The sequence below is a fragment of the Aestuariivirga litoralis genome, assembly GCF_003234965.1.
Lineage (GTDB): Bacteria > Pseudomonadota > Alphaproteobacteria > Rhizobiales > Aestuariivirgaceae > Aestuariivirga > Aestuariivirga litoralis.
Window position 1 is genome coordinate 221,242 of record NZ_QKVK01000006.1, and the last position, 55,863, is coordinate 277,104.

General features: G+C 65.9%; 57 protein-coding genes, 1 tRNA gene and 1 pseudogene (1 of these 59 only partly in view). 13 read left to right on the forward strand and 46 right to left on the reverse strand.

Annotation, left to right across the window (positions count from 1 at the left end; all coding sequences use genetic code 11):
• On the forward strand, nt 1-107 hold the 3' end of the coding sequence (locus tag DK847_RS14235) for an O-acetylhomoserine aminocarboxypropyltransferase (RefSeq protein WP_111199176.1). It extends 1,171 nt beyond the left edge of the window; the window shows 107 of its 1,278 coding nt (coding positions 1,172-1,278); the start codon falls outside the window, past its left edge; the stop codon is at nt 105-107.
• Nucleotides 108-321: 214 nt separating this feature from the next.
• Nucleotides 322-1,353: an extensin-like domain-containing protein gene (locus tag DK847_RS14240; protein ID WP_161957287.1), complete on the forward strand. Its 1,032-nt coding sequence runs from the start codon at nt 322-324 to the stop codon at nt 1,351-1,353.
• Nucleotides 1,354-1,399: 46 nt separating this feature from the next.
• On the opposite strand, the gene DK847_RS14245 is transcribed toward DK847_RS14240, so the two are convergent.
• Nucleotides 1,400-2,446, reverse strand: a complete 1,047-nt coding sequence (locus tag DK847_RS14245; RefSeq protein ID WP_111199178.1) for a COX15/CtaA family protein — start codon at nt 2,444-2,446, stop codon at nt 1,400-1,402.
• A 99-nt stretch (nt 2,447-2,545) separates the two neighbouring features.
• On the opposite strand from DK847_RS14245, the gene DK847_RS14250 reads away from it, so the two are divergent.
• Entirely contained in the window at nt 2,546-2,755 is a 210-nt protein-coding gene (locus DK847_RS14250) for a DUF2842 domain-containing protein (RefSeq protein ID WP_161957288.1), read from the forward strand.
• Here DK847_RS14250 and DK847_RS14255 read toward each other — a convergent pair.
• Nucleotides 2,752-3,138 carry a response regulator gene (locus DK847_RS14255; protein WP_245414621.1) on the reverse strand — a complete coding sequence of 129 codons (387 nt, stop codon included), beginning with the start codon at nt 3,136-3,138 and terminating at the stop codon, nt 2,752-2,754. The two genes, DK847_RS14250 and DK847_RS14255, sit on opposite strands and share 4 nt — an antisense overlap.
• 266 nt (nt 3,139-3,404) lie before the next feature.
• Nucleotides 3,405-3,752 (reverse strand): hypothetical protein, encoded by a 348-nt coding sequence (locus tag DK847_RS14260; protein WP_146256138.1) that lies wholly within the window; start codon nt 3,750-3,752, stop codon nt 3,405-3,407.
• A 388-nt stretch (nt 3,753-4,140) separates the two neighbouring features.
• Between DK847_RS14260 and DK847_RS14265 the strand changes: the two genes are divergently transcribed.
• On the forward strand, nt 4,141-4,329 hold the full coding sequence (locus DK847_RS14265; RefSeq protein ID WP_111199182.1) for a hypothetical protein: 189 nt from the start codon (nt 4,141-4,143) through the stop codon (nt 4,327-4,329).
• Nucleotides 4,330-4,385: 56 nt separating this feature from the next.
• Here DK847_RS14265 and DK847_RS14270 read toward each other — a convergent pair.
• The 7 genes from DK847_RS14270 to DK847_RS14300 all read right to left on the reverse strand — a co-directional run bounded on the left by DK847_RS14270 (nt 4,386) and on the right by DK847_RS14300 (nt 8,641).
• A tRNA-Pro gene (locus DK847_RS14270) sits at nt 4,386-4,462 on the reverse strand.
• A 54-nt stretch (nt 4,463-4,516) separates the two neighbouring features.
• Nucleotides 4,517-5,047: a MerR family transcriptional regulator gene (locus tag DK847_RS14275; RefSeq protein WP_193548201.1), complete on the reverse strand. Its 531-nt coding sequence runs from the start codon at nt 5,045-5,047 to the stop codon at nt 4,517-4,519.
• Between the two features lie 38 nt (nt 5,048-5,085).
• Nucleotides 5,086-5,400, reverse strand: coding sequence for an integration host factor subunit alpha (locus tag DK847_RS14280; RefSeq protein ID WP_111199183.1), 315 nt, complete (start codon nt 5,398-5,400; stop codon nt 5,086-5,088).
• Nucleotides 5,401-5,493: 93 nt separating this feature from the next.
• Nucleotides 5,494-6,465: a beta-ketoacyl-ACP synthase III gene (locus DK847_RS14285; protein WP_204508344.1), complete on the reverse strand. Its 972-nt coding sequence runs from the start codon at nt 6,463-6,465 to the stop codon at nt 5,494-5,496.
• 17 nt (nt 6,466-6,482) lie between these two features.
• On the reverse strand, nt 6,483-7,529 hold the full coding sequence (plsX, locus tag DK847_RS14290) for a phosphate acyltransferase PlsX (protein ID WP_280956408.1): 1,047 nt from the start codon (nt 7,527-7,529) through the stop codon (nt 6,483-6,485).
• 144 nt (nt 7,530-7,673) lie between these two features.
• Complete coding sequence (locus DK847_RS14295) at nt 7,674-8,189, reverse strand: YceD family protein (protein ID WP_111199185.1); 516 nt, start codon at nt 8,187-8,189, stop codon at nt 7,674-7,676.
• Nucleotides 8,186-8,641: a ubiquinol-cytochrome C chaperone family protein gene (locus DK847_RS14300; protein WP_245414622.1), complete on the reverse strand. Its 456-nt coding sequence runs from the start codon at nt 8,639-8,641 to the stop codon at nt 8,186-8,188. Before DK847_RS14300 ends, DK847_RS14295 begins: the two co-directional genes overlap by 4 nt.
• Before the next feature lie 147 nt (nt 8,642-8,788).
• On the opposite strand from DK847_RS14300, the gene DK847_RS14305 reads away from it, so the two are divergent.
• Together DK847_RS14305 and DK847_RS14310 are read left to right on the forward strand one after the other, a co-directional pair.
• Entirely contained in the window at nt 8,789-9,259 is a 471-nt protein-coding gene (locus DK847_RS14305; protein WP_111199187.1) for an outer membrane protein assembly factor BamE domain-containing protein, read from the forward strand.
• 9 nt (nt 9,260-9,268) lie between these two features.
• Nucleotides 9,269-10,399 carry an amidohydrolase/deacetylase family metallohydrolase gene (locus DK847_RS14310; protein WP_111199188.1) on the forward strand — a complete coding sequence of 377 codons (1,131 nt, stop codon included), beginning with the start codon at nt 9,269-9,271 and terminating at the stop codon, nt 10,397-10,399.
• Nucleotides 10,400-10,522: 123 nt separating this feature from the next.
• Here the strand turns inward: DK847_RS14310 and DK847_RS14315 are convergent, their stop codons facing one another.
• From DK847_RS14315 to DK847_RS14325, 3 genes are all read right to left on the reverse strand, one after another.
• On the reverse strand, nt 10,523-11,299 hold the full coding sequence (locus tag DK847_RS14315; RefSeq protein ID WP_161957289.1) for an inositol monophosphatase family protein: 777 nt from the start codon (nt 11,297-11,299) through the stop codon (nt 10,523-10,525).
• Nucleotide 11,300: 1 nt separating this feature from the next.
• A complete protein-coding gene (locus DK847_RS14320) occupies nt 11,301-12,197 on the reverse strand; it encodes an ROK family protein (RefSeq protein WP_111199190.1) in 897 nt (298 codons plus the stop codon).
• Between the two features lie 240 nt (nt 12,198-12,437).
• The gene (locus DK847_RS14325; protein WP_111199191.1) at nt 12,438-14,537 is read right to left on the reverse strand and encodes a sodium-translocating pyrophosphatase; all 2,100 of its coding nucleotides are present in this window, start codon (nt 14,535-14,537) and stop codon (nt 12,438-12,440) included.
• A gap of 208 nt (nt 14,538-14,745) precedes the next feature.
• On the opposite strand from DK847_RS14325, the gene DK847_RS14330 reads away from it, so the two are divergent.
• Nucleotides 14,746-15,810, forward strand: a complete 1,065-nt coding sequence (locus tag DK847_RS14330) for a hypothetical protein (RefSeq protein ID WP_146256139.1) — start codon at nt 14,746-14,748, stop codon at nt 15,808-15,810.
• 127 nt (nt 15,811-15,937) lie between these two features.
• Here DK847_RS14330 and DK847_RS14335 read toward each other — a convergent pair whose 3' ends face one another.
• The 8 genes from DK847_RS14335 to DK847_RS14370 all read right to left on the reverse strand — a co-directional run bounded on the left by DK847_RS14335 (nt 15,938) and on the right by DK847_RS14370 (nt 22,369).
• Nucleotides 15,938-17,149 (reverse strand): MFS transporter, encoded by a 1,212-nt coding sequence (locus DK847_RS14335; RefSeq protein WP_204508340.1) that lies wholly within the window; start codon nt 17,147-17,149, stop codon nt 15,938-15,940.
• Nucleotides 17,146-17,625, reverse strand: coding sequence for a transcription antitermination factor NusB (gene nusB / locus DK847_RS14340; RefSeq protein WP_111199193.1), 480 nt, complete (start codon nt 17,623-17,625; stop codon nt 17,146-17,148). The genes DK847_RS14335 and nusB overlap by 4 nt, the downstream gene beginning before the upstream one ends.
• Nucleotides 17,622-18,116, reverse strand: coding sequence for a 6,7-dimethyl-8-ribityllumazine synthase (ribH, locus tag DK847_RS14345; RefSeq protein ID WP_111199194.1), 495 nt, complete (start codon nt 18,114-18,116; stop codon nt 17,622-17,624). Before ribH ends, nusB begins: the two co-directional genes overlap by 4 nt.
• The gene (locus DK847_RS14350; protein ID WP_111199195.1) at nt 18,113-18,706 is read right to left on the reverse strand and encodes a riboflavin synthase; all 594 of its coding nucleotides are present in this window, start codon (nt 18,704-18,706) and stop codon (nt 18,113-18,115) included. Before DK847_RS14350 ends, ribH begins: the two co-directional genes overlap by 4 nt.
• 173 nt (nt 18,707-18,879) lie before the next feature.
• A complete protein-coding gene (gene ribD, locus DK847_RS14355; RefSeq protein WP_245414623.1) occupies nt 18,880-19,878 on the reverse strand; it encodes a bifunctional diaminohydroxyphosphoribosylaminopyrimidine deaminase/5-amino-6-(5-phosphoribosylamino)uracil reductase RibD in 999 nt (332 codons plus the stop codon).
• On the reverse strand, nt 19,868-20,347 hold the full coding sequence (gene nrdR / locus DK847_RS14360) for a transcriptional regulator NrdR (protein WP_111199283.1): 480 nt from the start codon (nt 20,345-20,347) through the stop codon (nt 19,868-19,870). The genes ribD and nrdR overlap by 11 nt, the downstream gene beginning before the upstream one ends.
• Nucleotides 20,348-20,440: 93 nt before the next feature.
• A complete protein-coding gene (gene hemB / locus DK847_RS14365) occupies nt 20,441-21,451 on the reverse strand; it encodes a porphobilinogen synthase (RefSeq protein ID WP_111199197.1) in 1,011 nt (336 codons plus the stop codon).
• A gap of 51 nt (nt 21,452-21,502) precedes the next feature.
• On the reverse strand, nt 21,503-22,369 hold the full coding sequence (locus tag DK847_RS14370) for an extensin-like domain-containing protein (protein WP_111199198.1): 867 nt from the start codon (nt 22,367-22,369) through the stop codon (nt 21,503-21,505).
• 298 nt (nt 22,370-22,667) lie between these two features.
• Between DK847_RS14370 and ldtR the strand changes: the two genes are divergently transcribed.
• The 3 genes from ldtR (at nt 22,668) to glyA (ending at nt 27,050) form a co-directional block, all read left to right on the forward strand.
• On the forward strand, nt 22,668-23,180 hold the full coding sequence (gene ldtR, locus DK847_RS14375; RefSeq protein ID WP_111199199.1) for a transcriptional regulator LdtR: 513 nt from the start codon (nt 22,668-22,670) through the stop codon (nt 23,178-23,180).
• A gap of 240 nt (nt 23,181-23,420) precedes the next feature.
• The gene (locus DK847_RS21035) at nt 23,421-25,493 is read left to right on the forward strand and encodes a L,D-transpeptidase family protein (RefSeq protein WP_111199200.1); all 2,073 of its coding nucleotides are present in this window, start codon (nt 23,421-23,423) and stop codon (nt 25,491-25,493) included.
• A 189-nt stretch (nt 25,494-25,682) separates the two neighbouring features.
• Entirely contained in the window at nt 25,683-27,050 is a 1,368-nt protein-coding gene (glyA, locus tag DK847_RS14385; protein WP_111199201.1) for a serine hydroxymethyltransferase, read from the forward strand.
• Nucleotides 27,051-27,112: 62 nt separating this feature from the next.
• Here glyA and DK847_RS14390 read toward each other — a convergent pair whose 3' ends face one another.
• Nucleotides 27,113-27,991, reverse strand: a complete 879-nt coding sequence (locus DK847_RS14390) for an NAD(P)-dependent oxidoreductase (protein WP_111199202.1) — start codon at nt 27,989-27,991, stop codon at nt 27,113-27,115.
• Between the two features lie 148 nt (nt 27,992-28,139).
• Here DK847_RS14390 and DK847_RS14395 point away from each other — a divergent pair, with 148 nt between their 5' ends.
• The 3 genes from DK847_RS14395 (at nt 28,140) to DK847_RS20660 (ending at nt 30,831) form a co-directional block, all read left to right on the forward strand.
• Nucleotides 28,140-28,883 (forward strand): arginyltransferase, encoded by a 744-nt coding sequence (locus tag DK847_RS14395; RefSeq protein WP_111199203.1) that lies wholly within the window; start codon nt 28,140-28,142, stop codon nt 28,881-28,883.
• Nucleotides 28,884-29,067: 184 nt separating this feature from the next.
• Entirely contained in the window at nt 29,068-29,889 is an 822-nt protein-coding gene (locus tag DK847_RS14400; protein ID WP_161957290.1) for a DMT family transporter, read from the forward strand.
• 252 nt (nt 29,890-30,141) lie between these two features.
• Complete coding sequence (locus DK847_RS20660; RefSeq protein WP_161957291.1) at nt 30,142-30,831, forward strand: hypothetical protein; 690 nt, start codon at nt 30,142-30,144, stop codon at nt 30,829-30,831.
• On the opposite strand, the gene DK847_RS14410 is transcribed toward DK847_RS20660, so the two are convergent.
• The 24 genes and pseudogenes from DK847_RS14410 to DK847_RS14525 all read right to left on the reverse strand — a co-directional run bounded on the left by DK847_RS14410 (nt 30,794) and on the right by DK847_RS14525 (nt 55,747).
• Nucleotides 30,794-31,558, reverse strand: coding sequence for a hypothetical protein (locus tag DK847_RS14410; protein ID WP_146256140.1), 765 nt, complete (start codon nt 31,556-31,558; stop codon nt 30,794-30,796). The genes DK847_RS20660 and DK847_RS14410 overlap by 38 nt on opposite strands.
• Before the next feature lie 91 nt (nt 31,559-31,649).
• Nucleotides 31,650-32,750, reverse strand: coding sequence for an ABC transporter permease (locus DK847_RS14415; protein WP_111199284.1), 1,101 nt, complete (start codon nt 32,748-32,750; stop codon nt 31,650-31,652).
• A gap of 26 nt (nt 32,751-32,776) precedes the next feature.
• Nucleotides 32,777-33,706, reverse strand: a complete 930-nt coding sequence (locus tag DK847_RS14420; RefSeq protein ID WP_111199207.1) for an ABC transporter ATP-binding protein — start codon at nt 33,704-33,706, stop codon at nt 32,777-32,779.
• Nucleotides 33,703-34,677 (reverse strand): HlyD family secretion protein, encoded by a 975-nt coding sequence (locus DK847_RS14425; protein ID WP_111199208.1) that lies wholly within the window; start codon nt 34,675-34,677, stop codon nt 33,703-33,705. Before DK847_RS14425 ends, DK847_RS14420 begins: the two co-directional genes overlap by 4 nt.
• On the reverse strand, nt 34,674-35,303 hold the full coding sequence (locus DK847_RS14430; protein ID WP_111199209.1) for a TetR/AcrR family transcriptional regulator: 630 nt from the start codon (nt 35,301-35,303) through the stop codon (nt 34,674-34,676). The genes DK847_RS14425 and DK847_RS14430 overlap by 4 nt, the downstream gene beginning before the upstream one ends.
• 269 nt (nt 35,304-35,572) lie before the next feature.
• Complete coding sequence (parC, locus tag DK847_RS14435) at nt 35,573-37,822, reverse strand: DNA topoisomerase IV subunit A (RefSeq protein ID WP_111199210.1); 2,250 nt, start codon at nt 37,820-37,822, stop codon at nt 35,573-35,575.
• A 10-nt stretch (nt 37,823-37,832) separates the two neighbouring features.
• Nucleotides 37,833-38,705 carry a class I SAM-dependent methyltransferase gene (locus tag DK847_RS14440; RefSeq protein ID WP_111199211.1) on the reverse strand — a complete coding sequence of 291 codons (873 nt, stop codon included), beginning with the start codon at nt 38,703-38,705 and terminating at the stop codon, nt 37,833-37,835.
• Nucleotides 38,706-38,778: 73 nt separating this feature from the next.
• Nucleotides 38,779-40,446, reverse strand: coding sequence for a ribonuclease J (locus DK847_RS14445; protein WP_111199212.1), 1,668 nt, complete (start codon nt 40,444-40,446; stop codon nt 38,779-38,781).
• Entirely contained in the window at nt 40,443-41,192 is a 750-nt protein-coding gene (locus DK847_RS14450; protein WP_161957292.1) for a biotin--[acetyl-CoA-carboxylase] ligase, read from the reverse strand. The genes DK847_RS14445 and DK847_RS14450 overlap by 4 nt, the downstream gene beginning before the upstream one ends.
• Nucleotides 41,189-42,634: an NADH-quinone oxidoreductase subunit NuoN gene (gene nuoN, locus DK847_RS14455; RefSeq protein WP_111199214.1), complete on the reverse strand. Its 1,446-nt coding sequence runs from the start codon at nt 42,632-42,634 to the stop codon at nt 41,189-41,191. The genes DK847_RS14450 and nuoN overlap by 4 nt, the downstream gene beginning before the upstream one ends.
• A 13-nt stretch (nt 42,635-42,647) precedes the next feature.
• Entirely contained in the window at nt 42,648-44,162 is a 1,515-nt protein-coding gene (locus DK847_RS14460; RefSeq protein ID WP_111199215.1) for an NADH-quinone oxidoreductase subunit M, read from the reverse strand.
• Entirely contained in the window at nt 44,159-46,213 is a 2,055-nt protein-coding gene (gene nuoL / locus DK847_RS14465) for an NADH-quinone oxidoreductase subunit L (protein WP_111199216.1), read from the reverse strand. Before nuoL ends, DK847_RS14460 begins: the two co-directional genes overlap by 4 nt.
• 10 nt (nt 46,214-46,223) lie before the next feature.
• Entirely contained in the window at nt 46,224-46,532 is a 309-nt protein-coding gene (gene nuoK / locus DK847_RS14470; protein WP_111199217.1) for an NADH-quinone oxidoreductase subunit NuoK, read from the reverse strand.
• 3 nt (nt 46,533-46,535) lie between these two features.
• The gene (locus DK847_RS14475) at nt 46,536-47,144 is read right to left on the reverse strand and encodes an NADH-quinone oxidoreductase subunit J (RefSeq protein WP_111199218.1); all 609 of its coding nucleotides are present in this window, start codon (nt 47,142-47,144) and stop codon (nt 46,536-46,538) included.
• An 8-nt stretch (nt 47,145-47,152) separates the two neighbouring features.
• A complete protein-coding gene (nuoI, locus tag DK847_RS14480) occupies nt 47,153-47,641 on the reverse strand; it encodes an NADH-quinone oxidoreductase subunit NuoI (protein WP_111199219.1) in 489 nt (162 codons plus the stop codon).
• 4 nt (nt 47,642-47,645) lie between these two features.
• Nucleotides 47,646-47,879, reverse strand: coding sequence for a hypothetical protein (locus tag DK847_RS14485; RefSeq protein WP_146256141.1), 234 nt, complete (start codon nt 47,877-47,879; stop codon nt 47,646-47,648).
• The gene (nuoH, locus tag DK847_RS14490; protein ID WP_111199221.1) at nt 47,876-48,937 is read right to left on the reverse strand and encodes an NADH-quinone oxidoreductase subunit NuoH; all 1,062 of its coding nucleotides are present in this window, start codon (nt 48,935-48,937) and stop codon (nt 47,876-47,878) included. The genes DK847_RS14485 and nuoH overlap by 4 nt, the downstream gene beginning before the upstream one ends.
• 3 nt (nt 48,938-48,940) lie before the next feature.
• On the reverse strand, nt 48,941-51,022 hold the full coding sequence (gene nuoG, locus DK847_RS14495) for an NADH-quinone oxidoreductase subunit NuoG (protein WP_111199222.1): 2,082 nt from the start codon (nt 51,020-51,022) through the stop codon (nt 48,941-48,943).
• Nucleotides 51,023-51,083: 61 nt separating this feature from the next.
• Entirely contained in the window at nt 51,084-52,391 is a 1,308-nt protein-coding gene (gene nuoF / locus DK847_RS14500) for an NADH-quinone oxidoreductase subunit NuoF (RefSeq protein WP_111199223.1), read from the reverse strand.
• A gap of 9 nt (nt 52,392-52,400) precedes the next feature.
• Nucleotides 52,401-53,075: an NADH-quinone oxidoreductase subunit NuoE gene (gene nuoE / locus DK847_RS14505; protein ID WP_111199224.1), complete on the reverse strand. Its 675-nt coding sequence runs from the start codon at nt 53,073-53,075 to the stop codon at nt 52,401-52,403.
• Entirely contained in the window at nt 53,072-54,265 is a 1,194-nt protein-coding gene (locus tag DK847_RS14510; RefSeq protein ID WP_111199225.1) for an NADH-quinone oxidoreductase subunit D, read from the reverse strand. Before DK847_RS14510 ends, nuoE begins: the two co-directional genes overlap by 4 nt.
• Nucleotides 54,262-54,864, reverse strand: coding sequence for an NADH-quinone oxidoreductase subunit C (locus DK847_RS14515; protein ID WP_111199285.1), 603 nt, complete (start codon nt 54,862-54,864; stop codon nt 54,262-54,264). The genes DK847_RS14510 and DK847_RS14515 overlap by 4 nt, the downstream gene beginning before the upstream one ends.
• A 2-nt stretch (nt 54,865-54,866) precedes the next feature.
• Nucleotides 54,867-55,352, reverse strand: a pseudogene (locus tag DK847_RS14520) (NuoB/complex I 20 kDa subunit family protein); the annotation flags it as partial.
• Nucleotides 55,353-55,381: 29 nt separating this feature from the next.
• Nucleotides 55,382-55,747 (reverse strand): NADH-quinone oxidoreductase subunit A, encoded by a 366-nt coding sequence (locus DK847_RS14525; RefSeq protein WP_111199226.1) that lies wholly within the window; start codon nt 55,745-55,747, stop codon nt 55,382-55,384.
• Nucleotides 55,748-55,863 lie beyond the last annotated feature (116 nt).

Here is a 55,863-nt window from a genome sequence, read left to right on the forward strand (position 1 = left end):
CCGACCAGCTCAAGCTCGCCGGCGCCAGCCCCGACGTGGTGCGCCTGTCGATCGGGCTGGAGGATGTGGAAGACATCATCGCCGATCTCGATCAGGCGATCTCGTAAGACCGCCGCACCTTCACATCCTTTACACTCACCTCGCCCGGGCTCGACCCGGGCGTCCTTTTCCTTGCCGCCTGCAAAGGGCTGCGCGGATCAAGTCCGCCCAAGGCGAAGGACCTGCGAACTCCCCAACAAAACACTCCGCCCATGGAACAACCCCGCACCTGCGGGGCTTTACGGCAGGATGAATGCCTCGCCCGGAAGCACCCGCCGCCCGTTGCAAGTTCTGTTCCCGGCCCTGCTTGGCCCCGCCCTCCTGCTGCAGGTGGCAGCGGCGGGCGAGGCAGGCGCTGCAAGCGGCCTCACCATCCTGAAGCGCGATCTCTGTCACTCCTTCAAGATCGAGTGCCGCAGGCAGCCCCCGGCGCGGCCGGCAAAGCGCCCGGCCCCCAAGCCGAAGCCCGCAGCGAAGGCCGCGAAGCCGCAGCCCCAGGCGCAGGTTCCGGCTCCAGCCGTTCCAATCCCACGACAGAAGCCCGCACACGTCCCAAAGGCTGAGCCGGCGGCAGAGGTGCCCGTCGCATCGTCCGAAGCCCCGCCGGATTTCGCCAGCCCTGCCCCGCCCATCCCGCGCGCAAGGCCGTCGCCCCTCACCGGCCCGGCCCCCGAGACCCCCGCGCAGACCACGGAGACAGAGACGCCCCCTGCCGGCACAGCCAGCATCCCGCCGCAGACAGCGACCGTGTCCGGCCCCTCGACCTGCGCGCAAGGCCTGCGCGCCGCCAGGGTGCGCTTCGAGGTGCTGCCTTCAACCTTCGGCGCGGCAGGTTGCCCGCTGGCCGATCCGGTTCGCCTGCAGGCCGTGGAGACGCCTTCGGGCACCGTGAGCTTCCCCGAAGGCCCGGTCTTCAGCTGCCGCTTCGCACAGACCTTCGCACGCTGGGTGTCCGACACCGGGGCCGCCGTGGTGCTGGCCCAGACCGGCAAGCAGCTGGAGAGGATGGCCACGGGCCCCGGTTATCAATGCCGCCGCCGCAACGGCGATTCCTCCGGCAAGATGAGCGAGCACGCGGCGGGGGATGCCGTGGACATCACGTCCATGACCCTTGCGGGCGGCACGACCATCCGCATGGCGGACGCCATCAACCCCGCATCCCCCTCCTATCCCGTGCTGCGGGCGCTCCGCACCACTGCCTGCGGCTATTTCACCACGGTGCTCGGTCCTGGCGCCAACGAAGCCCACAGGGAACACTATCACTTCGACCTCGGCCGGCATGGCAAGTCCGCCAACTACCGGATCTGCGAGTGAGGTCTTTTTATTCCTCTCGCCTTCGGGGAGAGAGGACCGATCTGCGCTAGGCTTTCACGTGGCGCAGCACGGCCATGCGCTGGCCTTTCAGCTCGCGATGCAGGTTCCAGATCGCGGCGGCGAACACGATGAGGGCCCCGCCCTGGTGCGCCAGGCCCAGCCACAGCGGCACGGCCCAGAGCAGCGTCCATATTCCCAGCGCCACCTGCCCCAGCACGGCCACCAGCAGCATCTGGCTCGCCCTGCTCCGCACCACCCAGGCCTGCGCCGCAACGAGGAGGAAGATCACATAGGCGAGGTTGCGATGGTTGAACTGCACGGTCAGCGCATTCTCGAACATGTTGCGCCACCAGGGCTCGCCCACGAACAGGCCCTTGGGGATCACGGCGCCGTCGATCAGCGGCCAGGTGTTGTAGCCGAAGCCCGCGTCGAGGCCCGCGACGAAGCCCCCCGCCGCGATCTGCAGCAGCACGAGGGCGGCGATCAGCAGGGCCAGCCATTGCTGTCCCGTTTCTGGCACATGCCGCTTCAGGCCCAGCCCGAAGGCCACCCACAGGATGGCGCCGTAGATGAAGGTGGCGAGCGAGAGATGGGCCGCCAGCCGGTACTGGCTCACATCCACCCGGTCGACGAGGCCCGAGGCCACCATGTACCAGCCGAGCGCGCCCTGCAGCCCCCCGAGCACGAACAGGATGCCGCAGCGGATGGCGGTGGAGCGGCTGAGAGCCCCCGTCACCGCGAAATAGGCAAAGGGCAGGAAGAAGGCGAGCCCGATCACCCGTCCGAGGAAGCGGTGCGACCACTCCCACCAGTAGATGAACTCGAACTCCGAAAGCGACATCCCCTTGTTGACGAGGTGGTACTCCGGGATCTGCTGGTATTTCTGGAAGGCTTCCAGCCACTGCGCCTCGGTCATCGGCGGAATGGCGCCCAGCAGCGGCTTCCATTCGGTGATGGAAAGCCCGCTGTCGGTGAGCCGCGTGGCGCCGCCCACGATCACCATGCAAAAGATGAGCGCCGCCATGCCGAGGAGCCAGGCCCGCACATAGGGCAGCGCCGAGCTTTGCCGGAAGTTCAGGGTTTCAGCTGTCATGAGAGCGCATTACGGCGGAGCCGCCCGCCGGTTCAAGTGATGAAGCGCCGCAGTGGCAGGACCTTGCGCCGCGCCCCCGCTGCCCCTATCAGCGGGCCCATGAACATCCGCCGCCGCAAGGCCATCGGCACCGCCGCCACCGTGGTTTTCCTCATCGTCTATGCGCTGGTCATGATGGCGGTGGGCGGCATGCTGGTGGTTGGCCGCGGCCCGCTGTTCGAGCTGCCTTTCTACGCCCTCGCCGGGGCCGGCTGGCTTCCGGCGGTCATGGGCCTGATCCGCTGGATGTCGAAGCCCGACACGCCCTAGGCCAGCATTTCGCCCAGCACCGCCACGCAGCGCTCGGAGGCCACGGGCTTGCCGAGGTTCTCCACCCCGTCGAATTCCAGTTCGCCGCTGCGCAGGTGGTTGTAGGCGGTGGCGAGCACGAAGGGCACCTCCAGCTCGCGCAGGCGCCGGGCCACCGGCGTCACCAGCTCGCCCCTCAGGTTGAGGTCGAGAATCGCGGCATCCGGCACCTCGCCCTCGATCAGCCGCAGGGCGCGGCTCACCGAGGAGGCCGGCCCCAGGACGCGCATCCCGGCATGGGTGAGCGTCTGCTCGATGTCCCAGGCGATCATCATCTCGTCCTCGACGAGCAGCACGCTGCGCCCCATCAGGTGACTGGGCGGTTTCAAGATCAGTGTCGGCACGTTCCCTCCGCGTAGCCCCGGGCGGGGTGTCGCACCAGAAAGTGTCGAGGATGAGGAACAGCCCACCCGCCACCGGATTTTTCCTTCCACGACGGCTCTGGAGAGGACGGACCTGATGAAACATCTGCGTATTCATGAACGACGGCGGCGGCATGCAATGCGCGCCGGATGATCGCGTCTGCAGCGACGATGGGGCACCCGCCGCTACCGCCGCGACAGCCAGCCGATGGACGGCCTGGCGCAGTAACAGAATCGCGGCGCCGGCCTTACTTGAGGGCCGGCGTCTCGTCCTCCAGCGGCAGGGCGCCGTCATTGTCGTTTTCCGCAAAGGCTTCGACCGGATCGGTTTTCGGCCATTCGAACCGCAGCCCGGCGATGTTGACGCCGTGGCGCCCGCGGTCCTTGACATCAACCACATTGACCAGCCGCCGTGCCCCGTCGCGGTCGAGGCGTACCGCGATCTCACCCTCGACGCCGATGTCGCGCAGCGCATCGATGAAGCCAAGGGAGGCCCGGAGAAGCCCGATCAGGCGGGGGTCCAGTTCGCCGGCCATGTCAAATCCTTCCGTTGCCGTGTTCAGAAAGAATTTACCGTCACCCACCACTGAAAACATCCTGAAACTTCCTTCTGAAGTCGTTTACACATCCGTATGGTAAGGATAAGTCCTTAATCCGAAATGGTTTTCTGAAACGCTTCTCGGTAAAGACTTTCTTGCCGCAAATCCGAAAATCCTGTGACGGGCGTTACGGGCCTGCACAGAAATCGATGTTACAAACCTTTTCATGCGCAGACCTGACCACATGCCCCATGCCGCCGCCGGCCACGCACTCATCGCGGCCGCCCTCGGCCTGTCGCTTCTGGTGATGGCCGTCCTGCTGATGGCGGGATACTGAAAACCCGCGCCTCCGTCTTTGACCGCCCTGCCCGCCTCCTGTAAGCTGGCCATAGTCTATCCCGTTCTGTCGTCTTGGCTCTGTCCGGCACACGCAAGGGAGACGCACATGTTCTTTGAAATCATTGTCGTGCTTGTCCTGCTGGCCTTCGCCGGCTGGTGGCTGCATCAGCGGCGCAAGGCCGCCACGCCGCCGGCTGCGGGCGCAGATGAGGAGCCAGGCCGCCATGACCACGCGCAAGCCTATGAGCGCGCCAAGGCAGAGGCCGAGCTGCAACGCTGGAGCGGGCCTCAGTAACCGCGGCCAGCCAATAAAAAAAGGACCGGGCATTTCTGCCAAGTCCTTGTTTTAAATGGTCGGAGCGATTGGATTCGAACCAACGACCCCTATCCCCCCAGAATAGTGCGCTACCGGGCTGCGCTACGCTCCGACACGGCGCCGCTGTAGCATTGTTCAGCGCCCAGCGAAAGCCCTATTCGACGTCTCAACGGCCTTGGGAAGGATCGAGAATCCGCCGCGCGTCGCCGAGGTCGCGCAGCGCGGCCCGCAGCATGTCGGCATGGTTCTCCGAAAGCCGGTTCACCACCACGCGCACCTCGCCCAGCGGCAGCAGGGGCTGTGCCGGGGCCTCTGCCGCTGGTGCTGCCTCGCCCTTGGCGCCTTTCACGCGCGGGGCGGGCTTGGACATGCCGGGGGGCGGCGCCGAGGCCATTTCGCCCTCGCGCTTCCTCGGTTCGATCTCGCCGCGGCCGACGCCTGCCACATAGGAGGCGCCATCCTCCTTCAGGATCTTCTGCACCCCGCGGATGGTATAGCCCTCGCGGTAGAGAAGGCTGCGGATACCCTTGAGGAGTTCCACGTCGGCAGGCCGGTAATAGCGCCGGCCGCCCGCCCGTTTCATTGGCTTTATCTGCGAGAACCGGGTTTCCCAGAAGCGCAGCACATGCTGCGGAACATCCAGTTCCTCAGCCGCCTCGCTGATGGTGCGGAAGGCGTCGGGAGATTTTTCCACCATGCGGCATCCCTCCTTAGGATGCGGCGTGCCGCGAAAGCCTATTCTTCCTCGGAGCCGCCTTCGAGGCCATTGATGACGTTCTTCATCACCTGGCTGGGACGGAACACAAGCACGCGGCGGGGGGTGATGGGCACTTCCTCGCCGGTCTTCGGGTTGCGGCCGACGCGGCCGTTCTTCGAGCGCACCATGAAGGTGCCGAAGGACGACAGCTTCACCGTTTCGCCATGGACCAGATGCTCCGACATCATGTCGAGCATGCTCTTCACCAGATCTGCCGACTCGCTGCGCGACAGGCCGATCTGACGGTGGACAGCTTCACTGAGATCGGCGCGGGTGAGAGTCTTGCCAGCCATTCTGAACCCCCTGCAAGGATTCAGAAACTACGGTGCGGCCCGCCGCCGGTCAACAGGAATTATCGGGTAACTCAAGGGGTTACAGCGGAAGCTTCAGTAGCGTGCCAGAACCGCGCCCCAGGTGAAGCCGCCGCCCATGGCCTCGAACAGCACAAGCTCGCCCTTCCTGATGCGCCCGTCCTTCACCGCAACGTCGAAGGCCAGCGGAATGGAGGCAGCGGATGTGTTGCCATGGCGGTCGAGCGTGATCACGATCCGGTCTTCGCGGATGCCCAGCTTCTTCGCCGTGCCCTCGAGGATGCGGCGGTTGGCCTGGTGCGGCACGAACCAGTCAACCTCGGCGGGCGCCACATGGGCAAGCTTCATCGCCTCGTCCATGACGGTGGCGATGTTGGTGACCGCGTGCTTGAACACCTCGCGCCCCTCCATGCGGAGGTGGCCCACGGTCTTGGTCGTGGACGGCCCGCCATCGACATAGAGCTTGTCGCTGTGCCGCCCGTCGGAGCGGATGCGGGTGACGAGGATGCCCGGGCTTTCCGGCACATCCGGATGCTGTTCCGCCTTCAGAACCACCGCACCCGCGCCATCGCCGAACAGCACGCAGGTGCCGCGGTCTGTCCAGTCGAGGATGCGCGAGAAGGTTTCGGAGCCGATGACGAGGGCGCATTTCGCCTGCCCGGCTTTCAGCATCGCGTCAGCCACGCTCAGCGCATAGACGAAGCCGGAGCATACCGCCTGCACGTCGAAGGCAGCGCCCTGGGTGATGCCGAGATCATATTGAACCAGCGTTGCGGTGGCCGGGAACGTGTTGTCCGGCGTGGCGGTGGCGAGGATGATGAGATCGACCTCTTCCGCCGCGATGCCGGCATGCTCCAGCGCACGCTTGGCGGCGAGCGTTCCCAGCGTGCGCGTCGTCTCGCCCTCGCCGGCGATGTAGCGGGATTTGATTCCTGTGCGCTCGACGATCCATTCATCGCTGGTGTCGACGATCTTGCTCAGGTCGGCGTTGGTCATCACGCGCTGCGGAAGCGCTGATCCGCATCCGGCGATGACGGACCTGGTCACGGTCTTCGTCTGGTCGTTCATAGGCTGGCTTCCGCTGGGGCTTCAGGCTGTTTCAGCAGCCCCGTCATCAGTTCAACGTCGGTCTTGATCTTGTTCACGAGATCGTTGCGCACGATCTCCAGCGTCACGTCGATGGCCGTGGCGAAGCCCAGCGCATCGGTGCCGCCGTGGCTCTTCACGACGACGCCATTGAGCCCCAGGAACACGCCGCCATTGTGCTTGCGGGGGTCCATCCTGTCCTTCAGCGCGCGGAAGGCGCCCTGCGCCAGGAAGGCGCCGATCTTCGACATCAGCGTGCGCTGCAGGCAGAGGCGCAGATAGGTGGAAAGCTGCTTCGCCGTGCCCTCCGCCGCCTTCAGGGCAATGTTGCCGGTGAAGCCCTCGGTGACCACCACGTCCACCGTGCCCTTGCCGATGTCGTCACCCTCGACGAAGCCCATGTATTCGATGGGAAGCTTGGAATCGCGCAGGATGCGGCCCGCCTCCTTCACCTGCTCCTGGCCCTTGATCTCCTCCACCCCGACATTCAGCAGGCCGACGGTGGGCTTCTCGAGGCCCAGCAGGCAGCGGGCCATGGCCTCGCCCATCACTGCGAATTCGACGAGTTGGCTCGCGTCCGCACCGATGGTGGCGCCCACGTCGAGCACCACGCTCTCGCTGCGCATGGTCGGCCACATGGCGGCGATGGCGGGGCGGGAAATGCCGGGAAGCGTCTTCAGCACGAAGCGCGCCATGGCCATCAGCGCGCCGGTGTTTCCGGCGGAGACTGCGGCATCCGCCTGCCCTGTCCGCACCGCATCGATGGCCAGCCACATGCTGCTCTTGCCGCGGCCCTGGCGCAGCGCCTGGCTGGGCTTGGCATCCATGGTCACGAATACGTCGGTATGGATGATTTCGGCCCGCTGCTTCAGCCTGGGGTAGCGTTCCACCAGCGGCGCCACCCGGCTGCGGTCACCCACCAGCAGGAAGCGCAGCTCCGGGTGGCGCTCGGCGCAGAGCGCCGCCCCGGGAATCACCACCTCGGGACCGGTATCGCCACCCATCGCATCCAGCGCGATGGTCAAATGTTTCTTCGTCGTCAAAGCCTTGCCGATACTCGCCCCAGGTCCACCGCAGCGCAGGCTGGAACCTGCCGCGGCTGATTCAAGGCTTAGGAGATTGGCTGGTGAAAGTCATTCCAAAAACGGCAGCCGAACCTTCCGCAAACGTCAACCGCCCTTCTTCTCGGCGAGCACGGCGAAGGGCGAAGGCGCCTTGTCGGCAGGGCCATCATCCTCCACGTGTCCGGGAAAGGCCTCACCGGGCTGGCGCGGATAGGGGTCCAGGTCCAGCGCCAGGGTCTCGGCCACCACCTCGCCAAGGTCGATCCAGCCATTGTCGATGGGGTCGGCGTCGTCCTCCTGCTCATTGTCCACCACCGCGCCATGCGGCAGGAAATAGCGCGCGAGCGGCACCGAGATGGTCTCCCGGAACGCCTCGAGGCTGATGACCGACACCTGCTCCAGGTCTGCGGTAATGTGGCCCTCGAGCTTCATGCCGCCGCCGCGCCAGGGGGTGGCGCGGATCTCCGCCGACAGCGCATGAAGGGTGGGAATCCTGAACCGGCGGGCCAGCGCCTTCAACTCCTCCGGATCGGCCGAGAGCTTTTCGGTGGAGCCGAGCTTGGGAACCCGGTCTACCTGCAAGGGGCGGGAAAACTCGACGTTCGGCGTGCGGTTCTTCATGGCTTGGGTTCCTTGAAAACGGGCTGCCCCCCGGCAATGGCGCCGGCATCCTGCGCGGCAAGGTGGCGGCGTTGGTCCCTCATATGGGCGGCAAGCGGCAGGATGCCAGCCGCCGCAGGATCATCCGGGAAGACATTGCGGGCAAGCGCCGCGGCGAGCGCCCCCGTCTCGCCCGCCAGTGCGGCGTCATAGGCGGCAACGCGGCCGTAGAAGACCTCCGCCATCTTGCGCACCTTCTTGCCGACGGAGATGTCGCCCACCCCCAGTTCGCGCAGCGAGCGGTCCATGTCGCTGAAGAATTCGTCCACCAGGCGCTGGCGGAAATCGGCCTCCACCCCCTTCAGCCGGTCAAGCACCAGGAAGGTGTGCAGCGCAATCATGTCGAAACGCCCGTCCAGCGTGTCCGGCACGCCCCACTGCGCGTAGAAGGCCGGGTGCCGCGCGGCAGCCACAATTGCCTCGTAACAGCGGCGTTCGGCAGGTGGGGCTCGGTTGAAAAGTCGTTTCAGGATCATGTCTTTGGGGCTAACGGAAGATATGGTTCACGAGTTTCTTATACGATTCCGCCGGTCAGGGGATTAGGATCAAGATTGCGGCCCATGCAGATCATCAAGACGCGTTTCGCCACCAGCCTCCTTGCCGCCGCCGGCCTGGCCCTCCTGCTGGCGGGCTGTTCGCCGGAGGTGGAGCACCGCGGCTACATGCCGAAGCCCGGCGCCTTTGACCAGATTTCCAACGGCATGACCAAGATGGAAGTCGAAGGCATCATGGGCACGCCCTCCACCACGGCCTCCGTGCAATACAAGGGCGACAGCTTCTATTACATCACCCAGGTCACCACCAGCAAAGCCTTCATGACCACCGAGACGGACCGCACCGTCATCGCCATCCGCTTCAACGAGGATGGCAAGGTGAAGAGCTATGCCCAGTATGGCCTGCAGGACGGCCGCGTGGTGGACATCAACACCAACGCCACACCCGTCTATGGCGAGGACACCTCGATCATCAGCGCACTGCTGCGCACCTCCAAGGGCACCCGCACGGCGCCCATGCTGCAGGGCAAGTTCTAGGGAGACCTCATGGACCTCATCCTCCGGGGCGGCCGGGTCATCGATCCCAGCCAGGGCCTCGACGGCATCCGCGACGTCGGCTTCGCCAATGGCAAGGTGGCCGCCATCGCCACCCGCCTCGACAGCCCTTCGGCAACGGTGCGGGACGTCTCCGGCCTCATCGTGTCGCCGGGCCTGATCGACCTTCACACCCATGTCTACTGGGGTGGCACATCGCTGGGTATCGATGCCGAGGAATTCTGCCGGACCTCGGGCGTGACCACGGCCGTCGACACGGGCTCCGCCGGCCCCGGCAACTTCATGGGCTTCCGCAAGCACGTGATCGAGCGCAGCGAGGTGCGCATCCTCGCCTATCTCCATGTCAGCCACGCCGGCATCTATGGCTTCTCCAACACCGTGATGGTGGGCGAGAGCGAGGACATCCGCCTGATGGACCCCGTCACCGCCGCGGAAGTTGCCGACCGGAACCGCGACGTCATCGTCGGCATCAAGGTGCGCGTCGGGCGGCATGCCTCGGGCGACCAGGGTGTGGCCCCCTTGACCATCGCGCTGCAGGTGGCGGAGGAAACCGGCCTGCCGCTCATGGCCCACATCGACGAGCCGCCGCCTTCCTACGAGGAGGTGATCGCCATGCTGCGGCCGGGCGATGTGCTGACCCATGCCTTCCGGCCTTTCCCCAATTCCCCTGCCACCGCGCAGGGCAGCGTGAAGCCCGCCGTTCTCGCCGCGCGCAAGCGCGGCGTCCTCTTCGACATCGGCCACGGCATGGGCTCCTTCGCCTTCAAGACGGCGCGTGCGATGCTCGCCAACGGCTTTGCGCCGGACACGATCTCCTCCGACGTCCACGCACTGTGCATCAACGGTCCGGCCTTCGACCAGGTGACCACCATGTCGAAGTTCCTCTGCCTCGGCATGAGCCTTCCCGATGTCATCAAGGCCTCCACCGAGAACGCCGCCTTCGCGCTGAAGCGCCCGGAACTTGGCAGCCTGAAGCCGGGCAGCGTGGGCGATGCGACGATCCTCTCCGTGGACGAGGGCAAGTTCGACTATGTCGACGTCGTCGGCGAACACCTCGAAGGCCGCCAGCGCATCACCTCGCACGGCGTGGTGATCGGCGGCAGGTGGTGGCATCCGGCCTGAACAACACCTCCATAAAACGTCATCCCGGCGAAAGCCGGGACCCCGCTTTCTTGACAGCATGTGACGACCCAAAGCGGGGCCCCGGCTTTCGCCGGGGTGACGGAGTATAGGGGAAAGCGGGCATCACGCTCCGCTCACGATCCCCTCGATCTCACCATAGACTGCCGGCGGCGCCACGATCAGGCTATTGCCCTTGAACAATCCGTCATGGCTGAGGAAGTCACTCCGCTGTGCCCCCGCCCCCTCGCACACGGCGAGTGCGCCGAGCGCATCCCATGACCGGATGAGCGGCTCGAAGAAGCCGACCAGGCGGCCCGCCGCCACATAGCAAAGGCCCAGCGCACCGGAGCCGTCGCGATAGAACATGCCGCCCTTCTCGAGCAGCCGCGTGAAGCCGGGGAGGAACTCATGCGGCCCGCTCTTGGGCGAATAGCCGGCGTAGGTGATGCCTTCGCGCACTGACCTGGCACCGCTCACGCGGATCGGCTTGCCGTTGAGCGTCGCGCCGATGTCGCGGCCACCGGCGAAGAGCTCGTCGCGCGCCGGAGCATAGACCATGCCGAACTGGATCACGCCATCCTGCATGAAGCCGATGGACACGCACCAGCTGGTCATGCCCAGGATGAAGGGCTGCGTGCCGTCGATGGGGTCGACCACCCAGATGCCCTGCCCCGCGGTGTATTCGGTGGGCGCCGTTTCCTCGCCGAGGAAGGCATCCTGCGGGAAGGCTTTTGCCAGCCGGTCACGGATGAGGAGTTCGGTGTTGACGTCGGCCTCGCTGGCGAGATCCTGCGGGCCCTTGTTCTGGATCGTCAGCTGGTCGCGCGCGTTGAAATATCCCAGCGCCAGCTTGCCCGCCTCCTGCACGAGGGCGAGGCCGAAGTCATATCTCTCGTTCATCTCAGTCCTTCCAAAGCCAGGCCGCACCGCGCACGCCGCTCGCATCGCCATGCCGGTTGCGCAGGATGGGGGTGTGGAACACGGTGGAGAATGTCCGCGCCGCCAGGGCGGGCGGCAGGTCCTCGTAAAGCTCGTCGACATTCGACATGCCGCCACCCATGACGAGAACGTCGGGATCCAGCGCATTGACCACGGTCGCAAGCCCGCGCGCCACGCGGTCGATGTAGCGCCGCCAGAGAAGACTGGCGAGGTGATCGCCGCTCCGCTTCAGCGCCATGATCTCGGCCGCCTTCAACTCCACGCCCTTGTGCTCCGCATACTGCGCTTCGAAGGCGCGACCGGAGCACCAGGTTTCGATGCAGCCCACGCGGCCGCAGTAGCAGGGCTTGCCGGGAATTTCGGTGGTATCCGGGAAGGGCAGCGGATTGTGCCCCCATTCGCCACCGGAATTGTTGGGCCCGTGATGGGCGCGGCCGTTCACCGCGATCCCCGCACCAACGCCCGAACCGAGGATCACCGCGAAGACGACGTTGTAACCCGCCCCTGCCCCGTCCACCGCTTCGGACGCCGCGAAGCAGTCCGCATCATTCTCCACCCGGATCTCGCGACCGAGTGCTTTCTGCAGATCGGCCTCGACGGGCTTGCCGAGAATCCACGTCGAACTCGCGCCCTTGCCCAGCCTGCTCTTCGGTTCGAGCGAGCCCGGAATGCCGATGCCGACCTTACCTGCGCGGCCCGTCTTTTGCTCCAGCGCATCGACCATCGCGCGGATCGCCTTCAGGCAGCCCTCATAGTCATGGCGCGGCGTTGCTTCCCGCAGGCGCAGCAACTCGCGCCCGTCGCGCTCCATCGCAACGCCTTCGATCTTGGTGCCGCCCCAGTCGATTCCGATCAGCATGAGTCACTTTCCTCCCTGCGCATCAGACAGCGCGTCGTGCGATTAGGCAAGAGAGGAGACGACATCCTCCACCGCCCCTCATCGCGGGGCTTGTCCCGGCGATCCTTCGTGGCGGCCGCGAAGTAGGTGCCCGGGACAAGCCCGGGCATGATGGGTGGGAAAAGACGTCGAGGCTTTGCTCAAACAAAAAACCCCGCGCGGATCGCTCCGCGCGGGGCTCGTGTCGAAAACCCGTGGTGCTTAGTGGCTGGCCAGCACGGCCAGCAGCAGCAGCGCCACGATGTTGGTGATCTTGATCATCGGGTTCACGGCGGGGCCCGCCGTGTCCTTGTAGGGGTCGCCGACGGTGTCACCCGTCACCGAGGCCTTGTGGGCATCGGACCCCTTGAAGTGCTTCACACCCTTGGAGTCAACGAAGCCGTCCTCGAAGGACTTCTTCGCATTGTCCCAGGCGCCGCCGCCCGCCGTCATCGAGATGGCGACGAAGAGGCCCGTCACGATCACGCCCATCAGCATGGCGCCCACGGCCGAGAAGGCCGCGGCCTGGCCGGCGATGGCGTTGATGACGAAGTAGACGACGATCGGAGACAGAACCGGAAGAAGCGACGGGATGATCATTTCCTTGATCGCCGCCTTGGTCAGCATGTCCACGGCGCGGCCGTAGTCAGGCTTGTCCTTGCCTTCCATGATGCCCGGCTTTTCCTTGAACTGGCGGCGCACCTCGACGACGACGGACTGGGCCGCACGGCCCACCGCGGTCATCGACATGCCGCCGAACAGGTAGGGCAGCAGGCCACCGAACAGCAGGCCCACGACCACCCACGGGCTGGAGAGATCGAAGCTCACCGGCACATCCGCGAAGAAGGTCTTGAGGTCCTGCGTGTAGGCGGCAAACAGCACCAGCGCACCGAGGCCCGCGGAACCGATGGCGTAGCCCTTGGTCACGGCCTTGGTGGTGTTGCCCACCGCGTCGAGCGCGTCGGTGTTGTGACGCACTTCCTTCGGCAGGCCCGCCATTTCGGCAATGCCGCCGGCGTTGTCGGTGACCGGGCCGAAGGCGTCGAGCGCCACGATCATGCCCGCCAGCGCAAGCATGGTGGTCACTGCGACGGCCGTGCCGAAGAGACCGGCGAGGCCGTAGGTCACGATGATGCCGGCGACGATGACGAGCGCCGGAAGGGCGGTCGCCTCCATCGAGACGGCAAGGCCCTGGATCACGTTGGTGCCGTGACCGGTGATCGAGGCTTCGGCGATCGAGTTGACCGGGCGCTTGCCGGTGCCGGTGTAGTATTCGGTGATCCAGATGATCGCCGCGGTGATGACGAGGCCCACCACGCCGCACCAGAACAGGTGCATCGGGGTGAAGCCGCCGAGATCGACGGACATGCCGCCGAACACCAGGTTGATCACCGGGTAAAGCGCGATGAGCGACAGCACGCCCGTCGCGATCACGCCCTTGTAGAGCGCGCCCATGATGTTGTTGGAAGCACCGAGCTTGACGAAATAGGTGCCGATGATCGAGGTGATCACGCAGGCGCCGCCGATGGCCAGCGGCAGAACCATGCCGGCGAGCTTGAACTCGGCCGGCAGCGCGATGGCCGCGAGCACCATGGTGGCAACGGTGGTCACCACATAGGTCTCGAACAGGTCGGCCGCCATGCCGGCGCAGTCGCCGACGTTGTCACCGACATTGTCGGCGATGGTGGCGGGGTTGCGCGGGTCATCCTCGGGGATGCCGGCCTCGACCTTGCCGACCATGTCGCCGCCGACGTCCGCACCCTTGGTGAAGATGCCGCCGCCCAGACGGGCGAAGATCGAGATCAGCGAGGCGCCGAAGGACAGCGAGACGAGCGCATCGATGACGGTGCGGCTCGTCGGGTCCATGCCCAGCGAGTCCTTGAGGAAGCCGAAATAGAGGGTGACGCCGAGGAGGCCGAGCCCTGCGACGAGGAGACCCGTCACCGCACCCGCCTTGAAGGCGAGGTCGAGGCCGCCGGCGAGCGACTTGGTGGCGGCCTGCGCCACGCGCACGTTGGCGCGCACCGAGACGTTCATGCCGATGAAGCCCGCGAGGCCCGAGAGGATGGCGCCGATGGCGAAGCCGATGGCCGACCATTGGCCGAGCAGGAGCCAGGCGAGGACGAAGATCACCACGCCGACGATGCCGATGGTGGTGTACTGACGGTTCAGATAGGCCTTGGCGCCTTCGCGCACGGCAGCCGAGATCTCCTGCATACGGGGCGAGCCGGCGTCGGCAGCCATCAGGCCGCGCGTCGTCACGATGCCGTACACGATGGAGAGCGCGCCTGCGAGCACGATCAACCAGAGTGCAGTGGTCATGATAAACCCTTGTGTTTGTTCGCGTTTCCCCAGAGCCCCTATTGGCGGAATCATCCGCCTTATCCCTGCCCCGGAAGGTGGCAAAGGTATGCCGCATCAAGGGCTTGGTGGCAACCACCAGAAAATCCCCCGAGATGGGCCAGATCCGGCCCCAAATCGGACGCATTCTAGGGTTATATTCCTTGTTTCGGCTGGACGGAGGGATGGCGTGAAATCTTGGGCGGCAGGCATTGTGGTGGCACTCGTGCTGGTGGTGGCGGGCAGCCTCGCCCTTCCCCGCGGCGTCGCCGCGATCCGGCTTCTGGCCGGCCCCCGCGACGAGGCTGCCGTGGCCGCCTATCTCCTCACCCACAGGACGGCTGACGATTACACCGCTGCCGCCGAGCGCGCGCTGGCGGACAAGGACGAGGACCTCGCCGCCTCCATCGCCCAGCTGGCGGCCGAGCGCGGCTTGGCCCTGCCCGCCTCCCTCACAGCCCGCATCGCCACCGCGCAGGAGGAGGCCTCCGCCCGCATGGGGGCCGATGCCTGGAACGGCTTCGTCTCCGGCGATGCGCCCAACGAGGCGGCACTGGCGGGTGCGGTGGCTGCCGACCTCACCGGCATCGGCGACGTGCGCGACCTCTACAACCAGGCAGCCCGCTATGTGTCGTGCGAGGAGATCGATCCTCTCATGATCGGGCTCGCGACGGTTGGCCTCGGCCTCACCGCCGCCACGGTGGCGACGCTGGGCGCAACTGGCCCGGAGAAGGCCGGCGTTTCCACCCTCAAGGCCGTGAAGCGCGCCGGGCGCCTGTCGCCGCTGCTGGCGCGCGAGGTGGGCGTGGTGACGGCCAATGCCCTGGATGGAGAAGCTCTGCGGCTGGTCGGCACCTCCATGGCGCGCCTCGATCTCGCCGCCGCCCGCGCTGCCTCGGGGCGCGTGCTGAAGGCCGAGGCCGTGACGACGCTCAAGGGCCTCGGCACTGACGTGGCAACCATCGGCGGCAATGCCGGCTACCGCACCACGGTGGCAGCGCTGGGCACGGCGAAGTCGGCGAAGGAGATGGGCGTGATCGCACGGCTGTCGTCACGCTTCGGCACAGCCACCCGCGCCGTCATGGTGCTGGGCGGTACTGCGCTGACCTTTGCCAGCTATGCGCTGACGGCGACCATGTGGTCGCTGTGGCTGGTGCTGTGGGTCGTCGGCGTGGCATTTGGGGCGGCGAAGCTGGGGCGGAGGATCGGGCGGTTGATCTGGCCTGCGCCGTCTGTTCGATTGCGGACCGCATGAGCACAAGCCACTATGGCCGTCATCCCGGCGAAGGCCGGGATCCAGCTTTGGGCGCCGGCCATGTGGAAAAAAGTGAAGCGGGATCCCGGCCTTCGCCGGGATGACGGCAATGAACGGGACACGACCGTCACGCTGCCTTCACGACCTTCCCATAGGGATGCCGGGCCAGCCAGACGATCATGACCAGGGCCAGCACCACCATCGGGAAGACCGCGTAGTTCACGCCCTCCCAGCCGAACCAGGCCAGCAGCTTGCCGGCGAGCAGTGACGTGACGGCGGTCGTCGTGAAGACGAGGAAGTCGTTGAGGCCCTGGGCCTTGTTCTTCTCGTCCGGCTCGTAGGTTTCGGTGAGCATGGTGGTGCCGCCGATGTAGCCGAAGTTCCAGCCGAGGCCCAACAGGATGAGGCCGATGGCGAAGTTCTCGAAATGTATGCCCAGGAGGCCGGAGACCGCGGCACCCACCAGCAGCAGCATGCCGATGGCCGAGATCTTCTCGGCGCCGAAACGCTGGATCAGGGAGCCGGTGAAGAAGCTCGGCACGAACATGGCGAGCGCGTGCCACTGGATGACCCAGCTCGAATCCTTCACCGAGAAGCCGCAGCCCAGCATGGCGACGGGGGTTGCCGTCATCACCAGCACCATGATGCCGAAGGCGAGCATCGCCGTCATGGCCGCCACGATGTAGCGCGGCTGGCGGGCGATGGTGCCCAAGGGACGGCCCGAGGGCGCGTCATGCTTCTGGGTGAGCGGGATGTCGACGAACAGCAGGAGGCCCGCACCGGCGAGCGCCAGCAGGCCCATCACCACCCATGTTCCGGCGAAGGTGACGGGGGCGAAGAGATTGGTGGTCGCCATCACCATGAAGGTGCCGACGAGCGCGGCGACGATGCCGCCGGTCATCACCCAGCTGATGGCCTTGGGGCGGAAGGCGGGGCTCGCGGTATCGGCCGCCGCGAAGCGGTAATAGGAGGCCGAGGCCTGGTAGATGCCGGAGACGAGGCAACCCAGCAGGAACAGTCCGAAGCTCCGCTCGAAGATCGCCCAGGCGCCGATGAAGGCGCCTGCGGCACCCGCCAGCGCGCAGAGCACGAAGCCGACGCGCCTTCCCACCCGGCGCATCATCAGCGAGATCGGGAAGGTGGTGAGCGCCGTGCCGACGATCGACAGCGCCATGGGCAGCGTGGCCCAGGAGGCGCTCGGCGCCAGCGTGGAGCCGATGAGGCCCGAGGTCACGACGAGGGCGGTGGAGGTAGCCCCGAAGATCGCCTGCGAGGCGGCAAGCACCATGGCGTTGCGGCGGGCCTTCGCATCGTCGAAAGCGAAGCCCTCCGCCGTCACGCAGTGAATTCCTTCGGGCGCGACTGGCGGGCGAGCTTGTTCAACACGCCATTGACGAAGCGCGGCTCCTCGGGCCCGAAGAAGGCATCGGCCACGTCGACATATTCGCTGATCGCCACCTTGGCGGGGACACGCTCCATGAACATCAGCTCGTAGGCGCCGGCGCGCAGGATGGCCCGGACCGTGGAGTCGAGGCGGTGCAGCGGCCAGTCCTTGTCGAGGATCTTGTCCACCGTGGGGTCGATGGCCTTCTGCTCGCGCACCACGCCGTCGACCACCTCTTTCAGGTGGCGGTAGTCGGCCTCGCCGCACTGGCCGTCCTCGAAATTCTCGCCCGAAGCGCGCGAGGAGAACTGCGCCAGCGTCTCACCGACGTCGGAACCCGAAAGGTCCATCTGGTAGAGCGCCTGCACCGCACCGAGCCTGGCGGCGGAGCGGCGTTCGCGGGGGTACTTGTTGCTGTCGTTGTCGCTCACGAGGCGGCCTTCACGTCGAGGCCCGCGGCCTTGCGGCCCATGAGGCGGGAGAAGCGGATCATGTGGAGGGCTGCTTCCGCCGCACCGCCACCCTTGTCCATGTCGTCGACCTTGGCGCGGGCCCAGGCCTGGGCCTCGTTCTCGCAGGTGAGGATGCCGTTGCCGATGCACAGGCCCTCGAGGGTGAGGTCCATGATGCCGCGGGCACTCTCTTCCGAGACGATGTCGTAATGCGTGGTCTCGCCGCGCAGCACGCAGCCCAGCGCCACATAGCCGTGATAGAGGCCGGTCTCATGCGCCATGGCGATGGCGCCGGGGATTTCGAGCGCGCCCGGAACGGCCATGCGCTCCCAGGTGGCGCCTGCCCGCTCGATCGCCGCGATGGCGCCGCGGCACATCTCGTCGCAGAGATCGCCGTAGAAGCGGGCCTCGAGGATCAGGAGGTGGGCGCGGACCTGCTCGACGGGGGCGGTGGATTTTTCAGTCTTCATGACGGTTTGTACTCGGTGAGGCGGGCGACATAGCGCGCCAGCATGTCGATTTCAATGTTGACCCGCTGGCCGACCTTCATGCTGCCCCAGGTGGTGACGGCCTGCGTGTGCGGGATGATGTTGACGCCGAAGTGATTGCCCTCGACCTCGTTGACGGTGAGGGACGTGCCGTCGATGGCGACCGAGCCCTTGGGCGCGATGAAGCGGGCAAGCTCATCAGGCACGCGGAAGCGGAAACGCACCGAGTCGCCTTCCGGCGTGATCGAGACGATCTCGCCCAAGCCATCGACATGGCCCGAGACGATGTGGCCGCCCAGCTCGTCGCCGATCCTGAGGGCGCGCTCGAGGTTGATGCGGGTGCCTTTCCCCCAGTCGCCGAGCGTGGTCTTGGAGAGCGTCTCGGCCGAGGCCTGGATGGCGAACCAGTCCGGCCCCTTCTCGATCACCGTCAGGCAGCAGCCGTTGCAGGCAATGGAGGCACCCATGTCGACGGTGCCGAGATCATAGGCCGTGGTGATCTCGAAGCGTGTATCGCCCGCCCTTTCGACGGCGCGCACGGTGCCGATGTCAGTGATGATGCCGGTGAACATTATGGGGTCCGGAAAACCTGCTGCGTCAGTTGTCATTCCCCTCCCCCCTGTGGGGAGGGGTGGGGGTGGGGGTCGCGCCGCCGGGATGTCGCTGGAGCATGAAGCTCTGGCATCACCCCCACCCCTGCCCCTCCCCACAAGGGGGAGGGGAAACAGGGTGGACAGGGCAAGCGCTATTGGCGGGCTTCATAGACGGTCAGGAGGTCGCTCCCAAGCTTTTCCTGCTCGAGGAGGACGAATGGCTGCAATGCCTGCGCGAGGGGGAGGCCAGCAAGGCCATCGACCCCGTCCGGCCCCAGCGTCACGGGGGAGCGGATCAGGTGGAACTCGTCCACCAGCCCGTCCTCGAGAAAGCTCCGCGCCACCCGGGCGCCGCCCTCCACCATCAGGCGGTTGATGCCGCGCTGGCCGAGTTCGGCCACCACCTGCCGGGCGGTGCCGCGCAGCACCTCGGCCCCCTGCTTCGCGAGGTGAGAGCCGGGCGGCAGCTGGCCGTGGCGGCTCATGACGAAGGGCTTCGGCGAGCGGTTGCGGAGGCCGGGGAGGCGGCAGGTGAGCTCCGGGTCATCCGCCCTGACCGTGCCCATGCCGACGAGGATGGCATTGCACTGGGCGCGCAGAAGGTGGACCCGTGCCTTGGCCTCGGGCCCTGAGATGGCGGTGCGCCTGCCGACCCCGGCCGCGATCTTGCCGTCCGCGGAAAAGGCCATCTTCAGAATCACTTGGGGGCGCTTCTTCGTAATCCGAGTCAGGAAGCCCGCCATGTCGCGGCGAGCCTCATCGGCCCCCACTCCGGCCTCGCAGGAGACCCCTGCCCGCCTCAGGATGTCGAAGCCGCCGCCCGAGACGCGGGGGTCCGGGTCTTCTATGGCGGTGACCACGCGGGCGATGCCGGCGGCCACCAGCGCCTCGGCGCAGGGGCCAGTCTTGCCATGATGCGCGCAGGGTTCCAGCGTGACATAGGCGGTGGCGCCGCGGGACTTGCTCCCCGCCATCTTCAGCGCTTCCGTCTCGGCATGGGGGCGGCCGCCCGGTTGGGTCCAGCCAATACCGAGGAGGCGGCCGTCCCTGACGATGACGCAGCCGACATTGGGGTTCTCAGCCGTCGTTCCCAGCGCCCGGCGGCCAAGCCGCAGCGCCAGGTCCATCCAGCGGGCGTCGTCAGTTGTCACCGGTCTCGCCGTTGTCGTCCTCACCCGAAAGCTCGCCCAGAAGCTCCTCGAAATCCTTGGCTTCGCGGAAGTTCTTGTAGACCGAGGCGAAGCGCACATAGGCGACGTCGTCGAGCATCTTGAGGGCTTCCATCACGAGCTTGCCCACGGTTTCCGACTTGATCTCGCTCTCGCCCAGGCTCTCGAGCCGGCGCACGATGCCGGACACCATGCGCTCCACCCGCTCGGGGTCGACCGGGCGCTTCCGCAGCGCCACCTGGATCGAGCGCATCAGCTTGTCGCGGTCGAAGGGCACGCGCCGGCCGGACTTCTTCAGCACCATCAGCTCGCGCAGCTGCACCCGCTCGAAGGTGGTGAAGCGGCCGGAGCAATCCGGGCAATAGCGGCGGCGGCGGATGGCCGTGCCGTCCTCGGTGGGACGGCTGTCCTTCACCTGGGTTTCTTCGTTGGAGCAGAAGGGGCAGCGCAAGGGATGGTGACTCAGCGGTTGGCGTTGCACCATGTCTGGGGGAGAGGCGGGGGTGGGTCAAGTCCCCACGGCGGCCACCCCGCCGCCCGGGCCTCAGCCCTTCAGCTCCTTCGCCACCTCGACCGCGAAATAGGTCAGCACGCCATCGGCGCCGGCGCGCTTGAAGCTCATCAGCGACTCGGTGATCACCTTCTTCGGGTCCAGCCAGCCATTCTGGCAGGCGGCCATGATCATCGCGTATTCGCCGGACACCTGGTAGGCGAAGGTCGGCACCATGAAGCTGTCCTTCACCCGGCGCACGATGTCGAGATAGGGCATGCCGGGCTTCACCATCACCATGTCCGCGCCCTCGGCGATGTCGAGGGCCACCTCGCGGATCGCCTCGTCGGTGTTGGCGGGGTCCATCTGGTAGGTGCGCTTGTCGCCCTTGAGGGTGCCGGATGAACCCACCGCATCGCGGAACGGGCCATAGAAGCCGCTCGCATACTTGGCGCTGTAGGCCATGATCTGCACGTGCTCGTGGCCCTTTCCTTCCAGCTCGGCGCGGATGCGGCCGATGCGGCCGTCCATCATGTCGGACGGCGCGATGATGTCGCAGCCCGACTCGGCCTGCACCAGCGTCTGCTTCACCAGTGCCTCGAGCGTGGCGTCGTTGAGGATGTGGTCGCCCTCCATCAGCCCGTCATGGCCGTGGCTGGTATAGGGGTCGAGCGCCACGTCGCACATGATGCCGATCTCGGGCACCGCCTTCCTGATGGCGCGCACCGCCCGGCACACGATATTGTCCGGGTTGAAGGCCTCGCGCGCATCCTCGGTGCGGCGCTCGCGCGGGGTGTTGGGAAACAGCGCGATGGCCGGGATGCCGAGGTCGGCGGCTTCCTTCACCCGGTCGATGACGAGGTCCACCGAATAGCGGGTGACGCCCGGCATGGAGGCCACCGCCTCGCGGCGGTTCTCGCCCTCGATCACGAAGACCGGCCAGATCAGGTCATGCGCGGTGAGCGTGTTCTCGCGCACCAGCGCGCGGGACCAGGAGGTGCGCCGGTTGCGGCGCATGCGAAGGGCGGGAAAGGCCGAGGCGGCGGCGTGCGGACGATGTGTCATCCCCGATCATTAACAAGAGGAAACCCGGACGCGCAACCGGCGACGCATGCCCTACTGGCAGATGCGGTAGTCGCCCTTGCGGCGCAGCACGTCGACATGGAAGTGGTCGCCGTGGAAGGGGTCGGAGCCGGGGCCGAGCACGGTGGTGAAATGCGTGCAGGCCGCCTTGCGGATATCCTCGAGGAACGAGCCCCCCTTGGAAAGGCCGAGCGCGCCGAGCAGGCCCTCCCCCCAATTGTCCTTGCCGCCCACGCTCACGCCGGTCTTCGCGAACTGGAAGCCGGACATGTCCAGCGCATTGGCCTTGCTGTGCTCCGACATCTTGCCGGAGGAGCCGTTGTTGCGCCGCCGGCAGGCATAGGAGGTGGCGGTGCGGATCTCCGTCACCTCGGTGCCCAGCCGCTGGCGCGCGGCGGGCTGCACGTCCTCGATGACCCAGCGGGCAAGGGCTGCCGCCATGTCGCAGGTCTGGGTGGCGGGAGGCGAGAGCTTCACCCCGGCGACGGCGGTCACCTCGACCGGGGCAGGTGCGCCGCACCCGCCCTGCTCGCCGATGGGGCCGAGCGGCGCATAGGCGAGGTCGAGGCCCTTGAGCAGCGTCCGGCACTCGGCGCGCGCCGCCTCGATGGTTGCGGCAGGCCAGCCGCCGACGCCCATGGGGGCTGCTGGCGTCGGGCTTTGCGGCGCGACCGCCTCAGGCAAGGGGCGTGGCTGGGGAACGGGAACGGCATCCGCCGGCGCGGCCTCCATTTCGGCGGGTGGCCGCAGCCGCGGCACGGGCACCGATGCGGCCGGGCTCACCTGCGCGGCAAGCTCCGGACGCAGCTTCGGTTTCGGCACCGGTTCCGCCGCCCCGGCCGCGGGGGCGGCGGCCAGCCACGCCGCGGCGAGGATCAGGAGCGCTTTCACAGGTTGCATCTGTGCCGGTCTCTCGCGTCACCGCAAGCCGTCACCAAAGGCGCGGCGCAGCAGCCCTGTTCCCGCGGCAGGACGGGTGCTTGCGAGCCCGTTCACCCTGTTTGGCAACGGCTGCTTAAGCCTTCCCCGAAAGGCTTCGTAAAGCCTCCCGCAGTTTTGCCCAAATCTCTGAAACCATAAGGAGATGTTTACTCAAAGAATTGAGCGGCCCTTAAGGGCTGGAACCTAGCCTCGGACACAACGAGGGGACCCCGGCTGCACGCCGCAGGGGCCCCGCATCAAGGGTGAACGCATCGTCATGCCAGCTGATCCGAAGGCCACCGCAAGCCTCCCCGCAGAGACGGGACCGGCGCCCGTGAAGCTCAAGTATCTCGACTCGCTCAACCTCATCGAGCGCCTGCACCGCCGCCTGCTGGAGGTCATCAAGGATGACTTCGAGCGCCATGGCGAGCCGGGCATCAACCCGGTGCAGGCCCTGCTCATCTACAACATGGCGGACGCCGAACTGACGGCGGGCGAGCTCAAGAGCCGTGGCCATTACCAGGGCTCCAACGTCTCCTATAACCTGAAGAAACTGGTCGAGGCGGGCTACGTGCACCATGAGCGCTCGGCCAGCGACCGGCGCTCCGTCCGGGTGCGCCTCACGCCCAAGGGCCAGGCCATCCGCAACCGCGTCGACGCGCTCTATGACCGGCAGCTTCGCGCGGTGGAGCAGGTCGCCGGGCTTGGCGCGGAAGAGCTCGAGCGCATCAACAAGTCGCTCGCCCGGCTCGAGCGCTACTGGACCGACCAGATCCTCTACCGACTGTGATCCTTTCCGACCCTGCAAACGGCCGGCGGGGCCGTGCTGTTGCCCAAAAGCATCAGCACGGCCCCAACTCCTTCGCGGTCGAACCCGGCGTTGCGTCATATCTCATTGTTGCCGCATTTGGCGGGCTTGTCGTGGCTGCAATGTGGCCTGGTTTTGACGAGTCGGGCCCCAACTGGTATTGAGGCCGCGGCGGTGTCGAGGCGCAAAAGCGCCACTGCGGTCCCGGAGAATGAGGTTGTGATGAAGTTGTGGTCTGTCGCGCGGTCGAAGTGCGCCCTCAAGAGTGTGTCCCTGGCGCTGCTGCTGTCACTGACGGTCACCCTCGCGCTCCCTGCCCCGGGTCATGCCGATGAGGACAAGTCGCTGTTCTCGCAGCTGAACCGCAAGAAGAAGGGCACTGCCCAGCCGGCCACCGCCGGCCACACGGCGGGCTCCGGCATTGCCGCAACCACCGAAACCCGCGTCATCAATGACGGCAGCGTCGCGCCCTTCATCACGCCGGACAGCCCGGCGCAGATCCAGGCGATGGCCGACAAATATGCCAAGATCGTCGCCGACGGCGGCTGGCCCGTGGTGCCCAAGGGCCGCATCAAGAAGGGCTCCAAGAGCAAGCAGGTGGCGATCCTCAACCAGCGCCTGTTCGTCGAGGGCTATCTGCCCGCCGAAGCGACCCAGGGCGAGTATCAGCAGGTCTTCACCTCTGCCACGGAAGACGGTCTGAAGCGCTTCCAGTCGAACCACGGCCTGGCGCCCAGCGGCGTCGTCGACGGCGCGACGCTTGGCGCCCTCAACGTCACGGCCCAGCAGCGCCTCGCCACCATCCAGGCCAACATTCCGCGGCTTGCCGAATACTCGAAGGACCTCGGCCCCCGCTACATCGTGGTCAACGTGCCCGCCCAGCAGATCGAGGCCGTATCGGACGGCAAGGTCTATTCGCTGCACAACGCCATCGTAGGGCGCGAGTCGCGCCCCACCCCGGTGGCGATGACGCCGCTCACCATCGTGCGTTTCAATCCGTACTGGAACGCGCCGCCCTCGATCATCGAGCGTGACATCATCCCGCGCATGCAGTCGCGCGGCGCCTCCAAGGTGCTGGCCGACATGAACATCAAGGTGTTCAAGGGCGTGGGCGGCCCGGAGGTGGACCCCGACAAGATCAACTGGCGCACCGCCAAGATCACCGACTATCACTTCCGCCAGGAGCCGGGCGGCGACAACGCCATGGCCACCGCCAAGATCGAGTTCACCAGCCCCTTCGGCATCTACCTTCACGACACGCCGGAGCCGCAGCTGTTCAAGACCGCCAACCGCTTCTATTCCTCAGGCTGCGTGCGCGTCGACAAGGTGGCGATCCTGATCAACTGGATCCTGCAGGGCCAGGACGGCATCGACCAGGCCAAGATCGCCAGCCTCGCCGAAACCAAGGAGCGGCTTGACGTCAACATCGCCAATGCGCCGCAGCTGCGCGTGGCCTATCTCACGGCCTGGCCGGCGAAGGACGGCGTGGCCGCCTTCCGCGACGACGTCTATGACCTCGACGGCACGGGCTTCGTGGTCGGCCAGCCGCTGCCGGTGGGCGAGAAGATGAACGGCCAGCGCTTCGTGCTGAAGCCCATCCCCTACCTTCAGGACGACATCGACGACAGCGCCGGCGGCATCTTCGCCTCGCTGTTCCGCGGCAAGAGCGCCGAAAACGACGTGGTGCGCCCCGGCCAGAACAAGAAGGCCGGCGACAGCCTGATCAACCTCGGCGGCAAGCAGCCGGCAAAGCAGGCCACGGCGAAGCAGACGGGCAAGGCGGCCAAGGCCACCGGCCCCGCCAAGAAGCAGATGTTCGGCAGCAGCAAGGATGAGCTGGCCTCCGACTCGTCCTCGACCACCACCACCACCACGACCACCAAGGGCGGCAAGAAGAAGGTGGTGCAGAAGACGAAGAAGGGCGCCAAGCCCGCTGCCACGGCCGCCAAGTCGACGCCCGCAAAGTCGGCGGCAGCGAAGCCCGCTGCCAAGACCGCTGCGGCCAGCAGCAAGGCCAAGCCTGCGGCGACCACCACGGCTGCGGCCAAGGCCACCGACGCAACCAAGAAGCCTGCCGCAACCGCGGCGGCCACGCCCGCCACGCCCGCGACCAAGACGGCGACCGCAGCGGCCAAGCCTGCCACCGCCGCCAAGCCTGCGACGGCCGCCAAGCCCGCCACCAGCTGCAAGCCCGGCGCCGATGGCAAGCTGCCGGCCGGGTGCCCGGCACCCAAGCCCGCCGCCGCTGCCAAGCCCCCGGCCACTGCCGCCAAGACCACGACCGCCACCAACTGAGGCAGCGCACATCGGAATCCAGCACGGGCGGGAGCATCTCCCGCCCGTTTGCATTGGGGCGACGCAAAAGCCGTTCATCCTGCCGCATCGGGCCAGCACCGGGCGCTAGCCAAAGATGTATCTGGACCTCACCCGCGCAATCTGCCAATTGCGCCTCACCGTATTGCGACTGCGCTGGAGGAGACAGACATGGCGAAGAAGGCTGCGAAGAAGACCGTGAAGAAGGCTGCAAGGAAGCCCGCGAAAAAGGCCGCTTCGGCCAAGAAGGCCGCGAAGCGCGCGCCGCTGTTCCCCGGCTTCTTCAAGGAGGCGCTCGCCAAGTCCGACCCGAAGATCGCCAAGGCCATTGCCAGCGAACTTGGCCGGCAGCAGCACGAGATCGAGCTGATCGCGTCGGAGAACATCGTCTCGAAGGCGGTGCTGGAAGCCCAGGGCTCGGTGATGACCAACAAGTATGCGGAAGGCTATCCGGGCCGCCGCTACTATGGCGGCTGCCAGTATGTCGACGTCTCCGAGCAGCTGGCCATCGACCGCGCCAAGGCGCTGTTTAACTGCGCCTATGCCAACGTCCAGCCGCACTCCGGCGCCACGGCGAACCAGGCCGTGTTCTTTGCGCTCCTGCAGCCCGGCGATACCTACATGGGCCTCGACCTCGCCTGCGGCGGTCACCTGACGCATGGTTCGCCCGTCAACCAGTCGGGCAAGTGGTTCACGGTTGCGCCCTACAAGGTGCGCGAGGACAACCACCTCATCGACTATGACAAGCTCGAGGCGCAGGCCCATGCGGTGAAGCCCAAGCTCATCATCGCCGGCGGCTCCGCCTATCCGCGCATCATCGACTTCAAGCGCTTCCGCCAGATCGCGGACGCCGTGGGCGCCAAGCTGATGGTCGACATGGCCCACTTCGCCGGCCTCGTCGCGGGCGGCGTGCATCCGAATCCGCTGGAGTACGCCCATGTCGTGACCACCACGACCCACAAGACGCTGCGCGGCCCGCGCGGCGGCCTGATCCTCTCCAACGACGAGGACCTCGGCAAGAAGTTCAACTCGGCCGTCTTCCCGGGCCTGCAGGGCGGCCCGCTCGAGCACGTCATCGCCGCCAAGGCGGTGGCCTTCGGTGAGGCACTGCGCCCCGCCTTCAAGAAATACGCCAAGCAGGTGGCCGACAACGCCAAGACGCTGGCCAAGGCGATGATCGACGGCGGCTCGGACCTCGTCTCCGGCGGCACCGACACGCACCTGATGCTGGTCGACCTGCGCAAGAAGGGTGTGACCGGCAAGGCCGCCGAGGCCTCGCTGGGCCGCGCCTTCATCACCTGCAACAAGAACGGCATTCCCTTCGACCCGGCCCCCTTCACCATCACGAGCGGGATCCGGCTGGGCACGCCCGCCGGCACCACCCGCGGCTTCGGCGCGGCGGAGTTCACGGAAGTCGGCGCGCTGATCAACGAAGTGCTCGACGGCCTCGCCAGGAACGGCGAGGAGAAGAACGGCAAGGTCGAGAAGGCCGTGGCTGCGAAGGTCAAGAAGCTGACCGCCAGGTTCCCGATCTACTGACCGGACGGCGGGACACGAGCGACATGGCCGGGCTGCGACCCGGCCATTTTGCTTTGGCGGGACTAGCTCCGGTCGAGGTTCTGGAAGCGTGCGATCAGGCTCGAGGTGTCCCACCGGCCGCCGCCCAGCTTCTGCACCTCGGCATAGAACTGGTCGACCAGCGCGGTGACGGGAAGCGGCGCGCCGTTGCGGCGCGATTCATCGAGGCAGATGCCGAGGTCCTTGCGCATCCAGTCGGCGGCAAATCCGAAGTCGAACTTGCCGGCGATCATGGTCTTGTGCCGGTTCTCCATCTGCCACGAGCCGGCAGCTCCCTTGGAGATGACCTCGATCACGTCCTCCATCGGCAGGCCGGCCTTCATGCCGAAGTTGATGGCCTCGGCGAGGCCCTGGACGAGACCGGCAATGGCAATCTGGTTGACCATCTTTGCAAGCTGCCCCGACCCCGCCGGGCCCAGCAGCTTCCGCATGCGCGAGAAATGCGCGATCAGCGGTTCGGCCCGGGCATAATCCTCAGGATCGCCGCCGCACATCACGGTGAGCACGCCATTCTCCGCGCCGGCCTGGCCGCCGGAGACGGGCGCATCGACGAAGCCGAGGCCCCTGCCCTTGGCGGCGGCGTGCAGTTCACGCGCCACCCGTGCCGAGGCGGTGGTGTGATCGATGAACACCGCGCCCGGCTTCATCGCCTGGAATGCACCCTCGGGACCGGTGGTGACCTGGCGCAGGTCATCATCATTGCCGACGCAGGCGAAGACGAAGTCGGCGTCCTTCGCGGCCGCGGCGGGGGTTGGCGCCGTGGCGCCGCCGAAAGCTTCGGCCCATTTTGCGGCCTTCGCCGCCGTGCGGTTGTAGACCGTCACCTGCAGGCCGCCCCGCGCGACAAGATGCCCCGCCATCGGATAACCCATCACTCCGAGCCCAATCCACGCCACGCGCATCCGAAACACTCCTGAAATGTCACGGCTTTCCTAGGCCATCGCGGGGACTGAATCAACGTGGGGCGGCGCGCGTGAGCCTTGCATGGCGGCGTGCACGTGGCATTATATGGATATAGATGATTGACGCTTTTCACCGGAGCAGGCCGACGTGAGCATCGAGCGGCGGAACTTCCCACAGTTCTTCATTACCGCCCCCTCGCCCTGCCCCTATCTCGCGGGACGGGTCGAACGCAAGGTGTTCACCCACCTCGTGGGCCATGATGCGCGCAGCCTCAACACGCAGCTGAGCCAGGGCGGCTTCCGCCGCAGCCAGAACATCGCCTACCGCCCCGCCTGCGATGGCTGCGCATCCTGCGTGTCGGTGCGCGTGCCGGTAAACACCTTCGAGATGACGCGGGGCTTCCGCCGCACGCTCAAGGCCAATGCCGACATCGACGCCACGGTGGTGAAGAGCCAGGCGACGTCCGAACACTATTCGCTGTTCCGCAGCTACATCGACAGCCGCCACAGCGACGGCGGCATGGCAGACATGACGGTGCTCGACTTCTCCGCCATGGTGGACGACAACTTCGTCGACAGCCGGCTCGTCGAATATCGCGCGCGTGACGTCATCGACCCCAACGGGCGGCTGGTGGGCGCGGTGCTGATCGACATTCTCGGCGACGGCATCTCGATGATCTACAGCTTCTATGATCCCGACGAAGCGGCCCGCAGCCTCGGCACGTTCATGATCCTCGACAACATCGCCCGCGTGCGCCGGCTGGGCCTTCCCTATCTCTATCTCGGCTACTGGGTGCGGGGCTCACGCAAGATGGACTACAAGGCGCGTTTCCTGCCGCAGGAAAGGTTAACGGCCGAAGGCTGGACGCTGCACCGCAGCAGCAACGCATGACCACTTAGTAGTTGTTGACCCAAGGGCAGATCTACGCTTGTCTGTAGACGTTCGTTGCGTCTAGTAAGTGTGTTTGATGCCCTTTGATTCGCCGCCATCCGGCCGCCAAATCGGTGCCGCCTTTTTCATTACTGCGATCGGCGGTCTGCTCTTCACTTTCGACCTGCCTTTGCTTCGCTTGTCCATGGCCGACCAGTGGACGATGGTGTTCGTGCGCGGCATCCTGCTCTTTTCCACGCTGTCCTTCGGCTGGTTCGTGGCGCGCTGGATGGGCGACCGCGCGCCGTTCCTCGCCGGCGGTGCGGGCATTGCCGTGGCATGTGCCAGCACGCTCGGCAATATTTCCTATATCGGCGCCGTGGTTCACGCGCCTGCGGCCAATGTGGTGTTCCTCATCGCGCTCACCCCGGTGATCGCGGCGTCATTGTCGCACCTGGTGCTGGGCGAGAAGGTGCACGGCTATACCTGGACCGCGACCATCCTGGCATTGTGCGGCGCCGCCCTCATCGCCTCGCAGGGGATCGACAGCGGCCACTGGGTGGGTGACGGGCTGGCCATGGTGTCGGCCTTCTGCTCGGCCACCATCCTCACCATCATCCGGGCCACCGGGCGGAAGGTGGCGACCAGCCTGGCGCTCGGAAGCCTCGCCTCCTCGCTGATCGCACTGATGAGTTTCAACATCGTACCCTCGACGCTGTTCGGAACCGGCGCCTTCGGCGTGCCATCGCTGGTGTGGCTGGGCCTCAACGGCCTGATCGTGATGCCGCTGGCCACCGTCCTGCTGGCCCGCGGCCCCCGCCTGCTGCCCTCGGCCGATGTCAGCATGTTCTTCATGCTGGAAACCATCCTGACGCCAATCTGGACCTGGATGCTGTTCGCCGAGGCGCCTTCGCCGCGCGTGCTGGCGGGCGGCCTGCTGCTGATCCTGACCCTGCTGGCACACAGCTGGTGGCGCCTTGCCGTGTCGATGCGGACAGCCCAGGCGATTTCGTCAGACCGGCCGTAAATACCTCGATTTCCCTGCAATCGTTTAGACTTACTATAGAAGATCTCACTACAATATGGTTGACGCAGCGTCGGCTTTGGTCAATCATTTGCCCGGAGCTTGACCTGAAAGGCTGCCCAAGCAGCCGACCCGGCAACGGGAACGCAAGTCTGGAAGTGTCGGGGTAAGTGTATGTATGCGTTGAATGTTGGCCTTCAGGGGGTGCAGCCACTGGGAGCCGAAACGGGCCTCGCGGACCCGCTGCGGACGGTGATGGCCATCTCGACCCTGCTGCAGGCGGGGGCGGAACAGGGCCTCAGTTTCCACATCTCCACCGATTTTGCCGGACTGGCGCGTGAGCGCCGGCGCCTGCGCAATTCCGAAGTCTCCCCGATGTTCGACCCCTCCGCCTGCCGCAGCCTTTCGGAGCGCGGCTTCTGGATGTCGCTGATCGACAAGACCGGCGAGACGGTGGGCCTGCAGGCCTTCCGCCTCGACGACGCCGACCCCAACCTCGCCGAATGGGTGCTGGGCTGGATGATGGGCCTCTACGCCCGCCGCCGCGAGATGATCGTGCCGCGCGCCGTGATGCCGCCGGAGCATTCGCTGTCGCACCTCATCCGGGGCCGCATCGTCTATCACGGCGAATTGTGGATCGACAAACACTGCAAGGTGGGCTTCCCCGTCTTCCCGAGGATCGGCATGCTGCTGGCCATGGTGAAGTGGCAGCCCGAGGCGATCTGGGCGCTCACCGGCCAATCCATGGCGACGCGCGGCCACATGGTGCGCATGGGCTATGGCCACCTCGAGCAGAGCTTCCTGACCTGGGAATGGGAGCCCGACGGCGCCGAACAGGCCGAATGGATCGGCGTGGCGCTGCGCCGGCACCTCGAGTTCTCGATTGCCGAGCTTTCGTCCACCTCGCCTACAGAGGCGAGATATCAACCTCTGCAAGCTCAGTGACCACCCGCACGCCCTTGCGGCTGCGGCCCTGGATCAGCGGCAGCGCCACGCGCTGGTAGGGCACCCACACGACATCGCCCCGCGCCGAGGCCATGGCCGCATAGATGTGGTCGTAATGCGGTTCGCCGGTGCGGGTGACCTGCGGATAGGCGCGGCTCACCGCCTCGTCATAGGAATGCCCGATCAGGCAGGGATAGGACACGGGGTTCAGCCCCCACAGCTTGGCAATCGTTGACTGCGGCCCGACGCGCGCCACGCGGTAGCGCTGCGACGACGGGTCATAGGCGCAGTCGATCGACACATCCTCGCTCGCCGCATTGTCGCGCAGGGCCTTCTGCAGGAGCGGCGGGGTGTTGCGCCGGCCCTCCGCGACCTTCTGGATATAGACCGTCTGCGACAGGTGAACGTCGCTCTTGTGGATGAGGTGGTGGATGCGGTCGGCGGCGACCCAGGGCTGCTCATGCCGCTCATTGAACCAGCCGGCCGAGTAATACTGCAGCTGGTAGGGGCCGAAGGCGCCCTGCAGCCATTCGGCCGCGAAATAGAGCGAGGCCCAGTTGCGCGAGAACATGCTCCAGCGGATGGCGGTGCCCTGCTCGCTTTCGGTGATCTTCACGAAGCCCGTTCGCTGCAGGAGGTCGCGCTCTTCTGCGGGAGACATCGTCTCCGCCATGGCTGGCGGCGGCACGATGCGCCCGTCCAGCACCCAGTGAATGCACGTCGCCATGGCCCGGCCCCGATCTCCCCTTCCAAATGGAGTACCGAGCATACAACAACGGAGTTTAACTCAACCTTAGCGCGCGCAATCGCTTTCAGCACTAGTCGAGGGTCACCTTGTAGCGGCTGATCGCCACCGCCATGACGATGACCAGCATGAGGGCCAGCACGGCGAGCTCCTCCGACATCTGCGCCGCCGTGGCGCCCTTCAGCATCAGCCCCCTCACGATGCGTAGGAAATGCGTGGTCGGGATCGCCTCGCCGATGACCTGTGCCCAGCCCGGCATGCCGCGGAAGGGGAAGGCAAAGCCCGAGAGCAGGATCGAGGGCAGCATGAAGAAGAACGACATCTGCATCGCCTGCAGCTGGTTCTGGGCCAGCGTCGAGAAGGCGAATCCGATGGCGAGGTTGATGGTGATGAACAGCAGCGTCGCCACCGTGAACAGCCCGAAGGAGCCGACGAAGGGCACGCCGAACAGCAGCTTCGCCATGATCACGATCACCGCCACCTGCACGGCACCGATCAGCACATAGGGCGCGATCTTGCCGATCATCACCTCGAGCGGCGAAACCGGCATGGCGAGCAGGTTTTCCATGGTGCCGCGCTCACGCTCGCGCGTCACCGCGAGCGCGGTCATCATCACCATGGTCATGGTGAGGATGACGCCCAAGAGGCCCGGCACGATGTTGTAGCGGGTGATGCCCTCCGGGTTGTAGCGCTTGTGCAGCACGATCTCGATGGGGCCGTCCTTGCCGCGCCGCGCCGCCAGGGGCCCCTTGAGCTCACGCGCGAGTGTCTGGTTCACGGCCTGGGTCACCGCATTCATGGCGGGGCCGGTGGTGGCCGGGTCGGTGGCATCGGCCTCGACGGAGATCTGCGGGTCCTCGCCACGGATGAGCTTCTTCGTCAGGTCGCCCGGAATGGTGACGACGAACTGCACGTCGCCCCGCTGCAGCAGCGCGTCCGCCTCGGCCTCCGTCGCGGCCTCCCTCGTCACGGTGAAATAGCCCGTGTTTCCGATCGCCGCGACGATGCTGCGCGACAGCTGCGAATGTTCGGAGACCAGCACCGCCGTGGGCAGGCCCTTGGGATCGGCATTGATGGCGAAGCCGAACAGCACCAGTTGCACGATGGGCACGATGAACATCATGGCGAAGGTCAGCCGGTCCCGGCGGAGCTGCAGCGCCTCCTTGATGATCATGGCCCAGAGCCTGGCGAGGAAGTCGGTCACGCCGCCTCCCCCATGTTGTCGCGGGCCTGGCCCATCAGGTGGATGAAAACGTCCTCCAGCGTCGGCGGCGCTTCCTCCCAGATGAGATCGCGATTGCGGAAGGCCTCCACGGCGCGCCACAGCGCATCGCGGTCGGGCCCGCAGACGTGGAGCGTGGTGCCGAAGGCGGCGGCTGCGGTGACGCCCGGCACATCGCGCAGCTCGGGCGCCAGCCGATCGGCTCCCGGCCCCATGGCGACGAGCGCGGAGAGACCGCTATCCCTGATGATCTCCTCCGCCGTGCCGCGCGCCATCAGCTTGCCATAGGCGATGTAGGCGATCTCGTGGCAGCGCTCGGCCTCGTCCATGTAGTGCGTCGAGACCAGCACGGTGATGCCTTGCGCGGCGAGCGCGTGGATCTCGTCCCAGAAGGCGCGGCGCGCCTTGGGGTCCACACCCGCCGTCGGCTCGTCGAGGAGGAGCAGCTTCGGCTGGTGCAGCACGCAGGCCGCGAGCGCCAGGCGCTGCTTCCAGCCGCCCGACAGCGAACCCGTCAGCTGGTGCTGGCGCGAGGCGAGGCCGAGGCGCTCGAGCGATTGATCCACCACCTCGCGAAGATTCTTCAGGCGATAGAGCCTGCCGACGAACTCGAGGTTCTGGCGGATGGTGAGATCTTCATAGAGGCCGAAGCGCTGCGTCATGTAGCCGGCCTGGGCCTTCACCGCGTCACGCTCGGTGATGATATTGTAGCCGAGGCAGGTGCCCTCGCCGCCATCGGGCGTCAGCAACCCGCAGATCATGCGCAGCGTCGTCGTCTTGCCCGAGCCATTGGGGCCGAGGAAGCCGCAGATGCGGCCCGGCATGATCGCCAGGTCCACATGATCGACCACCGTGCGGTTGCCATAGCGCTTGACCAGCCCCCGGACGTCGATGGCGGGCGTGGTCACTTGAGCGGCTCCACCTCGATGGGCAGGCCGGGCCGCAGTTGCGGGTTCGCCGCATCGGGCTTTGCCTCCACCAGATAGACCAGCTTGGACCGCGCCGTTTCGGAATAGATCACGGGCGGGGTGTATTCCGGCTGGCTCGCGACATGGCTGATGACGGCGGTGTTGAGCCCGGCGCAGCCGTCGCACCGGAACTGGATGGCACGGCCCGGCTGGGCCCCCGCAAGCACCGTCTCCGGCACGAAGAAGCGCAGCGTCACGTCGGAAGGCTTCAGCAGCGCCACGACGGGCTGGCCCGCCGCCACCCACTCGCCAGGCTTGAAGAACACGTCGTCCACCCTGGCATCCGCCGGTGCGACTGGCGAAAGGTCGGCCAGCTTCTCCTTCGCCTGCGCCAGCTGCGCCTCCGCCTCGGCAACGCGCGAGGTGGCGGCGTCGATCTCGGCCCCGCGCGCCGGCAGGCTCGCCACCTGCTCGGAGGCCTTCAGCTCGACGAGGCGCTGCTCATAGAGTTTCACCTGCTCCTGCGCCTGGTCGAGGCGCGACTGTGCGGCGGTGCCGCTGCTCGCCAGCGTCGCGGCACGGGTAAGCTCCTTCTGCGCCAGGGCAAGGCTTGCCTCGGCCTGGGCAATCTGTGCACGGATGATCTCGATTTCCTCCGGGCGCTTTCCGGTGAGCAGGTTGGCGCGCGTGGCCCTTGCCGTTGCCACTGCACCCTCGGCGCGCGCCACCTCGGCCCTGAATTGCGCGGGGTCGAGCGTGAACAGCACGGCGCCCTTGTGAACCTCCTGCCCCTTCACCGCCTCGACACTCACGAGGCGGCCGGCCTGCGGCGTGCCGACCAGCGTCGTCTCGCCCTCGACATAGCCGAGGTAGTTGAACTGCCCCGGCGGCTGCGGCAGCCAGCGGTCGCGGAACAGGAAGGCGGTGACCGCCAGCGCCACGATGAGGACGGGGATGATGAGCCGTTTCACGATCGGATGCCCCTGAGGAAAATATCTGCGTGCTGCGCGGCATAGGCCTCGATGTCGAGGGCCTCCGCACCGATGGGTTCGAACACCGTCTTCCAGATGATGGCGAGCAGCATGGGCCCGATCATCAGCCGCGCGGCGAGGGCGGGATCGACAGCGCGGAATTCGCCGGATGCGATGCCGCGGCGGATCAGCCCCTCGAACAGCGGCAGGCCCTGGTTGATGACGGTGTCGAGATAGAGCTGGCCCACATCCGGGTGCGCCCGGCTCTCGGCGATCACGATCTTGATTAACTCCGGAAAGCGCGTGTGGCGAACCTGGGTTGCGAGGAAGGCGAGGATGGTCGCGACCAGCGGCGACACGGGGCCCTGGTGAGCCTCCACGATGCCGCGGGCCACGGCGATGTTGGCCCCGGCCAGCTCGTTCACCAGCGCCTTCAGCAGCGCCGTCTTGTCCTTGAAATAGAGATAGACCCCGGCCTTGCTGAGCCCCGCCCGGGCGGCGACGTCGTCCATCCGGGTGGCGGAAAAGCCCTTCTCGGCGAAAAGCTCCAGCGCCGCCGCGAGGATCTCGCTGGGGCGGGCCTGTGGGCGACGGGATCCACCCGTTGTTACTGACTGGTTAGTCATAATGGCAAGATAGGTTGTGGCCGGGCGGGAGTCAAGTCTTGCAGGTCCGTGCCCACCAGGTCCGTCATCCCGGGGAAGGCCGGGATCCAGCTTTCTGCGTGGTAGAGTTCGTAACGATTGCTTTCTGGCAATTCTCCGACGGCTACACCCCTTAGAGACCCTGCCCAAGAAGGAGCTAGAAGGCCCATTTCAGGCGATCCAGACTGGGTGTGTCGCAACCAAACCTGGATCCCGGCCTTCGCCGGGATGACGGCCGAAATGGTGAGGGCTCAGGGCGCCCCGAACTTGTTCCGGCTGGGGAAACCCTTGGGCGGAAGCCGGCCGGCCTGGGCGCGTTCGCCGATCCATTCCTTGAGGTCGGTGACCACGAAGTTGCGGCCAGACGAGTCCGTCCAGCTCAAACCGTCCTTCAGCTTGAAGGCGCGGGCATCGCTCAGGCCACCGTCCTTGAACTTCTGCAGGCGCACGCCCTTGCCGCGGGCCATTTCAGGCACCTCGTCGAGCTTGAAGATGATCATCTTGCGGTTCTCGCCGATGGTGGCGAGGTGCGTCGCGTCAGGCGGCACCACCACGCAGACACAGGCCTCGACAGGCGCCTTGACGTTCAGAACCTGCTTGCCCTTGCGGGTGTTGGCCACGCAGTCGTCCTCCGGCACCACGAAGCCGTCGCCCTCGGTGGAGGCGAGGAGCCGCTTCGTGCCCGGCACATGCACGAAGAGCGAGACGATTGAATCCGCCGCATCGAGATCGCACATCAGGCGCACCGGTTCGCCGTGGCCGCGGCCGCCGGGCAGCTTGGCCACATCGAGGGTGAAGAACTTGCCGGATGACGAGAACAGCATCACCTTGTCGGTCGACATGGCGTGGAAGGTGAACTGGCCGCGGTCGCCATCCTTGTAGGTGAGGCCGGAGACGTCCTCCATGTGGCCCTTCATGGTGCGGATCCAGCCCTTCTCGGAGCAGACCACCGTCACCGGCTCCTTCTCGATCATCGCCTGCTCGAAATCGACGTCGATCTCCGGGGCTTCCGAGAAGTCGGTGCGGCGGCGGCCCAGCGGCGTCTTCTTGGAATACTTCTCTTTGACGCCCTTGATCTCGTCCGCGATCTTCACCCACTGCTCGTCGTCGGACTTCAGCAGCGCGTTCAGCGCCTTCTGTTCCTTGGTGAGCTTCTGATGCTCGCCGCGGATTTCCATTTCCTCCAGCTTGCGGAGCGCCCGCAGCCGCATGTTGAGGATGGCCTCGGCCTGGTTGTCGGTGAGCTTGAAGCGCGCCATCAGCGCGGGCTTCGGCTCGTCCTCCTCGCGGATGATGCGGATCACCTCGTCGAGGTTCAGGTAGGCGACGAGATAGCCCTCGAGGATCTCGAGCCGGCGCGCGATTTCGGCCAGCCGGAAGTTGGAGCGGCGGACCAGCACGTCCTTGCGGTGGTCCAGCCACTCGCGCAGCACGTCCTTCAGGCTCATCACCTTCGGCACCTTGCCGTGGCTCAGCACGTTCATGTTGAGCGGGATGCGGCTTTCGAGCTCCGTGTTGCGGAACAGCTGCTCCATCATCAGGTTCGGGTCGACCGTGCGGGACTTCGGCTCCAGCACGATGCGGATGTCCTCGGCTGACTCGTCGCGCACGTCGTTGAGCAGCGTGAGCTTCTTGGCGGTCAGGAGCTCGGCGATCTTCTCGATCAGGCGGCTCTTCTGCACCAGATAGGGAATCTCGGTGACCACGATCTGCCACATGCCGCGCGGCAGCTCCTCCTGCGTCCAGCGGGCGCGCACGCGGAAGCCGCCACGGCCGGTCTTGTAGGCCTCCATGATCGAGGCGCGGTCATCGATGATGATGCCGCCCGTGGGGAAGTCAGGCCCCTGCACCAGCTGGGCGATCTTTTCGTCGGTCGCATTGGGCGTCTTGATGAGATGCAGTGCCGCGTCGCAGAGCTCGGCCGCATTGTGCGGCGGGATCGAGGTCGCCATGCCCACCGCGATGCCGGAGGAACCGTTTGCGAGCAGGTTGGGGAAGGCGCCGGGCAGCACCACCGGCTCCTGCACCGAGCCATCATAGTTGGGGCGGAAGTCGACGGTGTCCTCGTCGAGGCCTTCGAGAAGGAGCTTCGCCACCTCCGTCATGCGCGCTTCGGTGTAGCGGTAGGCGGCAGCCGAGTCGCCGTCGATGTTGCCGAAATTGCCCTGCCCGTCGACGAGCGGATAGCGCGAGGAGAAATCCTGCGCGAGGCGGACGAGCGCGTCATAGATCGACTGGTCGCCATGCGGGTGATAGCCGCCCATGACGTCGCCGACGATCTTGGCGGACTTCTTGAACGCCGAATTGGGATCGAGCCTGAGGATCTGCATCACGTGCAGCAGGCGGCGGTGCACCGGCTTCAGCCCGTCGCGCACATCGGGGAGTGCGCGGTGCATGATGGTCGACAGCGCATAGGCGAGGTAGCGCTCCTCGAGGGCTTCCTTGAGGTCGATCTTCTCGATGTCTTTCGGGCCTTCCGGCGGGGGAACGTGCTTGCTCATGATTCGCGGCTTATAGCATTTCCGGCATGGGGAATTGGATGTGGGAGCCGTTTAGCCCACAGCCGCGGAAATGACGAACGGAAAGTGAACGCGCTAAGCCGTCGCCGCGAAGAAGATCGCGGCCCGTGCCGAAGGCCGCGCGCAGGGCCTGGGCGGCGCGCTCCGTCACCTCGGCCAGCCGCCCGGCATCGCGCTGCTCGATTTCGGGGCGAAGCGGGGTGCCCTGGCAGAGGGCCTGGGCCACGTGCTCGGCCGAGGGCGCCCTGCAAGGGAGCGTGACCTTCTCCGCGTGGATGTCGCCGAAGCCTGCCTCGGCCAGCGTGGCGGTGATGGCCGCGACATCGAAGTAACCGTGCGGGGTGCGGCGGAAGAAGCCGGGCGGATCGTCGGGGAAGGCAGCGGCCACCGTCTCGTGCACCACGGCCGCGAAGGGATTGCTTTCGAGGTCGTCCCAGACGCTGAGGAAATAGCGCCCGCCCGCGCGCAGCACGCGGCGTGCCTCGCGATAGGCACCGAGTCGGTCGGGGAAGAACATGACGCCGAACTGGCAGACCACGGCATCGAAGCTGTTGTCCGCGAAGGGCAGCGCTTGCGCATCGCAGCCCTTGAGGCGCAGGCGGCGATCGGTGAGCTTGGCGGCAGCGACGTCCAGCATGGCCTGGTTGAGGTCGGTCGCGGTGAGCGTCGCATCGGCTGTGAGCCGGACCAGAAGCGCCGCCGTGACGGCCCCGGTGCCGGCGGCGATCTCCAGCACGTCATGGGGTGAATGGGCGGCCACGCGGGCCGCCATCTCCGCCGCATAGGGCCTGAAGAGCATGGGCACCATGTGGCTCTCGTAGAGCGTGGCGACGGTGCTGGAGAAGGCCTTGTCAGTCGCAGCCATGGCAGTGCCTCGCGCGATCAGGAGAGCAAGACTATGCACCTCTGCCCCGGGACCGCCACCAACCGGCGGTACGTCAGACGCGGGCGACCGACACCTTGACGATGGGCTTCTTGCCCCAAGTCAAATCCGCCGCGCGGCGCACCGCGGTGCGGATCGTCTCGGCCAGCTGGTTCACGTCCTTGCGGCGCGGCTTCGGCGTCGAGTCGAAGGCCTTCTCCGCCACCTCCAGCAGATCGCCTTCGAGGCCCGCGGGAACGCCATCGGTGATGAGTTCGATGTCGGCGGCGAGCTCCGCCTTGGCGTCGATCACCACCGAGACGAAGACGATGCCGACGAAGGCGAGCTTGCGGCGCTGCTTCGCCGGGCCATCCTCCGAGGGAACGATGAGGCGGCCATCGACATGGAGCCTGCCGAAGGGGGCCTCGTCGATGTTCTCCAGCGGGCCGGGGCAAAGGCGCATGATGGTGCCGTCGCGCGGGATCAGCACGTCGCGGATGCCCTGTTCCTCGGCGAAGATGCGGTGGGCGCGCAGGTGCCGTGGCTCGCCATGCATGGGGATGAGCGCCTTCGGCTTCACCCAGTCATAAAGCAGCGCCAGCTCGCCCTGGCGCGGGTGGCCGGAGGAATGAACGAGGTCGTCGTCGCCCGTCACCATGTCGATGTCGAGGCGCGCGAGGTTGTTGAGCACGCGGCTCACCTCCTTCTCGTTGCCGGGAATGGTCTTGGACGAGAAGATGACGAGATCGCCCGGTTCGAGCGCCACATGCGGGTGCTGGTCCTCGGCGATGCGGGCGATCGCGGCGCGCGGCTCGCCCTGGCTGCCGGTGCAGAGCAGCATCACCTTGTCGGGCGGGAGATAGCCGAACTCCTCCTGGTCGAGCAGGCGGCCAGAATCATTCAGCATGCCGCAGAGGCGTGCGGCCTCGATGGTGTTGCGCATGGCGCGGCCGGCGATGACCACCTCGCGCCCCGTGGCGCGCGCCGCGCGGATCGCGGTGGCAATGCGGTCCAGGTGCGAGGCGAAGGTGGTGATGGCCACGCGGCCCGTGGCAACCTTCACGATCTCGGTGATGCGCTCGGCCACGTCCTTTTCCGACGGCGAATGGCCCTCGCGCAGCACGTTGGTGGAATCGCAGACCAGCACGTCCACGCCCTTGGCACCGATCTCGCGCAGGCGCTTCTCGTCCATGCCCTGGCCCAGTACCGGGGTGCGGTCGATCTTCCAGTCGCCCGAATGGAGCACCGTGCCCTTGTCGGTCTCGATGAGGAGTGCCGTGGGTTCCGGAATGGAATGGGTGACGGAGATGAGCTCGAGGCCGAAGGGGCCGAGCTTGAATTTCGAACCCACCGGCATGACCTTGACAGGCACCTCTTCGTCGAGGCCCGCCTCCTTCAGCTTCAGCGCCAGGATCTGCGCGGCAAAGGGCGTGCAGTAGACGGGGCATTGCAGCTGCGGCCAGAGCCAGGCAACCGCGCCCAGGTGATCCTCATGCGCATGGGTGAGGATGAGGCCGTGAAGGCGCGACTTCTCCGCCGTGATGAAGCCCACGTCGGGCAGAACCACGTCGATGCCGGGGTCGGTCTCCTCGCCGAATTTCACGCCGAGATCGACCATGATCCAGTGCCGGTCATCGGCCGGGCCATGGCCATAGGCATAGCAGTTCATGCCGATCTCGCCGGTGCCGCCGAGCGGAAGGAAGACGAGTTCGGTGGGGAGCTGGGCTCTGCGCCGCGCGTTCATGTGTTTCGCCTCTGGCGTTCAAGTTCGGCGAAGGAGACTTCGCCCGAGTGGATGGGGGTGAGTGTGGTGTCGGCCTCCTCGAGCAGCAGCGCACCATCGGCTGCCAGTCCCTTGAAAGTGCCGGTGATCCTTCTTGCTCCCGATGTGGCGGTGACACTGCCCCCCATGCCGAGGGCGCGGGCGGCCCAGTCATCGCGGATCGTGCCGAAGCCCCTGCCCTCGTCCCACTGCGCGAGGCGGCGGGTCAAGCTGGCATCGAGTTCCGCCAGCACGGCGGGCACGGCGAGGTCCTTGCCCAGCGCGGTGACCGGATAGGGAGTGCCCTCCGGCGCATGGGCGATGTTGACGCCGCAGCCGATGGCGATGCGCGTGGGACTGTCCCCCACCACCTCCGGCAGCACGCCGCAGAACTTGGCGCCGCCGATGAGGACATCATTGGGCCACTTGATGCGGGGGCCAAGGTGCGGGCGAAGGGTCATGACCATGTCGTGCACGGCAAGTGCCGCCACGAAGCTCACCTGGGCTGCGAGATGGGCGGCTTCCGCGATCGAGAACAGGAAGGTGGCGTAGAGGTTTCCGAGCTCGCTCACCCAGCTGCGGCCGAGCCTGCCACGGCCCAGCGTCTGCTCGTCCGCCAGAAGCCAGAGAGGCCCGCGCTCGCCGTCTTGGGCGAGCCTGCGGGCCTCGAGATTGGTGGAATCGATCCGGTCGAAATGGCGGACCGGATGTCCCGTCGGGAGGATCAATAGAAGGACTTGGCCGCCGCCGCCGCCACCGCGATCACGGGGCTCGCGATCCACGGCAGGACGAAGAGCAGCGTGAAGGCGCCCGAGGCATAGGCGATGAGCTTCACCTCGCCGTCCATCGGCTCGAAGGCCTCCTTCGGCTCGTCGAAATACATGATCTTGACGATCCGGAGGTAGTAATAGGCGCCCACCACCGAGGTGACGACGCCGATGATGGCCAGCGCATAGAGGCCGGCCTTCACCGCCGCGAGGAACACGAAATACTTGGCGAAGAAGCCGGCGAGCGGCGGGATGCCGGCCATCGAGAACATCAGCATCGAGAACACGAAGGCCAGGCCCTTGTGGTTGCGCGAGAGGCCGGCGAGATCCGAAATCTCCTCCACCATGTAGCCCTTGCGGCGCATGGCGAGGATGCAGGCGAAGGAACCGAGCGTCATGATCATGTAGATGATCATGTAGAGGACGACGCCCTGGACGCCCTCCTGCGTGCCGGCGGCGAGGCCCACCAGCGCATAGCCCATGTTGGCGATCGAGGAATAGGCCAGCAGGCGCTTGATGTTGCTCTGGCCGATGGCCGCGAAAGCGCCCAGCGCCATGGAGGCGATCGAAATGAAGACGATGATCTGGCCCCAGGCGGGCTGGATCGCCCCGAAGGCCTCCATCATGGTGCGGGTGATCAGCGCCACGGCGGCAACCTTGGGGGCCGCAGCGAAGAAGGCGGTGACCGGCGTGGGGGCGCCTTCATAGACATCCGGCGTCCACATGTGGAAGGGCACGGCGGAGATCTTGAAGGCAAGGCCCGCGATCACGAAGACCAGGCCGAAGACGGCTCCGATCGTCGCACCATTGTTGGTGAGATAGTTGGCGATGGCGGGGAACTCGGTCGAGCCGGTGAAGCCATAGACCAGCGATGCGCCATAGAGCAGCATGCCCGAGGAGAGGGCACCCAGCACGAAATACTTGAGGCCGGCTTCCGAGGCCCTGGCCGAGTCGCGGTTGATGGCGGCCAGCACATAGAGCGACAGCGACTGCAGTTCGAGGCCCATGTAGAGGGCGATCAGGTTGTTGGCCGAGATCATCAGCATCATGCCGATGGTGGCCAGCAGGATGAGCACGGGATACTCGAAGCGCTGCGAGCCGTCCCGCTTCATGAAGCTGACGGAGAGGACCAGGGCCGCGGCAGAACCGAAGAGTGCGAGCACCTTCATCACCTTGGCAAAGGTATCGACCATCAGGGCGCCGTGGAAGGCCACCGCCTGGTGATCGGGTGCGAAGATGACGAGGAGTGCGGTGATGGCCAGCGCGATGAGCGCGCCGAGCGTCACCGTGTCGGAGGCGTCGCCCTTGCGGAAGACGCCGAGCATGAGCAGTGCGAGCGTCAGCACCGCCAGCACGATCTCGGGCAGGGCGGCCACGGCGTCGGCCTGTTGGAGGATCCACATGGGTCGGAGGTCCTTACTGCAGCGAGGCGGTCGCCAGCAGGTGCGCTGCGGCGGCGGCCTCGTTCAAGGGCTTGATGATGCCTTCGACCGTGGGGCCGAAGATATTGAGGATCGGGGCCGGATAGGCGCCGAAGAAGATGGTGAGGATCACCAGCGGCAGCAGCGTGGCGAGCTCGCGCGGGGTGACGTCCGGCAGGTGCATCAGCGCGGGCTTGGTCAGCTTGCCGAAGACCACGCGGCGGTAGAGCCACAGCGCATAGGCCGCCGAGAGGATGACGCCCGTGGTGGCGAAGAAGGCAACCCAGGTGCTGGACTTGAAGGCACCCATCAGCGACAGGAACTCGCCGATGAAGCCTGACGTGCCCGGCAGGCCGACATTCGCCATGGTGAAGACCATGAAGATGAAGGCATAGAGCGGCATGTTGTTGACGAGCCCGCCATAGGCCGCGATCTCGCGCGTGTGCATGCGGTCATAGACCACGCCGACGCAGAGGAAGAGCGCCCCCGAGACGAGCCCGTGGCTGATCATCTGGAACATGGCGCCGTCGATGCCCTGGCGGTTCAGCGCGAAGATGCCCATGGTCACGAAGCCCATGTGGGCAACGGACGAGTAGGCGATCAGCTTCTTCATGTCCTCCTGCATCAGCGCCACGAGCGACGTGTAGATAATGGCGACGACGGAAAGGAAGAACACGAAGTCCTGGAAGTAGACGGAGGCATCCGGGAACATCGGCAGCGAGAAGCGCAGGAAGCCGTAGCCGCCCATCTTCAGGAGGATCGCCGCCAGGATGACGGAACCGGCGGTCGGCGCCTCGACGTGGGCGTCGGGGAGCCAGGTGTGCACCGGCCACATCGGCATCTTCACCGCGAAGGAAGCGAAGAAGGCCAGCCACAGCCACTTCTGCGCTTCCGGCGTGAAGTTCGGGTGGGCGAGGAGCTGGGTGATGTCGGTCGTGCCGCTCGTCCAGTACATGTAGATGATGGCGAGCAGCATGAGCACCGAGCCCAGCAGCGTGTAGAGGAAGAACTTGAAGCTCGCATAGACGCGGCGCGGGCCGCCCCAGATGCCGATGATGAGGAACATCGGGATGAGGCCTGCCTCGAAGAAGAGGTAGAAGAGCACGATGTCGAGCGAGCAGAACACGCCGATCATCAGCGTCTCGAGCACCAGGAAGGCGATCATGTATTCCTTCACCCGCTTCGTGACGTGCCACGAGGCGAGGATGCAGATCGGCATCAGGAAGGTGGTCAGGATGACAAAGGGCATGGAGATGCCGTCGACGCCCAGCTTGTAGGAGGCGGCCGTGCCGAGCCAGCCATGCTCCTCCACGAACTGGAAGCCCGCGGCATTGGGGTCGAAGCCGATCCAGATCAGGAGCGATACGAGGAAGGTGACGATGGTCGTCCACAACGCGCCCCAGCGCACGTTGCGCAGCGCCGTCTGGTCCTCACCCCGCACCATGAGGATGAAGAGCACGCCCAGCAGCGGCAGGAAGGTGATGACCGAGAGAATGGGCCAGGACATCAGTGTGCGCCCCCGAACATGAACCAGGAAATCAATGCGGCGACACCAATCATCATGGCGAAGGCATAGTGATAGAGATAGCCGGTCTGCAGCCGGACGACGCCCTTGGTGACGTCATTGACGACCGCCGAGACGCCATCGGGGCCGAAGCCGTCGATGAGGAAGCCGTCGCCCTTCTTCCACAGGAAGCGGCCGAGCCACATGGTGGGCCTGACGAAGATCACGTCATAGAGCTCGTCGAAGTACCACTTGTTGAGCAGGAACCTGTAGAGCGGCTGGTGCTGCTCGGCGAGGCGCTTCGGGATCGAGGTGTCGCGGATGTAGAAGATCCAGGCGACGACGAAGCCGAGGACCATGGCGATGAAGGGCGACCACTTCACGAGGGCGGGAACCATTCCTTCCTCGTGCATCTCGTGCATCACCTCGCCATTGGCGAGCGAGGCGCCCCAGAATTCCTTGTAGTCGTGGCCGATGAAATAGTCCTTGAAGAAGAAGCCCGCAAAGAGCGCGCCGATCGCCAGCACGAAGAGCGGGACCAGCATGACGGGCGGGCTCTCATGCACGTGCTCCATCACCTCGCGGCTGGCGCGGGGCTGGCCGTTGAAGGTCATGAAGGTCAGGCGCCAGGAGTAGAAGGAGGTGAAGACCGCTGCGACGATGAGCATCCAGAAGGCGAAGCCCCAGCCGGAGACGTAAGCCGCCTCGATGATCGCGTCCTTGGAGAAGTAGCCCGACGTATAGGGGAAGCCGGTGAGCGCCAGGTTGCCGATCACCATCATGGCGAAGGTGATCTTGATGAAGGGGCCGAGGCCGCCCATCTTGCGCATGTCCTGCTCGCCCGAGACGGCGTGGATGACGGAGCCCGCCGAAAGGAAGAGCAGCGCCTTGAAGAAGGCATGGGTGAAGAGGTGGAACACGCCCGCCCCGTATGCGCCCACGCCCAGCGCCACGAACATGTAGCCCAACTGCGAACAGGTCGAATAGGCGATGACGCGCTTGATGTCGTTCTGCACGAGGCCGACGGAGGCCGCGAAGAAGGCCGTGATGGCGCCGATGACGACGACGAAGTCCTTGGCATGGGGCGCCAGCTCGAACATCGGCGACAGGCGGGCGACCATGAAGACGCCGGCCGTCACCATGGTGGCGGCGTGGATGAGCGCCGAGACCGGCGTCGGGCCTTCCATGGCGTCGGGGAGCCAGGTGTGCAGCAGGAACTGAGCCGACTTGCCCATGGCGCCCATGAAGAGCAGGAGGCAGAGCACGGTGAGCGTATCAGGAGTCCAGGCCAGGAACTGCATCGGCTTGCCGGCCATGCCGGGGGCGGCGGCGAAGATGGTATCGAAGTCGACCGTCTGGAAGACCAGGAAACAGCCGAAGATGCCGAGCGCGAAGCCGAAGTCGCCCACTCGGTTGACGATGAAGGCCTTCATGGCAGCGGCACAGGCACTGTCACGCTGGTACCAGAAGCCGATGAGAAGATAGGACGCGAGGCCCACGCCCTCCCAGCCGAAGAACATCTGGACGAGGTTGTCCGCCGTCACCAGCATGAGCATGGCGAAGGTGAAGAGCGAGAGATAGGCGAAGAAGCGCGGCTGCGACTCGTCATGGCTCATGTAGCCGAGCGAGTAGATGTGGACGAGCGCCGAGACCGTGTTCACCACCACCAGCATGACGGCGGTGAGCGTGTCGACGCGGATCATCCAGTTGGCGGAGAGCGCGCCGGAATTGATCCAGTGCAGCAGCTCGATCTTCTCGGCGCGCGGCTCGTGCAGGAATCCGGCGAAGACGTACCAGGAGAGAACGGCAGAGATGCAGAGCAGCGCGGTGGTGAGGTACATCGGCCACTTCGGGCCGTCGTAGGCCCCGTGGTGGCCGTGGTCGTCGTCATGGCCATGCGCGTGGTCATGGTGGCCGTGCGCGTCATGCGCGTGCGCGTGTTCGCCATAGACATCGGCATCGCGGCCGAGGTGCTTGAACACCTTGGTGCCGAAGAGCCCAGCGATGAGCGCGCCGAGCAGCGGCAGGAAAACGATGGCGGAAAGGACGGTGTTCATGGTGTGCCCGTCAGCCCTTCATGAGATTGATGTCTTCAACCGCGATGGTGCCGCGGTTGCGGAAATAGGTGACGAGGATCGCAAGGCCGATGGCCGCTTCGCCGGCGGCAACGGTGAGCACCAGCAGCGCGAAGACCTGGCCGACGAGATCGCCGAGGAAGCTCGAGAAGGCGACGAGGTTGATGTTCACCGAGAGCAGGATCAACTCGACCGACATCAGGATGACGATGACGTTCTTGCGGTTCAGGAAGATGCCGAAGACGCCGATGGTGAAGAGGATCGCCGCGACGGTGAGATACTGCGAGAGGCCGATTTCCATGGCTCAGATCCCCTGCCCCGGCTTGACCTTGACGACCTCGATGGCGGTGGCGGGGGTGCGGGCCACCTGCACCGAGATATCCTGGCGCTTGACGCCCGGCTTGTGGCGCAGCGTCAGCACGATGGCGCCCACCATGGCGACGAGCAGCACGAGGCCCGCCGCCTGGAAGTAGAAGAGGAAGTCGGTGTAGAGCACCTTGCCCAGAGCCTCGGTATTGGTGACGCCCTCGGGCAGCGGAGCGGCGCGCTGCTGCAGGCTCGCCGGGCTGATGACCCAGCCGCCGACCGCAAGCGCCAGCTCGACGAGAACGATGAGGCCGATCACGCCGCCGACGGGCAGGTAGTTCAGCATGCCCTGCCTGAGTTCCACGAAGTCGACGTCGAGCATCATGACGACGAAGAGGAAGAGCACGGCGACGGCGCCGACATAGACGACGACCAGGATCATCGCCAGGAACTCCGCCCCCAGCAGCACGAAGAGGCCGGCGGCGTTGAAGAAGCACAGGATGAGGAAGAGCACCGAGTGAACCGGGTTCCTCGCCGAAATGACCATGACCGCGGAGGCAACCGCGATGGCCGAGAAGAGATAGAAGAAGAGTGCGGCGACCATCATGGGCTCCTTCAGCGGTAGGGCGCGTCCATCGCGATGTTCCTCGCGATTTCACGCTCCCAGCGGTCACCGTTGGCGAGAAGCTTCTCCTTGTCGTAGAGCAGCTCCTCGCGGGTTTCGGTGGCGAATTCGAAGTTGGGGCCGAGCACGATGGCATCGACCGGGCAGGCCTCCTGGCAGAAGCCGCAATAGATGCATTTCACCATGTCGATGTCGTAGCGCGTGGTGCGCCGCGTACCGTCATTGCGGCGGGGGCCGGCCTCGATGGTGATGGCGAGTGCGGGGCACACGGCCTCGCAGAGCTTGCAGGCGATGCAGCGTTCCTCGCCGGAAGGATAGCGGCGCAGCGCGTGCTCGCCGCGGAAACGGGGCGAGACGGGGCCCTTCTCGTTCGGATAGTTGATCGTCGCCTTGGGCGCGAAGAAGTAGCGCATCGACAGCACGGTGGCGGCGACGAACTCCTTCAGGAACAACGAGCGGGCGGCTTGTGCGAGTTTCATGGGTTCACCCGAACATTTTCAGACGGCTTCCCAGCAGGAAGCCGAGGACCGGCATGAGGACGAGGCTCTGGAACTTGACCAGCGCCATGATGGTGGAGGGACTCAACCCCTGCGACTGCGTGAGCTTGGCCTTCTCATGGCGCCAGCGCAGCGAGGGGTAGATGGAGCGGTTGACCAGCGCCACCTCGGCAATGCCAAGGGCCGCGAACAACAGGGCTCCGACGAGAGGTGCGATCATGGCGCCCATCCGAAACCGACGAGCACGCCGGCGACCAGCACCACATAGAAGATCGAGATCGGCAGGAACACCTTCCAGCCCAGGCGCATCAGCTGGTCATAGCGGTAGCGCGGCACGAAGGCCTTCACCAGCGCGAACATGAAGAAGACCAGCACCACCTTGAGGAAGAACCAGATGAAGCCCGGCACCCAGTTCAGGGGCGGCACGTCGATGGGCGGCAGCCACCCGCCGAGGAAGAGGATGGTGGTCATCGCGCACATCAGCACGATCGCCACATATTCGCCGAGCATGAAGAGAAGGTAGGGCGTGGAGGAATATTCCACCATGAAGCCGGCGACGAGTTCCGATTCCGCTTCCACGAGGTCGAAGGGCGGACGGTTGGTTTCCGCCAGCGCCGAGACGAAGAAGATGATGAACATCGGGAACAGCGGCAGGAAATACCAGTCGAGGAAGGAGCCCGGCAGGCCCAGCATGGTGCCAAGCCCGGTGTGCTGCGAGCGCACGATCTCGGTCAAGTTCATCGAGCCCGCGCACATCAGCACGGTGACGATGACGAAGCCGATCGACACCTCGTAGGACACCATCTGCGCGGCGGAGCGGAGAGCGGAAAGGAAGGGGTACTTCGAGTTCGAGGCCCAGCCGCCCATGATGACGCCATAGACGCCGAGCGAGGACAGCGCGAAGAGATAGAGGATGCCGACATTGATGTCGGAGATCACCCACTTGCCCTCGACGAGACCGAAGAAGGAGCCTTCCGACACGGGCACCACGGCCCAGGCGGCAAGCGCCAGCGTGGCGGTCACCAGCGGCGCGATGACGAAGACGCCCTTGTTGGCGCCGTCCGGGATCACCACTTCCTTCAGCGCGAACTTGATGAGGTCGGCGAAGGACTGGAACAGGCCCCAGGGGCCCACGACATTGGGGCCCCGGCGCATCTGCACGGCAGCCCAGATCTTGCGGTCGGCCCACAGCAGATAGGCGACGATCAGCAAGAGGCCCGCCATGAAGCCGAAGCTCACGACGGCGAAGAACAGCAGGGTGAGAAGAGCCTCGATCATGATTTACTCAGCGGCCTCGAGCTTCTGCACGTTCTTCAGGGCCGAACATTCGGCCATGATGCGGGACGCGCGGGCAATCGGGTTGGTCATGTAATAGTCGGAGACGGGAGAGCGGAAGGGCTCCGCCGCCATGGCACCCGCGGCCTTGCCGAGATCGGCGAGTTCATGGGTGGAGGCCGTCTCGCGCTGGTCGATGCGCATCAGCTGCGGGGCCACCTTGTACATGGCGGCGCGCAGCTCATCGAGATTGTTCCAGGGCAGTGCATTGCCCAGCGTCTCGGTGAGGGCGCGGAAGATCGCCCAGTCCTCGCGGGCCTCGCCCGGCGGGAAGGAGGCGCGCTCGGTCAGCTGCGGGCGGCCCTCGGTGTTTACATAGGTCGCCTGCTTCTCCACATAGGCCGCACCGGCAAGGATCACGTCGGCGCGGTGGGCGCCGGCATCACCATGGGTGCCGACATAGACGACGAAGGTGGAGCCAAGCGCCTGGGTGTCGATCTCGTCGGCGCCGATGAGGAAGAGGATGTCGAGGTCGCCCGACTTTGCGGCCTCCAGCATCTGGCGGGTGGTCTTGCCGCCGTCAGCTGCCGGCAGCGCGCAGACATCGAGCGCACCGACGCGGCCCGCCGCGGTGTGCAGCACGTTGAAGCCGTTCCAGCCGTCCTTGATGGCGCCCAGCTTCTCGGCTGCCTTGTAGGCCGCGGCCAGAACCTGCGGGCCATCGGCGCGGGCGAGAGCCCCCTGCCCCACGATCACCATCGGCTTGCCGCCTGATGCTTCGGCGGAGTCCACGAACTTCGCCAGCGTCTCGGGGCCAGCGCCGAGATAGGTGTAGGGATAGGTGAGGTCGGCCTGCTCGCCGATCACCGCGACCGGGCAGCCGCCGCGCGTCACGCGCTTGCGGATGCGGGCGTTGAGCACGGTCGCCTCGAGGCGCGGGTTGGTGCCGATGAGGAGGATCGAGTCTGCCTCCTCGATGCCGGAAATGCCGGTGTTGAAGAGATAGCCCGCACGGCCGCCCTTCTCGCCCAGCGGTGTTCCGTCCTGGCGGCAGTCGATGTTCCTGATGCCGAACTGGTCGGCGAACTGGCGCACCGAGAAGGCCTCTTCGGCCGAAACGAGATCGCCGAGGATGATGCCGATGCGGTCCGGGTTCACGCCACTCATGCGCTGGGCGATGCGCTGGAAGGCCTCCTGCCACGAGGCCGCGCGCAGCTTGCCGAACTCGCGCACGTAAGGCCGGTCGAGGCGCTGCGCCTTCAATCCGTCCCACACGAAGCGCGTCTTGTCGGAGATCCACTCTTCGTTCACGTCCTCATGGGTGCGCGGCAGGATGCGCATCACCTCGCGGCCGCGCGCGTCGACGCGGATGTTGGAGCCGACCGCATCCATCACGTCGATGGTCTCGGTCTTGCGCAACTCCCAGGGCCTTGCCTTGAACTCGTAGGGCAGCGAGGTGAGCGCACCCACCGGGCAGAGGTCGATGATGTTGCCCTGGAGCTCGGAGGAGATCGCCTTGTTGAGATAGGTGGTGATCTCCATGTCCTCGCCGCGGCCGGTGGCGCCCATCTCCTCGATGCCGGCCACCTCGGTGGTGAAGCGGACGCAGCGCGTGCACTGGATGCAGCGGTTCATGTTGGTGTTGACGAGCGGGCCCAGATACTTGTTCTCGACGGCGCGCTTGTTCTCGTGGAAGCGGTTCTTGTCCACGCCATAGACCATGGCCTGGTCCTGCAGGTCGCATTCGCCGCCCTGGTCGCAGATCGGGCAGTCGAGCGGGTGGTTGATGAGCAGGAACTCCATCACGCCTTCGCGCGCCTTCTTCACCATCGGGGTGTTGGTGAAGACCTCCGGCGGCTCGCCATTGGGGCCGGGGCGCAGGTCGTTGACCGACATGGCGCAGGAGGCCTGGGGCTTGGGCGGTCCGCCCTTCACCTCGACGAGGCACATGCGGCAGTTGCCGGCGATCGACAGGCGCTCATGATAACAGAAGCGCGGCACTTGCGCGCCCGCCTGTTCGCAGGCCTGCAGCAGGTTGAGGCCGTTCTCGACCTCCAACTCCACTCCGTCGATCTTGATCTTAGGCATCAGCTTGCTCGCCTTCTCATTCCTTCAGGCATCGGCCCGGGGCCGCCACCATTGATCTCTCTCACTCGGCCGCGATCTTGCGGACGGCACCATCCGGATCGGGGTTCGCGGCATACTGGTCGATGCGCGCCTCGATCACCGGCCGGAAATGCGCGATGAGGCCCTGGATCGGCCAGGCCGCGGCATCACCCAGGGCGCAGATGGTGTGGCCCTCGATCTGCTTCGTCACGTCCAGCAGCATGTCGATCTCGCGCTTTTCCGCACGGCCCTCGGCCATGCGGCTCATCACGCGCCACATCCAGCCCGTGCCTTCGCGGCAGGGCGTGCACTGGCCGCAGGACTCGTGCTTGTAGAAGTACGCCAGCCGCGCGATGGCGCGGATGAGGTCGGTCGACTTGTCCATCACGATGACCGCCGCGGTGCCGAGGCCGGAGCGCAGCTTGCCCAGCGAGTCGAAGTCCATCGGCGTGTCGATGATGAGGTCGGCCGGGACCATGCGCACGGAGGACCCGCCGGGGATCACCGCCAGCAGGTTCTCGAAGCCGCCGCGCACGCCGCCGGCGTGCCTGTCGATCAGTTCGCGGAAGGGAATGCCGAGTTCTTCCTCCACCACGCAGGGCTTGTTGACGTGGCCCGAGATGCAGAAGAGCTTGGTGCCTGCGTTGTTGGGGCGGCCGAGTGAGGCGAACCAGGTTGCGCCGCGCCGCATGATGGTGCCGGCAACCGCGATCGACTCGACGTTGTTCACGGTCGTCGGTGCGCCGTAGAGGCCCACGTTCGCAGGGAACGGCGGCTTCATGCGCGGCTGGCCCTTCTTGCCCTCGATCGACTCGAGCATGGCCGTCTCTTCGCCGCAAATATAGGCGCCGGCGCCATGGTGGACGATGATGTCGAAGTCCCAGCCATGGACGTTGTTCTTGCCGATGAGGCGCGCCTCATAGGCCTGGTCGACGGCGGCCTGCAGGTGCTCGCGCTCGCGGATGAATTCGCCGCGCACATAGATCACCGCCGTGTGGCAGCCCATGGCGGCACCCGCAAGCAGGCAGCCCTCGACGAGGAGGTGCGGTTCGTGGCGCAGGATCTCGCGGTCCTTGCAGGTGCCGGGCTCCGACTCGTCGGCATTGACCACGAGGTAATGCGGGCGTTCGCCGATGACCTTCGGCATGAAGGACCACTTGAGGCCGGTGGGGAAGCCAGCACCGCCGCGGCCGCGCAAGCCAGAGGCCTTGATCTCGTTGATCATCCAGTCGCGGCCATTGTCGATGAAGCCCTTGGTGCCGCTCCAGCAGCCGCGCTTTTTCGCGCCTTCCAGACCCCAGTCGTGGAAGCCGTAGATGTTGGTGAAGATGCGGTCCTTGTCAGCGAGCATGGCTCTGTCTCACTTCTTCTCTTCCGCCGGGGCCGGCGGGGGCGGCTCGACGCGAACGAAAGTCCGCTGGCCTTCATAAAGCGACGGGTCGGTGAGCGCCGTCTGCGCGCCTTCAGGGGCAGCCATGTGACGGTCGATCTGCGGACCCACCTTCACCTTGCGGCCGGCGGCGAGATCATCGATCAGCTTCTCGAGCGAGGCGGGGGTGAGGTCCTCGTAGGTGTCCTTGAAGATCTGCACCATGGGCGCGTTCACGCAGGCGCCGAGGCACTCGACCTCTTCCCAGGAGAACTTCCCGTCCTCGGTGACGTGGTGCGGCTCGTGGCTGATGCGGTTCTGGCAGACCTTCTTGAGGTCCTCCGCACCGCGCAGCATGCAGGGCGTGGTGCCGCAGACCTGGATGTGGGCAACCTTGCCCACCGGCTGCAGCTGGAACATGGTGTAGAAGGTCGCCACCTCGAGCACGCGGATATAGGACATGTCGAGCATGTTCGCGATGTACTCGATCATGGGCTTGGTCACCCAGTTGTCGTTCTGCTCCTGGGCGCGCCAGAGCAGCGGAATGACGGCCGAGGCCTGCTTGCCCGCAGGATACTGTGCGATCTTTGCCTTGGCCCAGGCCAGGTTCTCCGCATTGAAGGCGAAGCTGTCGGGCTGGATAGGATGAAGACGTCGGACGCTCACCGGTCCACCTCACCAAAAACGATGTCGAGAGAGCCCAGCACGGCGGAAACGTCCGCCAGCATGTGGCCGCGGCAGATATGGTCCATCGCCTGGAGATGCGCGAAGCCGGGCGCGCGCAGCTTGCAGCGATAGGCCTTGTTGGTGCCATCCGAGACCAGATAGACGCCGAACTCGCCCTTGGGGGCCTCGACGGCGGCATAGACCTCGCCCGGCGGCGTGTGGAAGCCTTCGGTGTGGAGCTTGAAGTGATGGATCAGCGCTTCCATCGAGCGCTTCATCTCCTCGCGCTTGGGCGGCACCACCTTGCCGTCGTTGGCCGAGACGGGGCCATTGCGCTCCGCACCGAGCAGCAGGTTGACGCACTGCTTCATGATCTTCACCGATTCCCGCATTTCCTGCATGCGGATCAGGTAGCGGTCATAGCAGTCGCCGTTCTTGCCGATCGGGATGTCGAAATCCATCTCGTCGTAGCATTCATAGGGCTGCGCCCTGCGCAGGTCCCAGGCCGCACCCGAGCCGCGCACCATGACGCCCGAGAAGCCCCACTCGAAGCACTCCTTCAGCGAGACGACGCCGATGTCGACGTTGCGCTGCTTGAAAATGCGGTTGTCGGTCAAGAGGCCCTCGATGTCGTCCAGCACCTTGTTGTGGTGCTCGCAGAAGGTGCCGATGTCCTCGACAAGCTGCGGCGGCAGGTCCTCGTGGACGCCACCGGGGCGGAAATAGGCGGCATGCATGCGCGAGCCCGAGGCGCGCTCATAGAACACCATCAGCTTCTCGCGCTCCTCGAAGCCCCAGAGCGGCGGGGTGAGCGCGCCCACGTCCATGGCCTGCGTGGTGACGTTGAGGAGATGCGAGAGGATGCGGCCGATCTCGGAGAACAGCACGCGGATCAGCTGGCCGCGCCGCGGCACGGTGAGGCCCAGCAGCTTCTCGATGGCGAGGCACCAGGCATGTTCCTGGTTCATCGGCGCCACATAGTCGAGGCGGTCGAAATAGGGCACGGCCTGGAGATAGGTCTTGTGCTCGATCAGCTTCTCGGTGCCACGGTGCAGCAGGCCGATATGCGGGTCGACGCGGGTGCAGACCTCGCCGTCGAGTTCCAGCACGAGGCGCAGCACGCCGTGGGCCGCCGGATGCTGCGGCCCGAAATTGATCGAAAAGTTGCGGACGGACTGGGTATCGGTCACGGCTTGGCCTTTTCATCGCCGGGGAGGACGTATTCGGTGGCTTCCCACGGGCTCAAATAATCGAAGGCGCGGAATTCCTGCGTGAGCTTCACCGGCTCATAGACCACACGCTTGGCAAGATCGTCCCAGCGCACCTCGACATAGCCGGTGAGCGGGAAGTCCTTGCGCAGCGGATGGCCGGCAAAGCCGTAGTCGGTGAGGATGCGGCGCAGGTCCGGGTGGTTGGAGAAGAGCACGCCATAGAGATCGAAGGTCTCGCGCTCATACCAGTTGGCGGCGGGGAATACCGAGATGACGGAGGGCACCGCGGTGTCCTCGTCCGTCTCGACCTTCACGCGGATGCGGCGGTTCTTGTAGGGCGCGAGCAGGTGATAGACCACGTCGAAGCGCTTCTCGCGGTCCGGATAGTCCACGCCGCATATGTCGATGAAGCAGACGAAGTTGCACTCCGCATCGTCGCGGACGAATTCGAGCACGCGGACGATGTGGGCGGCTTCCGCCAGCACCGTCAGCTCGCCATACTCCACCTTGAAGCCCGTTACCGCGCTTCCCAGCTTGCGGGCGATGTGCTCGCCCAGTTCACGCAAGGTCTCAGCCATCATCAACGCTCGATCGTTCCGGTGCGGCGGATCTTCTTCTGCAGCTGCAGGATGCCGTAGATCAGCGCCTCTGCGGTGGGCGGGCAGCCGGGCACATAGATGTCCACCGGCACGATGCGGTCGCAGCCGCGCACCACGGAATAGGAGTAGTGATAGTAGCCACCGCCATTGGCGCAGCTGCCCATGGAGATGACGTAGCGCGGCTCCGGCATCTGGTCATAGACCTTGCGGAGTGCGGGCGCCATCTTGTTGGTCAGCGTGCCGGCGACGATCATCACGTCCGACTGGCGGGGCGAGGCGCGCGGCGCGAAGCCGAAGCGCTCGAGGTCCCAGCGCGGCATGGAGGCCTGCATCATCTCGACCGCGCAGCAAGCGAGCCCGAAGGTCATCCACATGAGCGAGCCCGTGCGGGCCCAGTTGATGAGGTCATCCGACGCGGTGACGAGGAAGCCCTTGTCGGCGAGTTCGGCGTTGATGTTGGTGAAGAACTCGCGCTGCTCAGGGGAAGCCTGTTCGATCAATCCCATTCGAGAGCTCCCTTTCGCCACTCATAGATGAAGCCGATGGTCAGGACGCCGAGGAAGATCATCATCGACCAGAAGCCGAAGACGCCCACTTCCTTCAGCGAAATCGCCCAGGGGAACAGGAAGGCCACCTCGAGGTCGAAGATGATGAAGAGGATCGACACCAGGTAGAAGCGCACGTCGAACTTCATGCGGGCATCGTCGAAGGCGTTGAAGCCGCATTCGTATGCCGAGAGTTTCTCGGGGTCCGGGTTGCGGAAGGCGATCAGAATCGGGGTGATCAGCAGAATCAGGGAAAAGCCGAGCGCCACCCCGAGGAAGATGACGACGGGCAGGTATTCTCTCAAAAGTTCGGGCATGTGCTCTCGCCTCTCAGTCCGCCCGGGCGGCGGACAAGAATCCGCCGCTTGGTAGCGCACCGACCTCCGCCCCGCAAGTTTTTCGGCACAGTTGTCAAATCTTCATGACAGGTGTG

What these genes read in the sequence shown, in the direction of transcription:
- DK847_RS14265 (WP_111199182.1), top strand. Translation starts at nt 4,141, where the DNA reads ATGTTCTTTGAAATCATTGTCGTGCTTGTCCTGCTGGCCTTCGCCGGC.
- nuoK (WP_111199217.1), bottom strand. Translation starts at nt 46,532, where the DNA reads ATGGAAATCGGCCTCTCGCAGTATCTCACCGTCGCGGCGATCCTCTTC.
- DK847_RS14525 (WP_111199226.1), bottom strand. Translation starts at nt 55,747, where the DNA reads ATGCCCGAACTTTTGAGAGAATACCTGCCCGTCGTCATCTTCCTCGGG.
- hemB (WP_111199197.1), bottom strand. Translation starts at nt 21,451, where the DNA reads ATGACACATCGTCCGCACGCCGCCGCCTCGGCCTTTCCCGCCCTTCGC.
- DK847_RS14305 (WP_111199187.1), top strand. Translation starts at nt 8,789, where the DNA reads ATGCAGATCATCAAGACGCGTTTCGCCACCAGCCTCCTTGCCGCCGCC.
- DK847_RS14445 (WP_111199212.1), bottom strand. Translation starts at nt 40,446, where the DNA reads ATGAACGCGCGGCGCAGAGCCCAGCTCCCCACCGAACTCGTCTTCCTT.
- DK847_RS14280 (WP_111199183.1), bottom strand. Translation starts at nt 5,400, where the DNA reads ATGGCTGGCAAGACTCTCACCCGCGCCGATCTCAGTGAAGCTGTCCAC.
- DK847_RS14295 (WP_111199185.1), bottom strand. Translation starts at nt 8,189, where the DNA reads ATGAAGAACCGCACGCCGAACGTCGAGTTTTCCCGCCCCTTGCAGGTA.
- DK847_RS14325 (WP_111199191.1), bottom strand. Translation starts at nt 14,537, where the DNA reads ATGACCACTGCACTCTGGTTGATCGTGCTCGCAGGCGCGCTCTCCATC.
- nuoL (WP_111199216.1), bottom strand. Translation starts at nt 46,213, where the DNA reads ATGAACACCGTCCTTTCCGCCATCGTTTTCCTGCCGCTGCTCGGCGCG.
- DK847_RS20660 (WP_161957291.1), top strand. Translation starts at nt 30,142, where the DNA reads ATGGCCATCTCGACCCTGCTGCAGGCGGGGGCGGAACAGGGCCTCAGT.
- nuoF (WP_111199223.1), bottom strand. Translation starts at nt 52,391, where the DNA reads ATGCTCGCTGACAAGGACCGCATCTTCACCAACATCTACGGCTTCCAC.
- DK847_RS14245 (WP_111199178.1), bottom strand. Translation starts at nt 2,446, where the DNA reads ATGACAGCTGAAACCCTGAACTTCCGGCAAAGCTCGGCGCTGCCCTAT.
- DK847_RS14250 (WP_161957288.1), top strand. Translation starts at nt 2,546, where the DNA reads ATGAACATCCGCCGCCGCAAGGCCATCGGCACCGCCGCCACCGTGGTT.
- ldtR (WP_111199199.1), top strand. Translation starts at nt 22,668, where the DNA reads ATGCCAGCTGATCCGAAGGCCACCGCAAGCCTCCCCGCAGAGACGGGA.
- DK847_RS14440 (WP_111199211.1), bottom strand. Translation starts at nt 38,705, where the DNA reads ATGGCTGCGACTGACAAGGCCTTCTCCAGCACCGTCGCCACGCTCTAC.
- DK847_RS14410 (WP_146256140.1), bottom strand. Translation starts at nt 31,558, where the DNA reads ATGGCGACGTGCATTCACTGGGTGCTGGACGGGCGCATCGTGCCGCCG.
- DK847_RS14415 (WP_111199284.1), bottom strand. Translation starts at nt 32,750, where the DNA reads ATGATCATCAAGGAGGCGCTGCAGCTCCGCCGGGACCGGCTGACCTTC.
- DK847_RS14475 (WP_111199218.1), bottom strand. Translation starts at nt 47,144, where the DNA reads ATGATGGTCGCCGCACTCTTCTTCTATCTCTTCTCGGCCATCGCGGTT.
- ribH (WP_111199194.1), bottom strand. Translation starts at nt 18,116, where the DNA reads ATGAAGACTGAAAAATCCACCGCCCCCGTCGAGCAGGTCCGCGCCCAC.
- DK847_RS14390 (WP_111199202.1), bottom strand. Translation starts at nt 27,991, where the DNA reads ATGCGCGTGGCGTGGATTGGGCTCGGAGTGATGGGTTATCCGATGGCG.
- glyA (WP_111199201.1), top strand. Translation starts at nt 25,683, where the DNA reads ATGGCGAAGAAGGCTGCGAAGAAGACCGTGAAGAAGGCTGCAAGGAAG.
- DK847_RS14320 (WP_111199190.1), bottom strand. Translation starts at nt 12,197, where the DNA reads ATGCTGATCGGAATCGACTGGGGCGGCACCAAGATCGAAGGCGTTGCG.
- DK847_RS14260 (WP_146256138.1), bottom strand. Translation starts at nt 3,752, where the DNA reads ATGTTTTCAGTGGTGGGTGACGGTAAATTCTTTCTGAACACGGCAACG.
- nuoI (WP_111199219.1), bottom strand. Translation starts at nt 47,641, where the DNA reads ATGAAACTCGCACAAGCCGCCCGCTCGTTGTTCCTGAAGGAGTTCGTC.
- DK847_RS14430 (WP_111199209.1), bottom strand. Translation starts at nt 35,303, where the DNA reads ATGACTAACCAGTCAGTAACAACGGGTGGATCCCGTCGCCCACAGGCC.
- parC (WP_111199210.1), bottom strand. Translation starts at nt 37,822, where the DNA reads ATGAGCAAGCACGTTCCCCCGCCGGAAGGCCCGAAAGACATCGAGAAG.
- DK847_RS14485 (WP_146256141.1), bottom strand. Translation starts at nt 47,879, where the DNA reads ATGATCGCACCTCTCGTCGGAGCCCTGTTGTTCGCGGCCCTTGGCATT.
- DK847_RS14350 (WP_111199195.1), bottom strand. Translation starts at nt 18,706, where the DNA reads ATGTTCACCGGCATCATCACTGACATCGGCACCGTGCGCGCCGTCGAA.
- DK847_RS14315 (WP_161957289.1), bottom strand. Translation starts at nt 11,299, where the DNA reads ATGAACGAGAGATATGACTTCGGCCTCGCCCTCGTGCAGGAGGCGGGC.
- nuoN (WP_111199214.1), bottom strand. Translation starts at nt 42,634, where the DNA reads ATGTGGATCCTCCAACAGGCCGACGCCGTGGCCGCCCTGCCCGAGATC.
- DK847_RS14515 (WP_111199285.1), bottom strand. Translation starts at nt 54,864, where the DNA reads ATGGCTGAGACCTTGCGTGAACTGGGCGAGCACATCGCCCGCAAGCTG.
- nuoG (WP_111199222.1), bottom strand. Translation starts at nt 51,022, where the DNA reads ATGCCTAAGATCAAGATCGACGGAGTGGAGTTGGAGGTCGAGAACGGC.
- DK847_RS14310 (WP_111199188.1), top strand. Translation starts at nt 9,269, where the DNA reads ATGGACCTCATCCTCCGGGGCGGCCGGGTCATCGATCCCAGCCAGGGC.
- DK847_RS14370 (WP_111199198.1), bottom strand. Translation starts at nt 22,369, where the DNA reads ATGCAACCTGTGAAAGCGCTCCTGATCCTCGCCGCGGCGTGGCTGGCC.
- DK847_RS14400 (WP_161957290.1), top strand. Translation starts at nt 29,068, where the DNA reads ATGGCCGACCAGTGGACGATGGTGTTCGTGCGCGGCATCCTGCTCTTT.
- DK847_RS21035 (WP_111199200.1), top strand. Translation starts at nt 23,421, where the DNA reads ATGAAGTTGTGGTCTGTCGCGCGGTCGAAGTGCGCCCTCAAGAGTGTG.
- nuoH (WP_111199221.1), bottom strand. Translation starts at nt 48,937, where the DNA reads ATGATCGAGGCTCTTCTCACCCTGCTGTTCTTCGCCGTCGTGAGCTTC.
- DK847_RS14275 (WP_193548201.1), bottom strand. Translation starts at nt 5,047, where the DNA reads ATGGTGGAAAAATCTCCCGACGCCTTCCGCACCATCAGCGAGGCGGCT.